A 57,671-nucleotide genomic window follows, 5' to 3' on the forward strand; every position below is an offset into this window, starting at 1 on the left:
GAGGCACCAGCGCGCCCCACATCATAATAGTGCCTGGCAGGACTGGAGAGGTTGATTTCCACACACCGGATTGGCAGTTTAGTCAGTATTTACGCCATATGATATTGTTCTTCGCTTTAGTTAGGGATAATTCCTATGGTTGTAAGAAAACGTATAAAGAAGATGGTGTTATCTAAGGCGTTGGATAAATATTATTCAACGGTTTCTATCCATAAGCGCGGCCAACTACAGGAGTTTTATCGAATAAATGTTATTCGGCGGTCTGAACTGGCGAAAAAAATGATGGATGAGATTTCATCAGTTGATATTGCTGAGTACAGGGATTTGAGACTCACTTCTGTTAATCCAATTACTGGAAAGACGATAAGTGCTAATACTGTTCGACTTGAGATGGCCTTATTGTCCGCGATGTACAATTTAGCGCGTATTGAATGGGGAACCTGCACTTCTAATCCTGTTGAGTATGTCCGCAAACCGCCAGTATCGGCAGGGAGAACCCGGAGGTTAACGTCAGCGGAGGAACGCCGATTAGCCCGGTATTTCAGAGGGAAAAATCCTGAGTTGCTCACCATTTTTTTGTTGGCGATCGAGACAGCCATGCGTCAGGGAGAAATCCTTTCACTTAGATGGGAGAACGTCGATTTACATTTAGGCGTGGCTCATCTACCGCTTACAAAGAATGGATCGACTCGCGATGTCCCACTTTCATCAAAAGCCCGTAAAACCCTGCGTGAATTTGTGGGGACGATTCCGGTGAATGGTGCTGTCTTCAGCTATACATCGAATGGATTTAAAAGCGCTTGGCGAGTCGCTTTACAGGAATTGGATATAAGTGACCTTCATTTCCATGATCTGAGGCACGAAGCGATAAGCCGTCTGTTTGAGTTGGGAACGCTTAACGTCATGGAGGTTGCTGCTATCTCTGGCCACAAATCAATGAATATGCTTAAACGCTATACCCACCTTCGTGCGACTCAATTAGTCAGCAAGCTGGATGTACGGAAAAAACAGGCCAAGAAGTTTGCAGCGCTATTTGTTCCATATCCGGCAGATATTTTGGAAAAACAAGGGAAGATAACTCTGTGCTTCAGTGATTTCGATAATCTCAGTGTCACAGCTGAGTCACACGATGATGCAATAAAAGCGGCATCAGTGGCACTGTTGCGGGCGCAGGCTATTGCAGCGAGAAATGGGGAGCGTTTACCGCCTCCTGGTCATGTGGTTGTCAATGCTGTAGATCGGGTGCTTATTAACCCACTGTAATTATAATTTTCGAGGGGCGATATTGAGTTAAGTATCGCCATCTTATCCCAGATTTTGCACCTTACTCCTTCATGATTAATTACAAGGATAATGTGCAGTGGCCGATGAAGTATTGCTCGATAAAAGCGTCAGTTCTGCAACTGGACAGTTAAATACAGAAGGTTCCTCTGTTGATAATACTGACGCTAAGACTCTTGGTTTACGCCGAGTTTTACTGAAACCTGTTATATACATTATTTCAGGCCTGATGGTTGTGGTGCCTGCTATAATGTGCACCATTTTTTTCATGCAAATTAATGAGATGGGTATTCGGCTTAACTCTCTTGAAGCAGCTTTTCGGAGTGGCCAACTTAGCCAGTTGTCATCTTCTGTTGCTACTCTTGAAAAACATGTTGCCGATCAAGAGTCTCGTTTTTCCACTAATGAGAAAGTTGATGCTGGCATGCAGGCGCTTTCTGCTCAATTTGAAGGAACTATCGTTCCGTTAGCGAAAAAAGCTGAGGAAAACCATCAGAGGTTGTTACAACACGAAGAACGGTTTGCAGTTCTTAAATCGGCCTTCGATCAATATTTATTGCGTCTTGATGCATTAAGTGAGTTCAAAGAGAAGTTTGAGAAGACGCTTACAAATATATCTTCTAGTTCCTCCAGTTTGCGTACTCAGCCCGCTAATTCTCCTACTAAAACAAAAAAGTCAACACGGTCAGCCAAGAGTGTGCCACTGGCTGCACCGTTTATTCTGGCGGGCATTGAACAGCGGGGAGGGCAAAGGTACGCCGTAGTTATGCGTCGTGGCGCGACAACACTATCAGAAATGCAATTGGTTACAGTGGGAGATTCCGCATGGGGATGGACACTACGAGATATGCAGGGCCATGAAGCGATATTTTCCGTCGGTGGCAGTCAACAGCGCCTTTCAGTTCAATAGGACTCTCTATGAAAAAAAGTAGCATTGCTATTTTGAGTTTATTTTTTGTTTATTCCCTTTCTAATGCGGCTCTTCCGGGGCCAGTGCAACAAAAAGAACTGCAACAGCGTGATATTCAGATCAAAGAAACTGAGCAGGAAGCACAGTGGTGGGGGTTGAGCCATTCTGAATGGGAAAAATACCAACAACTCAAGCAAGGCAAGCGTGGAATACAATCCCCTGGCTTGGATCCGCTGACGACTCTGGGGATTGAAAGTGACAGTTCAGCGGAACGACGTCGTATGGCTGAGCTTTGGGTTAAAGAAGAGTATCAACGTACGGAAAAAGAACTGGCTTTTCAGCGTGAAGTGAATGCTGCCTGGAATCGTCTGTACCCTAATGCTCTCTCTGTAAACATGGGTAACGCTGCCGGCATCGCTCATGATACCGATGGTCGGCTGGCGTTATTTGTTCGCGATAACTGTACCCGTTGCGATACCAGATTAGCGGCTGTTCTGGCTGATAACCGAGAGGTAGATATTTATTTGGTTGGCAGTGACGGAAAAGACGAAACAGTCCGACAGTGGGCAGTCAGCCATAGTATTCCTGTTGAGAGAGTCAGAAACCGACAGATAACGCTCAATCATGATCAGGGATTGTGGGCGCGTTATGGTCAAGGTCAAATGCCAGTCATCCTGCAACAAGGGGAAAATGGATGGCAAATCGCAGCATTTTAATCAGTATGTTCATCGTACTTGGGATAATGCATAGCGGTATTGTTAGCGGACAAAAACGACCTGTTGGCTTGCAACAAATCCCAGCGGCATACCGACAAATTGCTAAAGATGCGCGTGTGCCGGCTGAGTCACTTTATTCACTTGCACTAACGGAAAGCTCTCGTCGATTGCCTTACGGTGAGCGGCCATGGCCGTGGTCGATCAATGTTGCCGGAAAAACGTATCGGTATGAGACACGCGAATTGGCATGGCAGGCGTTACGCCAGTTTATTCGCCAGACACCGCTAAAGAATATTGATGTTGGGATCGCTCAGGTTAATTTGGGTTGGAACGGACATCGTTTTCGCTCTTTTTATGACGCATTTGAGCCGTTTACCAATTTACGTGTTGCTGCCCGAATCTTACGTGAGTGCTATGACGCAAAACCCGGTAGCTGGTTACGTGCCGCAGGATGTTATCACCGTCCTGCCGGCGGCCTACCGGCTGAAAGGTATATGGCGATTGTGCGCCAAAAGCTGAAGCTTATTTCTCCTGTTCAGGAGCCATTGGAATCATCATCTCCCATCCTGCTTGCCTCTTCCGAAGCAATTATTCCCAGCTACCAATTAACATGGATAGAGCCTGAATGAATACGTTACGTCCCTGCTTATTATTCGTATCGTCGATTATTTTTCCGGGTATTTTCTTATTGCCATCTTTCGCTTCAGCGGAACTGAATGTTGTAGCAGATCTTGGTGGAGAATCAACTGAACCGTATTTTGAGGCGATTAACGCACAAACGGATCCGAATTTTTCCGGTGCCATATTGCCACCAGAATTATCCTCTCCTGCCACAGGTCCGGGTTTGACAATAGCCTCCGTTCTTCCTGTTACGACGCCTGAGCTTACTCCTGGGAAGGTTGCACCCAGAGCGTTAAAACTCACTGGTATACCACCGATCTTCATTATTGGTGATGATCCCCTGTCTCGGGATTGGGTCGTGAAACGAACTGGGGAGTTGCAGCGTTTGAAAGCCACTGGGTTTGTGGTCAGCGTTTCTACAGAAGCGTCTCTGCGTGAGCTACAGGTTTTATTGCCTGAGAATGATATTGTTCCCGTATCAGGAAGTGACCTGGCGAAGCGTTTACAGCTATCCCACTACCCCGTACTGATAACTGAAACCGGATTGTCACAATGATAGGGTGCCAAAAGATGAAAATTAATTATCAATATGGGTTACGGACAGTAATGTCATTTATGGTCGAATTAATAACATTTATTTTTAGAGTGTTTTTTTATTGGCCATCCATATTTGTTGGCAGATTCGTCGTTGGATTTTTTTTATTGGGATTGCTATCTGGTGAAATTGCATCTGATTTGAATAATGCATTATCAGCCTTGCCTCCGGCGTATCAGTCTGTTTCCCCGGCTCAGGTTATTCAGTTCGCAAATAGCGTTTATTGTATGCTTGTTATGGTGGCGGGATGCATTGAAGCACTGATTCGCTATGTTTATCCTTTTACTCGCTTCAGTTCGCCAAGTCGTCGCTGTGAACCTGTAGTATGTGAGCATGGTTCATACCGAGCGAGACGGAATTATCCTCATAAAGGTGAGGATAAAGTGGATGAGTGACCGCTATGTTATGGAATCATTACTGCGTCCCGCTGTTGAGTTATATACGGCGACAACGGCGTGGAGTGCGACCTATATCTGTCTGACCGCCCCCTGGGCTGTTGCTCTTGCTCCATCCGTTAGCTGGGTTACGGCTGCTGGGTTTGGCGTGCTGGCATTGAAGCGCACGAGGCAAGGGTTGCGGATCCTTCGTTATCGTCGCAATATCCGGCGACTTCCCCGTTATGTGATGAGTAGCAAACAGATCCCCGTGAGTAACCGTTATCTGTTTCTCGGGAGGGGATTTCATTGGACGCAGAAACATACTCAGCGGCTCCTGGAAGCACGTCGGCCAGAGACTGAGTGCTATGTTCAGCCATCAGTCATTTATCGTATGGCGCGTGACCTGGAGAAAAAACTTGAATATAGCCTGCCATACCTCTGTCGGCTTACTCAATCCGACACCGTCTTTAATCCCCTCAGACCGTTACCTCCCGTGGGGGGGAGTCCCATCTATCACGGTGTTGAACCTGATGAATCCGATATTGGTTATGATCTGGGGGAACGTGTAGGGCACTCGTTAGTCATGGGAACAACGCGTGTTGGTAAAACCCGCCTGGCAGAATTATTGATCACGCAGGATATCCGGCGCGGTGATGTCACTATTGTATTTGACCCCAAAGGGGATGCTGATCTACTGAAACGGATGTGGGCGGAAGCGCGGAGAGCCGGAAGAGAAAGTGAGTTTCATGTTTTTCATCTTGGTTGGCCAGATATCAGTGCGCGTTATAACGCGATCGGGCGTTTTAGCCGTATCTCTGAAGTGGCTTCTCGTGTTGCCGGGCAGCTTTCCAGTGAAGGTAATTCGGCTGCTTTTAAGGAGTTTGCCTGGCGATTCGTCAATATCATTACACGAGCGCTGGTTGCCCTGGGCCAACGACCTGATTACAGCCTGATACTCCGTTATGTCACCAATATAGGAGACCTTTACGAAACCTATGTCGAAAACCTGTTAAGCACTCAGGCACCACAGCTGTGGGTCACGGTGGAGAACTTAATCAGCTCAGGCATGCTTAATGAACGTGATCTTCCCCGAAATATGCAGGGGCAAGCGAACGCGATGAAAGTGTGGGCCATCGAGACCGTTCTTGGCAGTGATGAAGGTAAAAAAATATGGGATCCGGTACTGGATGGATTGCGGTCAGCCGTACGTTATGACCGGACCTACTTCGATAAAATAGTGGCGTCGCTATTGCCCTTGCTGGAAAAGCTGACGACGGGGAAAACAGCGGCGTTGTTGGCACCTGATTACACCGATATGGATGATCCTCGCCCCATCTTTGACTGGCAGGAAGTCATTCGAAAACGGGGGATTGTGTATGTCGGACTCGATGCGCTGTCGGATGCGGAGGTCGCCTCAGCGGTAGGAAACAGCATGTTTGCTGACCTGGTATCAGTGGCGGGGTACATCTACAAGTTTGGTATTGGCGGTGAAGCTCCACAGAAAAAAACTCCCATTAACCTCCACTGCGATGAGTTTAACGAACTGATGGGTGAGGAGTTTATCCCGCTCATTAACAAAGGCGGCGGCGCGGGGATTCAGGTAACTGCCTACACACAGACCTTGTCGGATATTGAAGCCAGGATTGGCAGCAGTGCTAAGGCCAATCAGGTGATTGGTAACTTCAACTCGTTAATCATGCTACGGGTCAGAGAAAACAGTACAGCAGAGCTGCTGACCAGCCAGCTTCCTGAAGTGGATGTCTATACCAAGACGCTGGTTTCTGGTGTAACGGATATTACTAATCCTGACCAGGGTTCTGACTTTACGAGTAACGTTCAGGATCGCGTCAGTAATGTCAGGATGCCAATGATTACCCCAGCTGACATTATCAACTTGCCGAAAGGGCAGGCGTTTGCATTGCTTGAGGGGGGGCGGTTGTGGAAAATCCGTATGCCACTACCTGATAGCGCAAATGATCCGTTTATGCCGGAGAGTATCAGCCGCATTGCCGAGTACATGCAGCAGAATTACCGCACTGGTGAAACCTGGTGGACGGGGAGTACATTGCCTTCTGATAGCCTGACTGGATCTGCCTTTGGGCCAAAAGATGTGGTGGCGTAATGGCCGAACAGCCCTCGTCATCTCCACAGCATCAGGAGCCGCCTAAGAAGCCGGGTATGTTTCAAACGCTATTATGGGTTTGGCCATTGAAAGTTGTGGGGATTCTACTGGCGTCATTACTGGTCAGTTTGCTTATAGAATATATCGGCATGCTGTTTTTTTGGACTAATGAAGGCGCAGAACACAGCCGCCAGGTGATGTTGACGGAAAGTGGTTATCTGGCTGAAGGTTTTACTCAAAGTTTATTGATGTCTGAACCGGTTACTTTTATAAGCGGTATCGTTCACCAAGCCTATCAGTGGCTGTTTGTTGACAGCGGTTTTATCAGTTGGCTGCATCAGGCAAAACAGATGAAGCCAAAGGATGGGGCAGCGCAAATGTTCAATTGGGTTGGGAGCTGGCTAGCGCTTGCGCTGTGGGAATACTTACAGGCGACGGTTTATGTCACAGTCATTTTTGCGATACGGGTTGGCATTCTGGTGCTATCGATACCGCTTTTTATCATGGTTGCTGCGACAGGGATCGTTGATGGGCTGGTTCGTCGGGATTTACGGCGCTACGGCGCTGGCTATGAATCCAGTTTTATCTATCATCATGCGAAGCGGTTTGTGAAGCCTGCTATGTATGGCCCATGTATGCTGTATTTGTCCTGGCCAACTGCTGTGTGGCCTAATTTGTTGCTCTTACCCGCTGCGGTATTGCTGGGTATTGTGCTGTCGATCGTTACTGGTGCGTTTAAAAAATATCTTTAGTTGTACTGGTAAATCATGTCGGATGATATATATGCATAATAATTTTGTTGTCGTAGGATCTGTCCATCCACAAATTGGTTGTCTTTTTTTGGAAAGAATCCCAAATTGTGAAGTTGGTTACGTTGATATTTATCAGGTTACGGACTCACTTAGCCGTGCTGACGTACATACAGCTGGGTGGAGAGAGCATCTATCTTATGAGAGCCCTCCTTTTGATATAAGAGCTATTAGCGAACATATTAGTCGTGTTGACTGGTATGATAACAGCCATGTTCATGAAATTTGTTGGAAAAATAATCTTCCAATAAAAGAACTGAGAGAGTGGAGCCTTGATATCCGGCGTTGGCAGGATATTCCTGTTATCGCAAAACGAGATGGCCAGGGAAATGGCTACGAAGCAATCACAATCATCCGTTGCTAATCAAGATTGCCCTTTCTGGTGATCTAAATTTTCATCCTTTCATAAACAGTTTCCTGCTGTGCTTATCCCCCTGTTACGTCAGTCTTTCTCCTCGCCGTTATGCGCTACAGGAGAAGAGAGATGTGCCGATTTATTGGGCTGAGTGTACTGCTGGCTTCGGTTTGCGTAGTTCAGGCCCATGCTTCCGAAAAAGACGAACTTGCTCTGGTTATGCGTCAACTCGATCAGGTTCAGGCTGGATTAGATCGTGCCCGGGTGGTTGCCAATCAGAATGGTCAGGATGCGCGCTTTTATTTTGACTACAGCAGTGCTTCCCGAGACATATCCGCTATGCGGAAGGGTATTGAGCAATACCTTGAGCCCTCTCGTGCCCAACCTTCGGTACCGCTTTCCGTCAGTGGGCAATACCGCCAGGAGAGAGGGCAATGAATTCCGCACAGAAGGCCGCCTGGAGCGCAGCATCGGGTAATACCGATCCCTCTGTACTCAATCTACTGATCCTCGGTCTTCTCTTCTCCATTTTATTTCTATGGGCAACCTGGGCATTAGTTATGGCTTACAAGGGTTGGACTACGAAATCCATCGGTGCCGAATCCGTTGGAGTGTTTACGATCCGACTCATCCTTCTTTTGGTTATCTCGATTTTTCTCTTCGCAAGTTGATTTTCACTCTGAATAAAAAGGTTAACTCATGAAAATAGTCTCAATGATACGTTGTGCCACAGAACGTCTGACGGTGTTGGTTGTTCTTGGGGGGCTCTATTCTGGCCAGGCATTGGCAGATTTACCGGCTATTGAAGCGCCATCAAGTGGTGGCGGTGGCGGGTTATTCAATACACTGAAGGGATATATCAAAGACGGGGTATCTCTTGCTGGGCTCGTTGTTGCAGCGATCGCGTTCCTTGTCGTTGCTAAGGTCGCTGTATCCGCGTTTCATGATGTGAGGGCTGGTAAAGCCGACTGGGGGGCATTTACGGCATTTATCATTATCGGGGTTGTGCTGCTTGTTGCTGTTATCTGGCTGGCCACGAAGGCGCTGGACATTTTGTAAGGAGCTGCATCATGGCCGTGATTGAGTTTCTCCCCGACCGTCTAAATGTTGCTCCGGTAGCTTATCGTGGATTTACCACAGGGGAGCTGGGGCTGGCTGCGGGACTTGGGGTTGCATTGGGAATACCACTGGCGTTTCCACTGGCATTTGTCCCTTTTGTTGGTTGGATTGCTTTCCCTATCAGTATGTTGATAACACCGTTGTTCGTGGTGTTTTTTGGTGGTAAATGGATCAGTTCGTTTAAACGAGGAAAACCCGAAAACTATCTTTGGCGGCGGCTGGACGAGCTCAAAGCGACATGGGGCATGAGTCACGGCCTGATCCTGACTTCCCGCGCATGGGAGTTGAAACGTACTTGCTCCGTTTTTCAAAGGAGTTGGTCATGAGCCGCTTCCGTAATGCTGTCAGTGCTCGCGACAATCATATTTTTACCTTGCGAGCTATCGTTGCTGGCCTGTTTTTGTTGCTGATTTTCACTGCTTCGGGCTGGATGATGGCGCCAAGTAAACTGACGATCCACAATCCTCCAGACCTGCGTTCTGGTAGCACGCGCGAGTGGTGGCGGATCCCACCATCAACGGTATACAGTTTTGCCTTCTATATTTTTCAGCAACTCAATGCCTGGCCCAAAAATGGTGAAGTGGACTATCCCGCAAAAATCGCACAGTTGAGTCCCTACCTGACACCAGCGTGCCAGGATTTCCTGAACAAAGATGCCCGATTTCGCACGGACAATAGCGAACTGCGTGATCGCGTTCGTGTTGTGTATGAGATCCCTAAACGCGGTTATAGCAGTAAAAGCGTCGATGTTTTATCGGATGATGACTGGGTTGCCCGTCTGGATTTGGTCGCTGACGAGTATTACCACACCGAACCCGTAAAACGGGCAATGGTGCGTTATCCATTGAGAGTCATCCGCTGGGAAGGTGATCCAGAACGTAACCAATTTGGGTTGGCTCTCGATTGCTATGCCAGTACACCTCAACGGCTGGAAGCGATGCCGGTTACTGCTCCTGAGAAAAAATCGAGGGTATTCCAGTGAAGCTGAAGGCCTTATTGGCGATATGCGTGTCTCTCTTGTCATTACCTGCCAGCGCACTGGAACTCATGAAGTGGGAACGTATCCCACTCCAAATCCCTTTGAATGTAGGGCAAGAGCGTATTGTTTTTGTCGATAAAAACGTACGAGTCGGATTCCCCCCATCACTGAGCGGAAAACTGAGGATCCAGAGTAGTGGCGGATCGGTTTATCTCAGTGCCAGCGAGCCTTTTCCTTCCACTCGCCTGCAATTGCAGGATGTTGAGAATGGTGAGGTGATCCTCCTGGATATTAGCGCCGTAGAAGGGAAGAGCGTTCGTGAGCCTGTGCAGGTCGTTTATGCCGGAGAGGTCTCTTCTGTCTCTACCAATGATAATGCTAAGGTTAGCGGCAGTAGTAACAAAGCAAGCCATTCATCTTCCTCAAGTGAGTCAGCAGATAAGGCTGAACGGCATTCTCCCGTTTCTTCTGTCCCCGTTCCTGTCTTGTTGACACGCTATGCGGCACAAAGTTTGTATGCGCCATTGCGCACCGTTGAACCCGTTCTTGGGATTGGGACCGTATCCCTCAAGCTACCGAGCCCGATAACAACATTATTTCCTTCTGAGCCTGTTGTGGCCGTGCCATTGGCGGGATGGCGACTGAACAATTTTAGTGTTATCGCATTGCAAATACGTAATACCTCGTCCGGTAAGGTGATCTTGGATCCTCGCAGGCTACAGGGGGAATTTGTTAGCGCGACGTTTCAGCACCGTTGGTTGGGGAATGCCGGAACGCCAGAGGATACGACCGTCGCCTATCTGGTCATTGATGGTCAACCGGAAAGCGCGTTTCTGCCTGAACCTGTGCTACCTATCAAACCGGTCAAATCAACATCCAGGGGCGTGACAAAATGAAAATGCAGTCAAATATGCTCGTTAAACTGGCAGTACCGCTAACGTTGCTGGTGACGGTTTTTATTGGTTTGAAGGCATGTTCTTCCGACAAGTCGCAGCAACAGCCAGATACTGCGGCCAAAAATGATGCCACCCTGAACGATGTCACCCCTGAGCAGTTGAGGGCTCTGGGGATTGAAGGCGACACGCCTCAGGATACGCTACGTACATTGATTGGTCGTTTGAATACGGTCACAACCAAGCAAGATCGATTGGATGCAGAAAATAAGACGCTGGCTGAGGAGAATAAGCGTCTGAAACAAACCAATCAAAATGTGGATGAACGCATTGGTCAGGCGATTGAGAATGCAAAAACAGAAGAGAGTAGTGAGAAAAGCCAACTGAAATCTCAGGTGCAATCGTTAAGTTCTACTGTCAGTGATCTCGTGCAACAACTTAAAGAGGCAGGAACGCCAGGCTCGACGTCGTCAGCGTCTTCCGGCAATCATGTCGGACCGGGGAGTGATATCCCGATAGGGTTGGGGTTGGATGGCGGTTTTACCGAACAAGGAACGTCGTCTGGACCGTCTGGTACTGATGGATTTCGATGGATTGAACCAATAGATGCTGTTGCGGTGGATGCAAGTGGTAAACCCGTGACAGAGGGAAGCAGTAACAGAGCGGCGGGGTTTACCTTTGCCACTTCTTTTCTGGAAGAGAATCCAGTCACTCGGCAACAAGCTGAACTGGCCAGGCAAGCAGGGAATGGCCAAACGTTAAGTGGGAATAATGCCTCTGAAGGTCCTGTCGAGCCTGTTTATACCTTGCCCGAAAATTCAACGCTGATTGGCAGCCGTGCCATGACAGCTCTGTTGGGGCGGGTGCCTGTCGATGGGAAAGTGACAGATCCGTATCCATTCAAGGTTCTGATTGGCAAAGACAACCTGACTGCGAACGGTATGGACCTGCCAGATGTCCAGGGAGCGATTGTGTCCGGTACGGCGACTGGGGACTGGACACTATCATGTGTCCGCGGTTCGGTGACCAGTATAACGTTCGTCTTTAGCGACGGTACGGTACGTACGTTACCACGCCCGTCAGACCAAACAGAGGGTAACAGCAGCCAGAACAATAATAACGGGGGAAGTATTGGCTGGATTTCTGATGAAAACGGCATCCCGTGTCTTTCTGGTGAACGTAAATCTAACGCATCGACCTATCTTCCTACGTTATTTACGCTTTCAGCAGGTTCTGCTGCCGGTGAGTCGTTGGCGCAAAATCAGAATACCACACAGACGAATGGTTTTGGCGGCGTGACGTCTTCGCTGACCGGCGATGCCGGGCAGTCCGTAATGGGGAAAGCGATTTCAGGGGGGATGCAGGAAACCGTTGACTGGGTTAAGGCGCGTTATGGCCAGACGTTTGATGCTGTTTATGTGCCCCCGGGCATGAAAGTCGCTGTTCATATTACCCGTCAGTTGGCGATCGACTATGAAGAGAAAGGGCGGAAAGTGAAATATGACTTCAATCTTGGCCAATCAGGCACTGGGATGGATTAACCATGATGACTGAAAATTATCGTTTTGTTGAACAGGTACGATCTGCTCCGCCCTCGTGGGCTAATGATGAGATCCTTCGTTGGGATGATTCGTGTTTCCGTCGCGAGAGAGACTTCATTACCCGTCATTACTGGACGACACAGGGTAGCATCAACGTCTTTCGCATTATTGGTACTGATCACCCACAGTATGCCGGTATGAGTTGGCTGGAGCTGCTGGATCGTGGAAAGCGGATGGATATCAACATTCCTCTGCTGGAAAAGAACCCTGGCTATTACACGGAGCCAGGGCATAAACGGTCGAGCATGAATTTTAACAGTCTTGATGGAATTAATTGGTTTATCGGCTCAGATGGTAATCATCGCAGTTGTCTGGCGCGCTTTTATTTTCATGTCAATGGCCAAGGGGTAACGCAACTGCATGATGTGACGATGAATCACTATGATATCGATCACTCGTATTATGAAGCGTGCAGTGAGATGAGAAAAATTATCGACGCCATGGCTCAACTGGGCATCTATTTGGAGCTTGAGGTGCGGAACCAAGCTGTACATCGTGAAGATACGCCAGGATGGAAGCTGGATCATTTTCAGATAGAGGCGCAACTGCACCAACTCGGGGAGCATGATCTCCCTGAGCTATTCGCTGTCAGCTACATGCAAAATGCACAAGATGCCCGAACGTGTCTTTCTGTGCTGAAACAACGTTATGAAGAGCGCCTGAACTCGCAACAGGTAAAACCTGGACGAGCGAGATCGAGCTGGATGCGTTGGTTAGGACTGGGGACATCGCATGAAAGAAAATAACGGCAATCCCATTAGATGGACCACTAAGTGGTACTTCAGTGCTGGCTCTGGCTATTCTGTGGCGGTCAGTCATGGTGAGTTTGATCTCGAGTTGGCTCAACGTGTTGCGGCATTTCAACAGGCATCTTTGTTTTGGGTGCATAACGCATTAATTCTGATGCTGGGTCCTACCCGTATTGAGGTGCAAGACACTCAATTAACGATTGCCCGGTTGTTTCCTGAGGCGCTTGAAAGATGCAGGGTAGCTTGCTTTCTGGAGCACGTTTCTGCGAGTAATGGCGAGATCATATCGATGGCTCTGAAAAGATTACATGGTGAAGAGTACTGGCAGATGATGCCAGTTCATTTAAGTGAGATGCATCGTGTCCCTGAGCTGCAATCATTCTCCTATGTTTCCAGTCGCTGTGCGCTTTCAGATTCTTCAAAGGAAGGTGATCGGCATGAATAATAAAGCTCAATGCGCGATAGCCTCGCTTTTTTTCGCCGTAACACTTTCAGGATGCAGTACCAGCAAAGAGCAGATGCTGCCTCCGGGCGACAGCACCATGCTCGAGTTGTGGAATGGTGGGGCGTCAACGACTCAAGCCAGGCATGAAGGGCGCACTACTCTGCGGCGCACCCTGACGGATACTGACCAGGTCAATGTGCTGCGGGAGGCGGAAAACTATAGCCGCACTCAGGAGAATGAGATCCAGCAGTCGTTTCCTCGTTTGCCGAATCCTGACCTGGTGATGTATGTCTATCCCCATCTCAGTAAGGGTAATACTCCGGTGCCGGGGTATAGCACGGTATTCCCGTTCTACAGCCAGGTGCAGTATGCCCTACCGGGTGAACGGACGGAGGCATTTTAATGTTTTCACTGTTTCGTCGTAAAACGACGTCTTCAGATGAAAATCTGAAAGGGAATGGGCCATTTGCGATAAATGGCCATGAACCGCTTAGCCGTGATGGGCGATTAACTGAGAGGGATGAACAACAACTTTATGGCGTTGCGCCATCTATTATTGACTATATGCCCTGGGCGGAATACCTCTCTGCGGATCAATGCTTGTTGTTGGATGATGGCGTGTCTGTTGGCGCGGTTTATGAAATTACGCCAGTGGGTACGGAAGGGCGGCCGGCAGAGCGCCTGGAAGAAATCCGCGATGTGGTTGAAGATGCCTTGCAGGATAGCTTGCCTGAGTTGGATAGTCACCAGTGGGTCGTGCAGCTTTACTGCCAGGATGATACGGATGTGACGGCGTATATGGATAAGTTACGTGGTTATGTCAAACCCTGGGCGGAAGGGACGGCATTCACACAGGCCTGGCTGGCTGAAACCGATCGCCATATGAAAAGCATTTCGGCAGAGAAAGGCCTGTTTGACGATAAAATTGTCACGGGTGCACCCTGGCGCGGACAAACCCGCCGTACACGTATGGTGATTTACCGTTATGTTGAAAAGCAGTCCCGCGATCCGTTACCGCCGGCGACCATGCTGAACCAGGTCTGCGACCGTTTAACCTCAGCATTGTCCGGCGCCGGTATTCGTTGCCATCGGCAAAATGGTGAACAGATACATAACTGGCTGCTACGCTGGTTTAACCCTAAGCCGGAATGGGTTGCGCCCGAACTGCTGTACCGTACCGCGTCACATGACGACGGTGCGCCTGATTCTCTTCCTATATTGAACGATTTTAGCGAAACATTGTGGTTCACGCGGCCTCGTAGCGATGCTGAACGTGGGGTATGGTGGTTTGATAATGTGGCGCACAAAGCAGTACCAGTAGAACGACTGAGAAAAGCGCCGCAGACGGGGCACCTGACCGGCGAAGTCAAACGTGGAGAGAACATCAATACGCTGATGGATCTGATGCCGCAAGGAACGGTGATTGCGATGACATTGGTCGTTCAACCTCAGGATGTTTTGGAAGATGAGTTCGCCAGCCTGGGCAAAAATGCAATGGGCGAAAATGTTGAATCTCAGCGTGTACGCGCAGATGCGGCAACAGCAAAAGAATATCTGGGGGAGCGACATAAGCTCTATCGCTCATCGTTGACGTTTTTGATCAAAGCATCAGATCTGGATACGCTCGACAAACGCTATCTTGATATCAGTGCCAAGCTACTCAATGCTGGCCTTCAGCCGATCAACCCTGAACATGATGTCGCGCCACTCAATGGCTACCTGCGTGCTTTACCGATGTGTTTCAACCCTGAAACGGATAAAAACCACTGGTATACCCGGCTGACGTTTGTACAACATTTTGCCTGCCTGCTGCCGGTTTTTGGTCGTGATACGGGAACGGGTAATCCCGGCCTTTCCTTTTTCAATCGAGGGGGAGCGGCATTGTCATTTGATCCGATGAATAAGGCAGACAGGACACAGAATGCCCATCTGTTGTTGTTCGGACCGACAGGTTCGGGCAAGTCAGCGACATTGTGTAGTGTTTTAGCACAGGTGATGGCTATCCACCGTTCACGGCTGTTTTTACTGGAAGCGGGAAACTCGTTTGGGCTGCTTGGTGATTACTATGAATCACTAGGGTTGACGGTGAACAAGATCAGTATCAAGCCTGGGCGTGGTGTCTCTCTGGCACCGTTTGCCGATGCTCACCTGTTGTTACAAGCAGATCCCAGGGAACTCATTACTGATGAATTGTCTTTGCCTGAGCTGGATGATGATACGAAAGAGCCTGATGATGACGATGAGGAAAAGCGCGATATTCTGGGAGAAATGGAGATAGCTGCACGTCTTATGGTCACGGGGGGAGAGGCAGCCGAAGAAGCAAGAATGACGCGTGCCGATCGGGGCATGTTGCGTGAGGCTATTCTGGCGGCGGCGAAACAGTCGTATGAAGCCGGACACCAAATGTTGCCCTCGGATTTGATGTCGGCGTTGGAACATATTGCCCGGGATAACACCAAAGACAGCGAGGGGCGAGACCGCCGAACGGCGGCACGACGAGCGCGTGCGGAAGAAATGGCCGAAGCGTTACGCATGTTTACCGAAGGGTTTGAGGGGGAACTGTTTAACCGCCCAGGAACGCCCTGGCCAGAAGCGGATGTCACTATCATCGATCTCGGCACATTGGCGCGTGAGGGCTATGAAGCACAGATGGCCGTCGCCGTCATCGCACTGGTGAATACCGTCAATAACATCGCTGAACGTGATCAGTACCTGGATCGTGAAATCAACATGGTTATCGATGAAGCCCATATTGCGACGACGAACCCCCTGTTATCACCGTATATGACTAAAGTCGTGAAAATGTGGCGCAAATTAGGGGCGTGGCTTTGGCTGGCCACGCAGAACCTAGCGGATTATCCGGATACGTCGGAAAAAATGCTCAATATGGCAGAATGGTGGTTGTGTCTTACCATGCCGCCGGATGAAGTGGAGCAAATCTCGCGGTTCAAAAAGTTGAATGAAGAGCAAAAGGCAATGTTGCTTTCTGCGACAAAGCTACCCCGATGCTATACGGAAGGTGTGGTTCTGGCTAAACGGGTAGAAGCCTTATTCAGGGCCGTTCCTCCCAGCCTTTACCTGGCGTTGGGTATGACAGAAAAAGAAGAAAAAGCGGAACGCCGGCAACTGATGAACGAACATGGTTGTAGTGAGCTGGAAGCGGCTTTTCTGGTGGCGAAGAAGCTGGATAAGGCAAGAGGGATTATGACTGAAGCGGAGGCGGCGTGAAGCGATTAACGATGTCTAAACCTGAAGTGGTGCCGGATAATGCACTCCCGTTTTCAGTTCTGTTTGATGTACCTCCGCAAGGTGTTGCCCGTATTGGAGAAGGAGACGCTAGCCAGCTCGCGAAGTTGGGCGATGAGGTGCGAAAACGCCTGGCCTGCCCAGCTCAACTTTCTGTGTTACCTCATCGTGTAGGAAACCGTTGCTGTGTTTCGGTACATATTAGCGATCCGACAGGAAAGGCGCTTGATCTCCTGATTACGGTTGCCGGCAATACCGTATGGCCAGATGATAGTGAATATACCCGTGGCGTGCGTTGGTACATAAATGTCTCCGATGCGACAGACATGATGTGGTTGCTGAAGGCTATTGAGCAGGTGACAGGCGAAAAAGGGTAAATCGGGAACTGGTGCGGGATTCGCAAAAGCTTTTCTTTGCGGAGCCTGCGCCAGTTGAACAAGCCGCAGGCGCGTTAGTAGGGGGAGGTTGTTGGTACCATCCTGTTTTTTACGGTGGCGGTACATGCTATAACCACATGATTACTCAGTCCTATCGGTATTACTCACCATGAATGTTTACAAGCTTTCTGTAAAGACTCAGGCCTATTATCTGATTGAAAAGAATGACTATGAGCAACGTACCGCTCGTCGTCCTCCGTGGTACAAAACAAACGCCAGCGGTAATCCTCAATACTTTGCTGTTTGCCCAGCCTGCAATAACCCTATTCAGATAGTCGGCCTGTATAAAGCACTGGCGAATACCCCCAATCCCTATGGCAAGCATTGCGGCAGTTCCGTGTACGGTGTCGGTATTTATGACAAAGAGGCGTATCTGTGGTGCCCTTACTCCAATACTAAGCGCGATGATGGCGATGGCAGACCCAGACGTGCGCCAGGCATACTGACGCAGCAAATCCTGTCTATTCTGATTAATCATTTCGATAAAGTCGTCTGGTTACTCAGTCGGGCGACTGGAATAAAGATTGATGAAGGATTGGCCAAAAGTATGTTACAGCAATATCGTCGGGAGGAAGGATGGCTGTATGCGCGGGCGACATTGATGAATATCCCCTGGGTTTTTCTTTATATGACCGATTTTCAGGCGATTCTGTATAAAAAAGTGGATGCAGATCTGGCGAATGAACTGGTTAGTCGAACGTCAGGGCGTCTGCGCTATAGCGACAAAGGCTATGTGATCAAAGATGCAGCCTGTCGGGATTATATTGAGCTTGGCATTTACCAGACGCTGCACCGCTCTCGTGTGGAAGAGGATGAATTGGCTGAGATGATGGATATGGTGTTTACCCTGAAGGTGGGGAAAGAAGCGCCAACAGAAATCTATCGTCAGACGATTGGTTTTGACTTTAATTATTTCAATAACCTCGTCAATTTTAGTCATTGGAAACCTTCAGCATTCAATGACGCATTGCTGGCGCTGGCCAAAGAGACCTTGGGAGATTTGGTCAACAACCCGCAGGCATAATCATTATGACAAAAGATCAATTTCAAAAGGCGGCTAGCGAGCCTGAGAATAGCCGTTATAGGTGGCGACCTTCTCTCGGGCGGCTTTTCTGTGAGACAGGCTCACTTTCTAAAAGGTAAACGCTATGGAATTAAAAGATCCAGTCAAAAGGAAAAGATGGGGCGGCAGAGTCTACGTTATATCTGATGGCCGCAAGGTGAAAATAGGGGTGTCCACTAGGGGTAAGTGCGTTGGACGGTTTAGAGAAATAAAAAATACTTTGGAGTTTATTGTTAAAGATAGCTTTATTACTGATAGATGTCTCGACTAACGCAGGGAAGGGTATGTCCCCTGAAGCGTGATCCACCATTCGCTTTCCAGAGGAGGGACTTCGCCCTGTTTTTCTGCTTCTTGCAGGCAAAGCAATATGTTTTCCAGTGACACAAAAAATACATGATGATTGTCCTGCATCACAAAGTGTGTTGCGGGTAACTCGATAGAAGGTAACACGATCCCCTGCGGGTGAGCCTGAGAAGGATTTTTGTTGTCTGTCATGTGGGCTTTCCTGTCACGGTTTTACAGTGGAATACTGTGTCCGTTTTTGCCCTGGATTACAGCGCTAAACTCATTTTGCGCTGGATATAATTCCTTTCGGTAATTGTGAATATTTCGAACAGAGTTGTTGCTTCTCTCCCGTAGCTGGCTATCGAGAATGGTTGTTCACCGTATAAGGAGGACACATTCATGCGATACCCTTTCGAGCTCGATCCCCAGATTATTCATCACATTATATACAGCCAGGCCGGTTCCCTGGGAAAAGCCCTGATAGAGCTGCTCATGAACAGCGTTGATGCGCAGGCGTCTTCAGTATTATTGACGGTGTCCCAGGAGGGATTTACCTGTACCGATGATGGCCATGGTTTTGCATCAAGAGACGATGTGGTGAATTACTTCGGTCGTTTCGGCACACCGCATATCGAGGGGGATGCGACCTATGGTCGCTTCCGGTTGGGACGTGGGCAGATTATGGCGCACGCCAGAACACTGTGGCGCTCACAGTCCTGGCAAATGAATGTCGATACTCGCCTCTTGGGTTATCACTATGATCTGGACGATCTGGGGGAAGGATTATCTGGCTGTCAAATCACTGGCGAATGGTATGAACCATTGAGTGAGGCCGAATTAATGTCAGCCATTCAGGAAATCCGCGATTTGGTTCGCTATACCCCGATTCGTGTAAAGCTCAATGGACGGTTGATCACCCGTAATCCGGCTACGGAGAAATGGGATGCTGAAGATGAGTTCGCCTGGTATCGCGTACGTGAAGAGGGTGCTGTATCCATCTATAATCAGGGCGTGCTGGTACGTCATGATCCCGGACATATGTGGGGTGTTGGCGGCCTGATCGTCAGTAAACGTGCTATCGGACTTAATGTCTCCCGAACAGAGATCCTCCGTAAAACCTGCCCGGTATGGCAAGGTATCGCTAAACGCTTTGGTGAGTTGGCTGCCGCGCTAGCGAATCAGCTTGGGCACTACCGTAAAACAGAGTCCCGGAGAGAGAATGCAGCACGTTCTCTGATGGCAGGAAGTCGCTCACTGGTCACGTTGTATCGTGATGAAGAGGTCATAACGTTATTACCTGGGAAAAAGCATTTCACATTGGTCGATTTTCTGAACAAATGCCGGTGGCAGCGATCTGGAGGATATGAAGGATGTTTCACCATCGCCCGTAGCGAGGATATTCCCCGTGGAGAGTTGCTGGCCGGCGCCGATATTGTGGTGGTGATGCACCCCGTGACACTGACTCGGTTCGGTTGTTACAGCAACGATGAATTTATTGAATGCCTGTCTCAGATCCATAATAACTTACGCCTGCACGATCAGAGCGAGCGGAGCATGTGGTATGTCGAGAGAGCCTTTGAGCCTGCTGTCATTGATTTCAATACGCTGAGTAATGCTTTTGTCGAACGAACTCAACTGGTCAGGGAAAAAGATGCGCTGGATGCAGAAACCCTCCGTGCCTGGAGGTCGTTACGTTGGTGCCTGATTCAATATGCCCGTCGTTGCACCGGAGGTAAAGGTCGCTCGGCAAACTACACTCGTGGTGGAAAAATTTTTCATATCCTGTTAGGGGAATCGACGTCAGCTGAAGCCTGGACGGATGGTGAAAGCTATATCGCCTATAATATTAAAGTGGTTCAGCGATTACGTACTGATCCATTGCGTACTGCGAGTTACCTCTTTAGCCTGACGGAGCATGAGATTGCCCATGAAGGGGACAGTATGGACTGTGGTCATGATGAAGTATTCTATCAACGTTTCCACGATGTCAGCATCCGTATGGCGGAAGAGCGTCAGCGATACATGCACGTTTTTCTGATGAAATACACCACCAGTATGGAGCGTGAGGGTAAGAAAGCGGCAGGGAAAGCCTGGCAGGAACGCTTTCTGGTCGACCGGGTTGGCAGCGGTCGTGAGAAAAGGGGGTTACCCCGGCTCACCGATGAAACAAAAATAAGTGAAGAGATCAATAAGGTTGTTCCGGATGAACCTGCGTCGCTGATTCAGTTGATTAACCTGAAACTACGGCAACAGTGTGGCGCCAGGCCTGAACCTGATTGGAATGAGGTGATGTTGGCGGGTATCGTTTCTGAAATCAGGAAGTCCCAACAGAGAAGTGTGGAAGATGAAGGCGAGTGGCTTGATTGGATGCTTGGGGGGACAGAGGAGAAGGAACGTATTGATGACCGTGAATACCAAGAGTTTATGGAGCAGGTTAACCTGGATATGCATAAGCAGGACCAGGAGGAGAGAGCCAGAATGCTCTCTGTTCTCGGGATCAATTCAGTCCTTCTGACAGAGGATATTTTTTATTTTCTGTATTACGAAACATCAGATGACGATGATTTGCGGGCGGCATGGCAGGAAAAACGCTGGGAGCAGGAACAAGACCCTTATGATGAACCGGAACTGCTTATACCAGAGCAGTGGAAACCTTATATGCATCCTGAAGAAACACGCTGGATGATCGAAAGAAACGCTGCGGCGGCAGGGTTCTATGGCTGGCAGGCGGAGCTTAGCTATTTGCGCTGGCGAACTGAGCAAGAATAAGAACTGCTATTTTAGGACGCTGTATATGTAGGGATATAATGTGTATTAGCTCAGATTTGGCCTGACACAGCTATGGTACATAGCTAAACCTAATCTGAAAGTCCGCTCTGTGCCAGGAGCAGACATGCACAGAGCAAGGGCCGATACGCGCTACAAGCTGACATCTTGTACAAAACTAAACTTAAAATGGTGCTATATTAGCCCTATATAGTAGCTATATAATTCCAGATACAGAAGCTGAATATTTAAAAAAATTTAATTAACGTCATTGAAGAGGGTATACATGGATCACGATACTTTAGTTAACCATATTCGCGGACTAAGTAAGAATTTCTTTGATGTAGCCTGTAAAATAGTCCTTAAAGATTATTTTAAAATTAACGCTATAAATGTTGATGGTGCTAATGACGGCGGCGCTGACTTTATAAGTGTATCTAATGATGGAATTAGAAATAATACTATATACCAACTAACCACACAAAAAGACAAAATCCCTCAAAAACTCGGCCGTGATGTTTTAAAGGCAATTGAAAAGCTTTCAGCTAAAAGATTTTATTTTTTTACAACAAACAACGTTAGTGAAGTTGAGTGCAGAAAGTATGAAAGAAAATACAATGATGAGCTAGAAATTCAAGTTTCTTTTTTTAGCGCTAGGCACATTGCCGAGTTTTTACTCGATGGAAATCTTCTTAATAAATTCTTGGACCAAACCAATTATCCCCTTCCCAGATCATTTCAAAGTAATCCAGACTACAAAGAAATGGCGCTTCATAGTTATACTGTGATGTCAAATGAAGCCAAAGGCATGCGAGATGGGGTATATGATGATACAATACTCTTTATTTTATCTGACTCCACAAACCTACATGAAGATGAATTAGTTGAGGAGGTTATCAGATTCCTTAATATAGAATCAGATAAAGATTTATATTTAAGGAAACGTATAGGAGCTTTATTCTCAAAATCCCTATTACAGCGTACTGACGAAGGATTAATAGTACTTTCTCAAGAATCAAGTCAAGACATCGAAGCTAGAAAAAGAATTTACGAAAAAGAGCTAAGTGATCTCGCTGCAGTTCAAATAGATATTATGCGTGAAGACTTTCAAGTTAATTGGACTTTGGAAGAGTCAAAAGAAATAAGTATTTATATTGCTGATTCATATATTTCAAACCAGCTTGATCTTTTGTCAGATGTTAAGGCCAAGATTAGCATTGAGTCATTCTTCAATCACAGAAATAGAGACAGAAACAGCATTAGAGACTATATAAAAAACAAATCCGGCCTAACAAACAAAAAAGCTAATGAAGCTGCTCTAGCTATACTTGAAAGCGCATCGAATCATCCTCTAATAATCAAATTAGCCAGAGCATCTATATATGTGGCCTTAGAAGGTAAAAATGCAATAACCTCTGCAAAAGCTCTAGGAGCAAGTAGGTGGAGTGATTTTAAAATATTAGTCGAACCTACAGTAGCTATCCATTGGATATGTTCTTTCCTATACAATGGAGATGTCGATGGATTTTATAATATAAGTAAAAAAGCCATAAGACGCGCATTGAAACTAGATGCAATACCTTTTATACCATTTTATTATATTAACGAGTGCGCCTCTCATTTGTTAAAGGCTCGAAAATATGCATTCCTACAAGGTTATGAGAACCCCGAAGAACTACAATACTCAAAAAATGCTTTTATTGCCAATTATTACGCACTTAAAATACAAGGAATTAAGGTTCCTGATAATATTTTTGATTATTTAAAAACCTTTAGTTCCGCCGTACTCATTGAACGTAATAGCTGGAAGGATTGGGTAAGAGTTGTTATGACTGACATCCAATCAATTTTGAATAAATCAGGCGTCCAATTTATAGACACGCCATTCTATCAGAATGGGGATTGCGTCCAATTTGAGCGTGAATATAACATCCACCTAGAATCACGCAACCAAACTAAATCGCCTTATCTTATGGATCACGATTTATGGGCTTTACAATTCACCCATAACGAAATAACTGATTTGAATGCTCACTGGATAATCTTAACTTTTGACAATGCTATGATAAAAGTTAGCAAAGAAGCGCGTCACTCCGGATGGGTTGTATCTCCTTATAAATTTCTGGATATAACAGCATCATCGCAATCATTATCAGACACACAATACTTTTCACTTGTGCATTCTTTAGCTGTGTCAAGTACAAAAACATTATCAATTGGAGCAAGAATAATTGACAGAGTAATTAGTTATGCCTCTGAACAATTCCAGAACTGGGAGTTTAAGCGCGACTTTGAAACATTTAAAAGCAATTTAATATCTGAATTAGATGATAATGATGTGAGCTTTGAAGATGAAGATAGCGAGTTAAACAAAAAGGTTGATGAGTTCTTAAGAACTAAAGGAATTGTTATACATAATGAAGAAGACAGTGAATAATGCCAGCTTAAATAATGTTAATTAGTAATACTATACTTAATAAAAGACACCTTCAAATGAAGGTGTCTTTTTCAATTCTAGCTAATAAAACAGCTACGTCTGCTTCTCGCTCAAACCTGACAGTCAAATTTGGTTGTGTTCTGCCTACGAAACCTGCTAGCTCAAGTCTGAGCTAATACAACTTATCGATGTCAACAATTGCTAGCTCTGCAAAATTTCACTATTCAATATAGAGTTGTTTACTGACGTATTGCATTGATGATCGCACCTTAGACGAGTATCTGCCTAAGGAGTGTTCACTATGATAAGAGTTATCAGCGTGCTGCCGGTCATGTGTTTTGCTTTGAACGCATTCGCCGGCACGGTGATTTATACCGACAGCACGCACCCCGTTTCCTCAGTGTCTTCAGATATCCCCGTTATTTATCTCGATGCGGTTGCAAAAGCAGAGCAGGATCTGTTTGGTCAGTTGCCCACTGACGCTAAGCAGGCTGAAAAACAAGCGCGAGAGATTGTGGGATCGCCTGCCTTTATTCAACAACAGCAAAAGATTCAGGATGCTTACCAGGGCGTTGTCCGGGCATGGTCATTGGGCGTAAAAAAATACCCGGCCATTGTGTTTGATGATCGCTGGGTGGTGTACGGTACCACCGATATCAACCAGGCTCGTCAATACCTGACGAACGTGCAGGAGGCGAAGCCGTGAAACTTTCTTCTCCTCGTAGTCGGCGACTGCTTTTGGCTGTCTTGCTCACCGGCAGTGGCTTATGTACCGCCAGTGTCAATACCGCCAGTCTGATGGCCAGTGCAACATCGGTGTCTTGTATTAGCTGGCGTGTAAAAGGGATTTGTTACTGGCTCCTTTGTACCCCATTTGGTTGCTCGATTAAGACGTCGGTAAAAGTGGAACACTTTATTCCTGAAGCGGTGGTTTCTGCCTACGCCAATGAGGGAGAAAATCCCTGGGTAGAAATGGCGACAGTGAGCCAGGCCGCGGGAAGTGGTGAAAGTGCGCTTGTCGGCTCACTATCCGGCGTTGCGACTGGCGGCGGAAATCAGGAACTGAAAGCGCCAGGGTTACGCAAGAAAAATCTCCATTTCTACTATGCAGATGCGTATGGTCATCCTGCAACCTCAGCGATCGGCGGTATGGTGCCTGGCTATTCATGCCAGACGGCTGCCACGCCGTTCATTCCGTACTTTATGAGCTCACTTGATGCGCTGGTCTGGCGCAGCGGTATTCCTGAATCGCTTTATCCTGAAGCATTGATCCCCGGGCAACGTGAACTAGGGAGCCAGGCATCAGCGAATATGTGGGGGAATGTTTATCCACGTAGTGGATTTGTAACGCAGCATGACGGGTATAAGTCTGCTGCTTTAGTCGCACAGCGTGTTGCTGATGTCATTACGCGCAATGGGCAGCTTCATGTCTATCAACCTCTGGTTGGACAACGTTCTCCTGGCTACTGGCCTCCTGACCCGGTTCGTGAAAATACCGGGACGCAAAATCATAAATGGCAGCGCTTATCCCCTCAGTTATCCAATTCATGTGCGGTTTTTCCTGACAGTGGTGCCGTTGCACAGAATGGCCAGTATGCCTGGGCATTGTGGCAACCCTATAGCTGTTGCAAACGGCGTGGCCAGACTTTCCTTTACAGCTCCGATTTTTAAGCAGGCAGAATACCAATGAAAACACAGCAAACGCGCTATTCCCCGTCCGTCTCTATTTTATCCGGCATTCTGGCCATCACGATCCTCGGCACTGCAACTCATGTAGGAGCGGAAATTACTACTTCACCATCTGGGGCATCTGTCAGCGGTGCTGTCAGTGACGGGCTGTTCTATTCGATCGGTGGCGGTACGGTGATATCTCCTCCGTCATCACGAAACAGCATGACGCGTCTGGGCGTTACCGGCGGTTGGAGCAGTGACCTGATGTGCGGTAATTTCGATATGAAAACGACGGTCGGTAATCAGCTTAACGGTATTACCAGTGGTTTTAAGGATCTGATGGGAACCGTTATTCAGGGCGCTACCGGTGCGGTAGCCAGTATGCCGGCGATGGTCATCCAGCGAGCCAATCCTGCGCTGTATGAAATGCTGACCAATGGCGTGTTGCAGGCCGGACTCAGCTTCGACAAGGCCAAACTGAGTTGCCAGAGCATGGCCAACAAAATGGCCGATTATACCGTGGGTAACAAATGGACTCAGGCGGCGGTTGTTGAGGAATACAAGGATATTGTGGCATCCAGTAACGGCGATGCAGTCAGTAGTGACCAGAAGTTGCAGAAAGCAACAGGGGAAGAAGGGGCAACCTGGATTGGTGGCCAAAAACGCGGAGGAAAGGGACAGACAGCTATCAGACCCACCCGGGATTTGGCGAAAGCAGGCTTCAATATGATGAACAACCTGCCAGTGACGAGTAACAGCAGTGTTAGCTCATCAAGCTGCAATGGTACGTCATGCCAGCGTTTCCCTTCTTCTGAAAAAGCGGCTGAAGCGGTAGTCAAGGTGCTCGGCGATCGTTCTATTCGTACCTGCCGGGATGCCAGCCAGTGTTCAAGTGGAGGTGTGGAGAACGAGCCCGGGAGCAGTGTTGCCGGCACGGGATTCTCCCCAATGCTGGAAGAGGCAACAAAAGAAAATACGGAACAGTTGGTAAAACTGGTTGGCGGTGCGGAAGCGCCGACGGCAAGCAACCTGGCCAAGCTCAAAACAGGCAGCATGGTTGTGACGCGTAGCGTTATCCAGTCCCTGAAAGATGATCCGGACAATAGCGCACTCATTCAGCGTTTAGCCGGTGAACTGGCGATGTCGGATACCGTTGAAACCGCACTGACAATGCGCAGGATGCTGACCACTGGACAATCCGAACCGAATGCAGCCGATCAACCAGAAGCGCTGGCTGAAGGTGACCGGCGTATTGATGCCCTGGACAGGGAATTGGCTGCATTGAAAAACGAAATGGATATTCGTAAAGCCATTAGCAATAACAGCTTGCTGACCACGTTGGAGCGTCAGGGAGTTCGCAATCAAGGCAACCGGTTCCAGCAAAAGAGCGGGAGTCAGGACCAGGGCTTTAATGGATTGAGCCAGAATCAGGGAGGGCAGTGACCGTGGCGAACTCTAAGACCAAACGTTATGGCTATTGGCGGCGCCATCTACTGATCTTCATTACCTGGTTGTTACTTATCACGCTATTGATGCTGCTGGCTGCCGTGCTGTTTGAGAACGATCCGGATGGTCAGGGCATAAAAGGCTGGTTGCATGATAGTCGTTATATCTTGCTGGCCTGGCGCATCATGGTGTACACCGGACTGGCGTGGCTATGGTTTTATGCTGTTCTTCCCAGGCTCATTGCTGCCACTGCATCGCCAGCTTATTTAAGGCGACTGGAATGGTTGGCCGCTGGCTTCTTACTCTTCATCGAGCTGGTCAACTTACGCGCCTTAGTGGCATAAGGAGCGATAGTGACAGCGAATAGTTTTCTTGAATATTTTCTGGTGCTTTTTGGCTGGATATTGAATAACGCCTTCTGGGACATACTGCTCAGTACCGGGCTCTTTGCTTTGCCGTTGGTGTTTAAAGTGCTAGGTATCTGGCTGAAGGTGAGGGAAGAGGGGGCTGATGAAGGAAACAAGGGCATACTGGCCTTACCACGGATGGAGCATGCTCTTTACATTGCGTTTTGTATGATGCTGTTTTGTTGCATTCCACTGCTGCCAGTCGATATCAACGCGATTAAGTTTGACAGTTCCCGGGCGAAACAGTGTGGCATAAACGTGCCGTCGCCGCAGAACTCTGGTTACAGAGGACTGGTGAATGACTTTGATGGCAGAACGGCTGAGGTACCGGTATGGTGGTATATGTTGCACCTGGTATCGAAGGGAACGACGCAGGCAATGATAGCGTCAATCCCCTGTGGCAATAATCTGCGTCAATTACGTTTCGAAGTGCAGAATACCAAGCTGCGAGACCCTGTGTTATTGGATGAAATCCAGGCATTTGCAGACCAATGCTATGCCCGGAGTTATTTTCGACTGAAGAGCACAAACAGCCAGTTAAGCGATGCGACGATTAACTCGGTGGGCTGGATAGGCAGCAGCTATTTTCTGAATACGCCTGGCTATTACGATACTTACACATCGACAGAGCCACGCAGCCAATGGCCGTATGACAGCCAGCGAGACAGTGGATATACCGACGTCGGTCGCGGAGGATATCCAACCTGTAAGCAATGGTGGTCTGATGGTGATAATGGGCTGAAGAGTCGGGTGATGACCAATATCGATGACAGTACCAAAAAAAATATGCGATATAACTTCCCTGATAAATGGGAAGAGATGGCATTACGTTGGTTGGTTAGCCCCCGAAATGTGGCGCTTTCCAGCAGTGGTGATTCTTATGCTGTTAGCGGTAATGACAGTACTACTGGAATCGTTGGAAATGTGACTCGTCTAGTATCTACCGTTGGTCTTGGGTTAAAGCAAGCGGAGGCACTACCTGGATTTGATGCCTTGAAGCAATCACTTCCGATGATCCAGGCGTTGCTGGAAATGATGGTCATTATTGTGATACCAGTCCTGATGATGTTCAGTGCCTATGAACCTAAGACGGTGATAACGATCTCGTTTGTGTTTTTCGCACTGATGTTTATTACATTTTGGTGGGAACTGGCGGGTTGGCTCGATGACAAGTTGATCACCATTCTTTATGACGGTATGGCGACTCAGGGGTTATCCAGTAGTGTCCCATTTGCGGATTTCATGAGCTCAACAAGAGATGGTTGGACCACGAATCTTGTTTTGGGAATGATGTATATCGTTTTCCCGATGTTTTGGATCGGGATGTTTAGCTGGATTGGCACTAACTTAGGAAGTGGTTTTCAAGCTGGACTTGAGAGTGGTAGCGCGCCAGCGCAACAAGCTGGAGAGAAAGCCGGCCGGGAAGCTCAAGGTGTGGTTACAGATAAAGCTACTGGTGCAATTAAAGGAATCGGTAAATAAGATAAGAAATGATGTGGCTGCAATGTTCATAAACTGCATTCAGCCACATTTTTTAGTTATGGTAATAATAGTAAAATTTTCGCGTACGTTCTCTTTCTTCCCATTCTTCTTCTAAACGATCGCTGCGTTTACTCTTTTGAGGGGAATCTGCGAGAACAGAAGCAATGGATGATAGGACAATAACACCTGCATCGTGAGTCGCGCTGGGTAGCGCACCTGTTTCCAGAGTCTTACGCTTTAGGTCGCTCTCATCAATGTGACGGCGTTTGCTGCAACGAGCAACAATGCTGTCGATGTCATCTGTGTTAAATCCGTCTTTGCTCATATCCTCATCCTCGGATAAAAAAAATGCCTAATTAATTGTACCATGCGTGTTTTTTGACCGCAATTGCCATGATGGTATATAAAACAATAAATTAAAAGAGGAGACATGGCTAAGAGCAAGGCGGCTATTTTTCGGCAACGATTCATTGGATTGGCCAATTCATCCCAGGGAAGCGAACAAGAAATCTGGTTTCGCAGGTGTATTGCCCGGGAGTTCATCAAATTCATGAGAGCCAGTGGAATAAATCTCCACCACATAAATAATGTCAAAATAAAATATATTGAAAGGTACTTTACTTATCGCTATCACCAGGGCGTAAAAGCGGTTGTGTTGCAACGGGAGCTATCTGCCTAACAGGCTATTCTTGCGGAAGCAGGGCAGTCTGTTAAAGCAGATCCAGAGCATCCACGATTAAATCCACAAGCTTTGGGTATCGCTGGCTCTCGCCCTGAGGTGATATGCCCCTATTGCAATTGTTCCGCTTCATTGGTGAAAGGCTGCGAAATTTACCCTCATCGGGCTGAGCTGGCAGAGCAGTTCTATTGGATATGCCCGCAATGCAAGGCATATTCTGGATGTCATAAAGGGCAAGGAAGGCCTCTTGGTACGTTAGCGAATGAAGAACTCAGGCAGTTGCGTAGAAAGGTACATTGGTTATTCGATCCCACGTGGAAAAATGCAGGTATCCAGAGAGAAGATGGATATGTTTGGCTTGCAAGAAAATTGAATATTCCCTTACACCGCTGCCATATTGGGTTATTTGATGTTGAGTTATGTCAAAGAGCTATTAAAGTATTGCAATCCAATAAGATTCCTTTGAATAATTAATTCATTTCTTATACGTTTATGCTGTCAGTTATCCACATATCCACGGGGAAATAAGCCAGTGAGCGAGCCCCAACCAAGGGGGCTGGCGAACGGGAGCGGTCGGCGAGAGTCGAGCCGACTTTCCCGGTGGGTATGTGGATAACTGATTCTTTAATTACGAGTGTTTTCCTTATTAACAGTTTTATTACGATAAACTATCATATTGATTTTATCACCAGGAATTAAACCTACAACATTTCCTTTCCTGAAAAATAGTGTTTTTGGTGTATGAAGTATGATTTTTACATTCTCACCAAATCTTGCTGACTGGTGGTATATTGTTGCTGGAATATTCCCTCCAACTGAAAATTCTTGTAATCCAATAGAAAATAATCGTGAGGCGAAATTATTTGGCATAACACACACGCTTGAAACGAAAATGATTAGCATTCCGTGTAGAAGTATTATGCTTGAGGTTTTTTCGGTCAGATGAACAATAGCGTGAAGTACTATGTAGAAAGTTGTCATTAATATGAATTGCTTGTTTGAGAGATATAGTTCATTTATCAGTTCATAGCTTAATATTTTGTTTTCTCTCATGAAGTTTATTAGCATGACATAAGATATTATTGGTAGGGTTATTAAATGTGATGCCAGCATAGCTACTAATGAGCCAATGATTTTTTTTAGCGTTTCTTTTGATATATTTATTTTGTTAGCAAAACTGGTTAGCTTTTTTTCATATTTTACTGAGATGTATCTACACATATTAGGGGCGACAACGCGGTCCATCTGAAGATCTCCTGTTGATCTCGTTAACTAATCGGATCTACTATACACGCGTTGTACCGTTGCTCGAATGCAACATGCCAATGTCCTGGTGATCAGAGAGGGACGCCTTCGGGTGATCACATTGCCAATGTCATCATGACCTGAGAGATGACGCCTGCGGGCGGTAAACCTGTTTAACCTTTGAAAACAGGGGCCGGTAACGGTTAAGGCTCACTTCAAACTTTACGTCTTGCGATATGCAGGCGCTTCTTTAGCAGACTTCTTGATGTCTGCGTACTAACGTCATTACGTCTTTAAGGCTTTTTTTGCTTTGCTTACTGGCTGCGAACTTTTCGACACGTGGTTATGCCAATTGGAACATTTGGCATCTTCCACGTCCGGATTGAGAGCAGAAGTATGCGCGCGTCACTTGTGTATGAGCATCGCGAATACCAAGTGACGCGCGCAGCGCGTATACGGTCAGAGCTTACGCACTGCCCGATAGACAGTTTCTATACCATCTGACCAGCACGTAGTAATGGTTTTACGGACGTATAAACGTCGAACAACCGTTAATGGTCATTAATTCAACAACCAATCCGAGTGTATGAAGGACATCATCATGAGGACATTTCAGTTAGTTAATAGGAGGTAATCAGCACGACATCGATGGCGACGCCAGTAATTCTGGCGTGTGGAGATAGGCTGACGAAAGTCAGGCCAGCATAAGCTGCAAATGGGGAACACCCATGGTATCTCGCATGAGTTGAACATTTCGCCCCTCGATGCACAGATGTCTGCTGAGACGCAGGAAGCGCAAAACCAAACCGTGCCATCGAGGATGAAATGTTTCAGGGAATTGGTAGTTAGGTGTTCCCGGTGAGTCAGGTATTCCGTTCACACGGACGGAATACCTGACTCACCTCATCCGAACAGGAGGGCTATATGGCCAAATTAAATAAAAGCCTGGTAACTCTGGCTCGGCATGGCGGCGGAAGTTTCAAGACCGTTCATGACCGTATGAAAATTGCAGATCGCGTTGCAGACAGGTTGAGAAGCTTAAATATTCAAATTCGTGATGCTAAAAATATCAAACCAAAACACGTCGAGATGTATATAAAGAGTCGACGTCTAGAAAATATATCTATACGGACTCTGCAAAATGAGATGTCTGCGATACGTTGTATTTTACGCGAGTGTGGTAAAACGATCATGGCTAATCCAGAACATGAAACGTTAAATAACCGGGCATTGGGTATTTCCGGAGCCAGCAGAGACGGGACGAAAGTGGCTATACCTGATAGTGTATATGAAAGTGTTTTGGAAAAAGTTAAAATTGTTGATCAAGGTGCAGCTGCTGTAATGGAATTATCACGACTTCTTGGTTTACGTAATGAAGAGGCTATTCAGTCTGTTAAATCACTTAAAACATGGCAGAAGGCTTTACAAAGAGGTGATGAGAAAGTGCGTGTGGTTTTCGGAACGAAAGGGGGGAGACCTAGAGATACCACTATTCTCGATAGAGAAAGGTTAATAATTGCAGTAAATAATGCAATCAGTATATCTAGTAAGAATAACGATCGTTTGATTGATAGTACTGCATTACATTTGGCTATTGAAAAATACCGTAATATTGTAAGAGGAGTTGGACTTGTTGGTAAGTATGCACCTCATAGCCTTCGATATGCGTATACTAACGATGTAACCAATCTTCATATTAAAAATGGCTTTAGCCAAAAAGAGGCTGAAGCATTAGCTTCTATGGATCTAGGCCATGGCGATGGTAGAGGGCATTATGTTGCTCGCGTCTATAACAAAGTTGACCAAGAATAACTCCAATCTATATTAATTTAGGAAATTAATTTTATGAAAAACTATGAGGGTAATAATACACATAACCAAGTCATTTCTATGTATGTAATCGATATATATGTTAAGCATAAATATGCGAAGTTATTTAGAGCGTTGTATGGGCTTGTCGACGTAGAAGATTTTGTGTACGATTACTTTGCAAACCGTTGTCTCTGACAACTGCCAATGTTCCGGTGATTTGAGAGGAACGCCTTCGGGTAATCACATGCCAATGCCATCATTAGCCTGGGAGATGGCGCTTTCGAGCGGCAACGAAAATCTGTTTAACCTTTGAAAACAGAGACCGAAAATTATCGGTTAAGGCTCACTTCACACAATTGGCTCTTTGCCATTCACTTTTCAGTCTAGCGTCGACTCGTTCTACAGTTGACAACCACCCGTGCGGGGAAGATTTCTTCCCGTGTGGGCAGAAATGTTCTCCGTTTTTCATTTGGAGAACATGATGCAAACTTTAACTACTCTACGTTTGATGGTTTTTGGTAAAGCAGTCTCTGCTTTACTGGGGCGAATGCATTTTCTTAAATGTTCCCCAACATTTGTTGAATCCGATTGGATCACGAATCGATCACGAAACATGAGTTTTCAAGCTCAGGTTGAACGAGATACTGATGGGTTTTGGTATTTTCGCATTTGTGCGCGTACTGGAACCCATCCAGGTAACTACCGATTTGAACATTTAAAGACGCCACACGAAGCTTTTATTAACGATCGCCTAGCGTTACAAGCTGGAGAATCTCTAGCTAAAGAACTGGCAACGCTGCGTTACCGATTCAAGTAATTTAACTCCTACCCACATGGGGATCTATCCCCGTATGGGAGATAAATCCCTTTTCGTTTTGATCTGAAAAAAGGATTTATCAATGTACGACTTCAACACGAAACCTTTCGTCTCTCGTCTGGCAATTCTGCGACGTGATGACGAATTTTTACAACGCTCCACAACAGACCTCATCAGAGTCGTCTCTGACATTGAGTCTGTATTGATGAAAGCGACTGCGCTCATGCGTCTCGGCATCGATACGATGGACTGGGATGACTTAGCGATGATGACGCTTAACCAGAAAGCGATAGCGTGGGTTGCACGACAGATCGGTGAAATTATCGGGCTGAATCTGTTGCCACCCATATTTATCGAAAAATACCTCACAGATGTTCTCAAACTAGGCCTCTCTGTTGATGCTATTTTCTGGCAACTCTATTTCAAGCAGGGGTTGAAAGATGCAGCGAAAGTACTTGAGAGCCCTGATGCCAGCATCTGGCTGATTGATTATTACCTTTATGCGCTCGGTTCAGATATCGATCGCAACTGGTATGACGGTCGAACGTTCTACTGACTGAACGCCATATTGTGACTTAACCCATGCGGGATTTATCCCATTGGGGATAAATCCCTTTCAACTCGAATTTAGAAGAGAGGATTTATCTATGACACAAGTCGTTTATGGCAATAGTGTTGAACCTGGGTATACGCTTGAAAGCGAATACGTCGACGGTGAGTGCGATGCATGTGGTAAAAGTGTGAGCATTCATTATTACGAGAGTTGCCACAGTGGCACTATCAATCAACAAAAAAGTTATAACTGTTCGTGTGGTTATCATTTCTCAGATGATGAACGCGACGATTATGACAGCTACGACCATGAAAAATATGACCAACTTGCTGCTGATATGTATGTTGAGGATTTTCTGGGCCTCAATTCTCGTACAGAACTGCTGGTTACACTTGCTGACATCGAAGGTCAAATTATGGGGGCTAAAATCCTCTTTGAACTTCACTGCCTGCCCTTGGCTGAGTTGAAAAAGATTTTGAAAGAATCGCGTTTTGTGGTTAAACAGGCGAAAAAATCATCATATGCTGCAAACTCATCACTGTGTGCTGAGCTTGTCCAGAACATACGGAAGGCATGCAAATTTCAATCTGAAGGCTGTTTGACGCACTAATAAGCTGTTTTACATCAATTATCGGTCCACGATAATTTTACCTTTCCCCCAGTGGCGAATGCTTTCCGCCACGTGGGGGAAAGCATTCGCCCGTAAAAGGTCTTTTATGCGCGAATTAATCTCATCTAACTGCACTGTTTACTCCGATCGTGAATCACGTTGTAGTTGGCCACGGTGAAATGGTGTCGTTCGCTAAACGTGGCTGGTTATAACTCGATAAACACTTTCGTCTAATTAGACGTTACCCCGCGGGGAGAGTCCTCTCCCATGGGATGACTCTCCCTTTTTATTTACCACCTGAAGGAGAGTTCATGTCCCACGTTACTCAAAATACCCCCACGCAACTGGCTGGGAGTGCATCGTTTACCCAAGAGCAGGAAGACGCATTGTGCCAGTTAATACGCCGAGAGTGTTTTCGGCGTGACCGCAATGCATTGCTGAAATTGCTCGGTTATCTCACGTTGTTAAAGGTGGCCGGTTCCCTGGTGCTTTTGACGCTTGTCCTGCTACTTCGCGGGTTGACTCACTGAGAGGATCTGTTATGCCAATGCCTTTACACATACTCATTGTACTGTCCACGGGGTTGTGGTTCATCCTGCGCTGGACGTGCAAGTTATTTGCCCGCGCCCTTGTCTGGCTCTATCAGGTATGGCGGCAACGCTCTCAACAAACGGAATCATCGGTTTGTCGAATAACGTATACCGGCAAATGGCTGTTAGCTGACGATCACCAATGTTGCGGTCGCGCTGTTGTACTGAGGCATCACCACGGTTATAAGCCAGGTGTTGAACTGTTGTACTTCAACGAGGAAGCCGCACACCCTTTTTACGGTGAACGCTATTTGGAGAATGAAGACGAAGCCATTGATATCGCGTTAGCGATGCATCAGAAATTGTTACGCAACATGCGTCAACGTTCCAAGTCAGAACGGTCAGAACGGATGCCCGCTGTCGTGACGATTTCGGCTCCGCATCAGGATGAAGCCGCATGATGAATGGAGAACAGTCATCTCCGGCCGTTGTCATCAATGAGGATGCATGGGCGCGTCTGGTTACATTTAGGCCGGATCCGTCATGTGAGACAGAACGGCTTCACCGTCTGGTTCGCCTTGCGTTGAAAACGTTGGCCGCCAGTACGCGTTCAGAAATAACGACCGGTTTTTTTTGTTTACCCGGTGACGGTAGTGTGACGACGCCGTTATGGCAGCAGTTTCACCTACGGCATGCGGACGGTGTTGTTCATATCAATCTGACAAATTAACACAGTTATTCATTAACCCTGACGGGGAAACCCGCAGGGGTGGACCCGTCTTTATTTTTCTGAGGAGCCCACAATGAGTCTACTTACCGTCAATGAAAACCATGATAGCGCGCAGGCGACCCGGCAGGCGATGCAGTCACTGACTCGTGAACCTAGCGCCATCGAACGCACCCGTAACCGTTTCTATGACTGGTTGCAGGCGGAGTTTGACCGGCACTATCACACGCTGAGGGACGGCGGCTATCGGCGTTTTCTTGAGCAGCGCCATCCGGCAGAACTGGAACGTTATGATGCGGCTTGTGATGCGTTGCGGCGTGAAGAGTTCAGCCGTTTTGCCGAACTGCAAACGCTGGGACTATTTCTGCACACCCAGGTCGCGGAGAAAGAAGCGCAGTTTCGCCGCCGGCGTAATCGCTTCCTGTTGGCCATGTCGGTGACGGGGATAATAACGTCCGGGGTCGTCTGGGCCCATTTACACCAGGCGCAATTTGATCTGTGGTGCCAGCAGGCATTGATTGCCGGCCGTGCAGTTCTGCAACTGTTTACGTCTTTACTTTGATTTTTCCCGAGGGCTGTTCCCTTGGGGGCAGTCCTCCTTTTTTTGATTATGGAGACTGTCATGAAAACTTTCACGTTACAGGATGCCGGTGATATTTGCCGGCTAATGACCGGGCGTTTGATGCAGAGTGTTAACGACGGTTTGACACCGTGGCGGCAGGACATTATTCGTCACGGCATACCTGTTCACGCACTTAGCGGGCACCTGTTTACTGGCATCAATGTATTGTTGCTCTGGCAAGCCGCGCTACGGTTCGGCCTGACATCAAACCGCTGGCTGACAGGTGATGACCTGCGCTCGATGGGGGGCAAGGTAAAGCAGGGACACAGTCCTACGACCGCTGTCCGGTATAAACCCACGTTGTCGCTGTTTCGGATTATTAATATCGAGCAGTGTGAAGGGTTACCCATGGAGTTGCAGGCAGGGTGGCCCTGGCTATCGTCTCCCATCCCAGGTCTTGAACGGGTAGGGGAATGGCAAGCTGCTTCGCAGGTTCCGATACTGTTCAGAGCACAATATCCAGCGGTTTATCTGCCAGAAAGCGATCGTATTGAGTTACCGGGGTCTGATCCGGACAGCCTGACTGCGTTGCTCATCAGGGCAACAGGGCATCCGGCTCGACTTGGTCGCTTTGATGTGACGAATGATTTACCTGAAATGAATGAGTCGCTCATCGCTGATGTGGGCCGCGCGTTTCTCTCTGCCCTGGCAGGATTACATCTTGCCGGCGAGCCGATGTGGAATGGCGAACTCGGTTCAGATCCGTGGTTACTGTTCAAATCCGCATCGGATGCGGGTAAGGCAGTGGGCTGGCTTGAGGCGCAACGGCAGGCAGGGCTGCGGTCCAGTGATATTCAACGCTGGCAGCAATATGCCGGTCAACTGATGGCGGAACATTATGGTCAACCGTTGAATGACACCACGTTGGTCTGTGAAAGCGTTGTTCGTCAGCATTTGCGTTACAACACATCACCGTGTAACGCTGTGAATGCGTTGGCGCGACTTTACGACTGGCCACGGAGTGATATGCCGTCGGCATTATTCACGCCCGAACTGAATAGCGTTGCTGACGCACTGGCACGTTTTTCACTGAATCCCGGGAGTCTGGCTGTTCATCGTGTCGCCAGCGACATTGAGGGCAACGAAGCGTTTCAGGACGCTCCAGAACTTGAAACCTTGTTGTTACCGCCACCGTCTGCCGCAGCACTTGAGAGTGTTGCAGCCAATGACGAGGGGGAAGGGGATGATCCGGACGACCCGGGGAATCTTGCTGCGCTTCCCTGGGTGGCCAACCTGGGACGGTCAAACCCGCATCGGGCAACATTTATCCGGCAGTTCAGGGAAATTGCACCCTATGAAAATCGCTGGACGGTATTCAGCGATTTTATTCATATGGCCGCAGCTGCGCTGCATAACCGGTGTCATTTCACTCAGGAAATCGAAGATGACTACATGCGACGAATCAGGAGTTATAAGAAAGCCGATCAGCATCGTTTCCCGGTGCTGTTCGACACACTGGTTGAGGGGATGGAGTTCAGCGCCACGGATTTTCTCGGTTCTGTGTTCATGGAATTGGAACTGGGCGATCAGTGCCGGGGGCAATATTTTACGCCGTATTCCGTTGCTTACATGATGGCGAAGATGCAACTGGCTGATGGTTTACCTGCACTACGTAGTGGGGAACGGGATTTTGTTACTGTCTCAGACCCTGCATGCGGTGCAGGTGGCCTGGTTGTCGCGATGGCTCAAGCCATGCTTGAAGCAGGATTCAATCCACAAAAACAGATGATGGCAGTTTGTGTCGATATCGATCCCGTCGCAGCAATGATGGCGTATGTGCAGCTTGCCCTCTATGGCATACCGGCCATGGTTATTGTCGGTGATACTTTGCGGATGGAATTTCACAAAACCTGGCGTACTCCGTTCTGGCTGATGTTTGGTTGGGAACGTAAATGGGCCAGAGAGCAGGAACGGCTGGCTGAACAAAAAGTCGCCTGATATGACAACTTAACCCCTACCGGGCGTTTCTCCCGGAAGGGGGAGCGCCCTTACTTTATCAGTAAGGAGCAGCATGCTGACAGAACGTTTTATTCAACAGGTGTACCTGAAACAGCTGAATCTATTCATCCATCCAGAGGAATGGCAGGCAGATATCAGTAACGATCTGCTGGACTACCTAAACACGGATATCGTGTTTCACGGCCAGCGGTTATTACCGGTCATGCAGTTTATGCTCGATAATATTCCGGGTAATCGTCAGTTAAGGGCGCGTTGTCAACTGAGTGAGCGGATTCTGACCCTGTGGATTTTGGGGCTGGATGCGCTGGCCACGGCAAGCGGTAATACACGATTATTACCGCGGACGTCGCCGGAGAGCAGCGGGCGGGTGGATTGTCTGCTGCCTGGTGACCCGTCCGCGTTACTGGATTTGTCGGATAACGACTTTATCCGGTTGACGGCGCAGGGTGACCGGCATCCGGATGACGTTATTCCCCGCGAGCAACTTGCGATGACGATACGACACTGGGAGCGGTTTGAGTCATGGTTGAGCCGTTCGCTGGCGCAGACGGGGGAGCATTGCGTGGCGCAGTTGGCCACGTTGCAACGACGTTGTGACGTAGAACCCCAGGTTGTTCGACGTTTTGACACGGATTTCGGATTTATTACCGTGAATCTGAGTGCTAACGACCTCAATTATGCGGATGATACCGATGAACCGGTTGGATACGTGAAGCGCATTTGCCGCGGCGAAATATTACCCATAACGTTAGAAGCTCGAGTTCATTATCACAACGGCGCCATCCTGGGACGTTTCCCAGGACGAAAAGACGTGGTGAACGTGAACCGGTTGACAGTGATGGACTATGGTGACGTTGTGCGGCAGGCAATAGCCTGGCTGCGCGACGAACGCCACCGTTTTGACGACACACCGGCGCCGACTTTACGCCTGGTAGCCTGAAATTAACAAACCCGGCAGGGGGAACGCCCCTGCGGGCCTCCTGCCATCACTATTTTGACAGGAGTATACGATGTGCATTATTCATGAATACATTCAGCAAGCTTATCAGCGAACGTTAGGCTACGCGCCGGATTATGACGACATCTGCTGGCAGTTGGATGAGGGCGTAGGCCATACCTACGTTAACAGTCGCACGCTATTTGAAGCAGAACCGCTTACGGCCGTCATGGAGACCATGCTGGAGCGGCTAGATACTGACGAGGTTAAACGTGAACGCAGCCGGAAAGTGTTGGCGATGTGGATAAACGCCACTAACTGGCTGGCCAATGAAGTGGATGATGGCTATATGCATCTTCCTCGTGTGCATCCACAAATCAGCGGTCGTACCGACCAGCTGCTACGTGCTGACATTATACCACTCTATGAACTGGATGAAGAGATGTTCCGGGAGGCCTCCGGGCAGAACGATAACGCGCCAGAGGAATACATTACGCTTGCGCAGTTTCGGCAGAGCGAACGCTTCTGGTTCCGCTTTATGGATTACCTGGAGCGGTCGCTGCGAGATGTTTCCCATCAATGTGTTGAAACGCTGACGCAGTTTGTCAGCAACTGCACATTTGAGGAGCGCCAGATTCGCCGTTGGCGAGGACAGACTGGAGAGATACGTTTACACATGTCTCCGCAACCTATTGATGAAATTGACGTCATGGAGTTTGATTCAGAATTCCTGACGCAATATATCGATGGGGTGGCGGCAGGAATTAACGTGCCGGCCATCTTCCGCGCCGACGTTCACTATCGTAATGGCGCCGTGATGAGCAGTTTTACGGGAGACGCAGAGGTTAACGAACCGGAACACCCTAATGCATCGGATTATTGTGAAGTTGTTAATGACGCAATAGAGTGGATTCGGGAAGAGTTAGAACACGTTGTTTTGTTGAGTAATGCAACTAGTCAACCGGCTGCATTGGTTCAAAAACTGGCTGCTTAAAAAATAGAAAGTACCGTAACAGGTCAATACCGGTCACTTAAGGTGATCGGTATTTTTTTATGGATTTTTAGTTCGTATTTTTCTGGTTTCTCAGGGATAACACTATCCTACCGGCCTATTCCCTTTCAGCATGGCCACAGCATCCGTACCGGGCATCTGAAACTGCACCCGGTGCCGGGCTGCTACATCGAGCGCAAACACTTTCGTATAGACCTCCGTCGAGCTGATCGACTTATGCCCCATTAAACTCTGCAGTACCTTAAGCGGTATACCGGCATACAGCATGTGCATAGCGTAAGAGTGGCGAAACGTATGTGGTGTTACTGGCACAGAGAAGGTCACCCCATCGGCCACGGCGGCTTCCACTGCTTCATTCAGCCACGTCCGGACCGTCCGGTCGGTGATCTCCCAGATGCGCGCCTTCTCGGTTCTGCCAGTATGCTTGTTGCGTCTCTCCTGCGGTATTTTCAGCGTGGCCACCATCATCTCCAGTTGGCTGACATAGTTCGCATCGGAAAGCGGTACCAGCCGGTGAGCCTGGCTGCCGGCAGGCGCACGGCCGGCCGTTCTGGCCGCTTTCTCCGTTCGCTGCTTGAGGGTGGCCAGCTGTACGAACGGGTAGGGCGGCGCCAGGGAAAAATCACTCCGGGTCAGCGCCAGGGCTTCGTTAATGCGCGCGCCCGTGTTCCAGAGTGTCGCAAGAAGCATCTTGCGGTGAAGATCAGGCACGTAGTGGAGCAGGGCGCTCACCTCCGGCGCCAGCAGGTATTTCGGCAGTTTGTCCTTCACCAGCGCCATCTGGCGCAGCGCCAGCGCGGCCGGATAGTCGATGGACACAGGCAACTGATCTGCAGTTCCTGGCTGCGGCCCCAGGGTAACGAGTCCGGTCATCAGGATGACTCTCCGCCTGGAGATATGCGCAGTGCTGACGCGAGGATTTCCCGGTTTTCCTCATTACGCCAGTTACCGAAATAGTCCACTTCCAGGCGCAGGGACAGGTCTGCAGCCTCTATCAGGTCATACACTTTCTGCAGGGCATTCTGCAACTGCTGTGCTGATATCACTCGTGGCTCATCATGTTCATCCACGCCGTTGCGGTGTACCAGATCGTTTCGCCAGTCTGCGATGATGCCCAACGGCTTAATCGGCCAGATGGGCGGGATGTGGAGCACGATCCCGAAATAGCGCTCAATGGTTTTAACGTTATGAAATGTCATTCGGGAAACGAAGTTTCGCGCCGCAGGCCGGAACAGGGAAAGCGCCATCTCACGGGCAGCATGCTTTTCTGGATTTTTAATGCGTTCAGACTTCATGTAATACGCATCCCTGAAGCGTTTGAGAGGCCAGTCATGCTCAAGCAGTGCCCTGGCGCAGTACATCAGGTACGCCTCCATGACCGTAACGGCATGGACGAAAGACATCCTGTACACCAGTTGAGGCTGCTCTGTTTCGAGCAGGGCATATAGCTTCCTCAGCTCCTGTTTTGCATGCCGGTAACGCTGATGAATATTGTTCAGGGAAGCCACAAACAGCCCGTGTTCATGATCCCACTGAGCCTGATCGGCAAGCGTCTCCTGCTCCCAGTAATACAGGTTCGCGGCCTGCTCCCATTCTTCAGAGTCAGCTACAACATCCGGGTAATTTTCCGCGAGCCATTCATCAAATCGTTCCGCTTCAATATCCAGCATCGAGTCTTTCATGCTTCCCATAATACCAGAATTCGGATCTGCATAACCACAGAGAACAATAAACAATCAAATGAAGACGATTTTAATAATTGACTGCTATGGTTGTTTATTGACTACTATGTCGTATCATTAATGACTACACAGTAATGATTAATGCGAAAAAGCAAAAGGAAATGAACATGAACAATGCAGTGGCTAACCCGCCTAATGACGATGATGAGACCACAGTCTATACGATACGGGGCATCAAGAAGTCACTGGACCATACCATCAGTGAGCTGGCGACGTCCTACGGCAAGCCGAAGGCCACACTGCTGCGTGAATTTATCGAGATGTGGTTCAGCGACCATGTGCGGAATTTCGGGTTACATAATTCACTGGTCAAAACCTTTGATGCCGAGATCGCTGACTTTATTGGCGTGCCTCTCATGACAGAGCGAGTTGATGATTTTCATATTACCCGTCATAACCACGAATTCCTGCAATTGCTGGGGATCAGGGATGAAGAGGGGCTGAGAACCCTGCTGCTCAATAACGCTCCTTACCTGCGTCTGCGAGCCCGTCAGACGCTCGGTGGATGTACGCGAGTACCGCGAACGACGTCGCTGGCGTTTGCCATGTTTGCCGAGCTGGCCAGCCGTGATGCGGGGACGATCGGCGACGCGCATGCCCGGTTGTTTCCGTCCCTGAGCCAGGAAGGATATGACCGCTTCTACCGCCACATTAATGAGATCCGTGCAGAGATGAAACGTCCCGCCCTGCTGCCCGACACGGAGATCAGCGAGAAAGGGGAAAAAGTCATCGTCACCATTTACAGCCCGAAGGGCTATGCCGACGAGTGCTGGAAAGTACACATCAGCCTCAGGCAGGGCGTTCGTTCTCCAGGCTCCGCGTTTCGTTTTCCGCACCTGGAGCGTCGGCTGTTTAATCCTGATCCGCCGTATCGCAAAGTGGTGATCTCGGACAATGACGAGTGGGACATGGGTTTTTGTTTTACTGACGGAGTCTGCGAGCTGCATCTGTACTCCAACGGGATACCGGAAAGCGAGAATCCGGTCCCGCTGCCGATCGTGGCACAAAAATTGATTGCGGCCATCGAAAACCAGATGGGCCAATAATCCTGTCACGGATCATCCAGGCTCCCGCTACGGGAGCCTTTTTATTGTGCACAGAAAACCCCCAGCTAGGCTGGGGGTTCCGTAAAGCTTTCAGCTTTGGGCCAGTTATTAAAACCCCCTTTTGATTTGTTAAAACACCTTGCGGTCTGGCAACTGCAAGAGTCAAACAAGAAATCAAAAGGGGGTCCCAATGGGGGACGAAAAGAGCTTAGCGCACACCCGATGGAACTGTAAATATCACATAGTATTTGCGCCGAAATACCGCAGGCAGGTGTTCTATGGAGAAAAACGCAGGGCGATAGGTAGCATATTGAGAAAGCTATGTGAATGGAAAAAAGTGAACATCCTTGAAGCGGAGTGTTGTGTTGATCATATCCATATGCTTCTAGAGATCCCGCCTAAAATGAGCGTATCGGGTTTTATGGGATACCTGAAGGGAAAAAGTAGCCTGATGCTTTACGAATAGTTTGGGGATTTGAAGTTCAAATACCGAAATCGTGAATTCTGGTGCCGAGGGTATTATGTGGACACGGTAGGAAAAAATACATCGAAGATACAGGAGTATATAAAGCATCAGTTGGAGCAGGACAAGTTGGGAGAGCAACTGTCGATACCGTATCCGGGTAGCCCGTTTACGGGCCGTAAGTAACGAATTAGGATGCAAATGTCAGATCGCGATGCGCCTGTTAGGGCGCGGCTGGTAAGAGAGCCTTATAGGCGCATCTGAAAAACCCCCGGCTATGCCGGGGGATACTTATTTGCAGCGGATCCAAAGTCCCTCGCCCCAAATGCAGAGACCTGAGAAAGCAAAAAGCCCGCACATGGGCGGGCTTTTTGCTCTGTCGCCATGATGCTTCGCGGGCATCGGGCGTACAGCGTGGTGAAATTCTTCTTTTAGCGCGTTAATTATACGTCGAATGAGCCATATGATCAAACACGTATTCAATAAACGGTCGTTACCCTTTATAATGGCGCGGCTGAAGAAGTAAAACTCGTGAAACCGCTCCTGAACGAAGCCAGATCAATCTCTTCAAAACTGAATTTGGTAATAAACAGTACCTTTTCTGTCGGCAAGCAGGCAGGGAAGGTATAGCCCTCTTCCGGTTTCGCATCCGGAAGCCTGGGCGGCAGCGTGGTGAAATTCTTCTTTTAGCGAAGTGAATGGCATAGCCGGATGGGCGGATTAGTGGTAAGGGGACTGCCTAGTAACCTACGCGCCACAGAGATGGAGGTGCGGGTTATGTTAGAGCTTCTAATAGCAATACTTAACTTAGTTGCAGCAATACTGCAATTCATCAACTGGTTCCTTTAATGGTGCCGGAGCCTGCGCAGATGAAAGTCTGTGTGGGCAAAACTGCAAAGTTTATAGCCGTCCTTCGGGGCGGCTTTTTTTTCGGCAGAATTGGGGGGTTACCGAATTAGAAAAGTTATAAAAACGCCACTAACCAAACGATACGAACGTGATTACAAATACGGTATTCTGGACCATCTTTTCACGGTAGAGTTGAAGAATTCCGTTGGCTCTGTTCATCTCTGTTTGCGGCTCACCGTCGCCAGGGATGCCTTCTTGGGTGTCGCCCATGCCCCTGGATAGCTATCTTTATTCAGTCTGTGACGCAAGGTTTTAACCCTGTCCGCAGTGACAACCTCATCGAGATCGAGTGAAACCGTGGCCAGCGTCGCCAGACTGGCGTCGGAAAGGGTGAAGCCGGCTGGCAGCCTCCAGTGGCTGTTCCTGGCCGTTTCGATGCAGTCAAACAGCTTGCGCAGGAAGTCCGGTACGGCTTCCCCCCTACCGGCCGCGATCGCTTTTTCGCTCCGGTGCAAAAACTCTGCCTCTGGTGTTTCGAGCGCTGCCACCTGAAGGAGCTGCTGCAGCGAAGGCCAGTATTTACTGTCATACTGGTCGCGTAGGCCATCAAGCGGCTCACGCAGAAAAGAGCAATAGTGCCCATTCTGCTCTGAGGCCGCGTCAATTAGGTCGACGATATGGGTCGTGCGTTCAACTGAAAACGCGTTGCGGTTGAGAATGTCTTCCCGCTCCGTCAGCATCGTGGCGAGTTCAGTTGCCTTAACGGCAATGCTCACATTCAAGTCAACCAGTCTTCTGTGGTCATCTTTCAGGCGGGTATTCCGCTCCGGCGTGCCGTAGGCTCCCGCAAAGAAAATCTGCTCCAGCAGCGTATGACATTGCTCCCAGGTAAGCCCCTGCCGCGCAATATTTTCCCACACCGATGTCATTTCCGTTTCGCGGGATATGAGCCTATCCAGCAGGGGCCAGTGTGGCTGGCGCAGCGGGGGTTCCCGCAGGTCGTCGCGGTACGCTTTCAGCGTATCGAGTACGTCAGCGGCAGTACCGGTGCAGAAGTATTTCATGTCATTTCCTCAGAAGTTGGCTGTCAGCAGCATTATGTCCCGATGTGCAGGAAATGTCGGTAACGCAGAAGCGGAATTTTTTTGTAGCCACGTTACCTCTTTTCCGGCTTTGCCTTTTTTCGGATCTGCCGGCAAAAAATGCCCCCGCGCCCGTATTCTCTGTATTACCGGTATTGTATGTACGGATTGTACGATATGTATTGAATGTATTATCTGTATTGTATGTATCAAGTGTATTTTGTGTATTGTGTATTTTTTTGTTCCGGTTACACTCCGTTCATCAGCCCTGAACCCGGAGCATGCCTGTGAGTACCCTGATCCCTAACCCTAACATCATTCCTTTTTTGGATATATCACTGGAATGACACAGAATTTCTAACACTCCGGAAAAAACTCTTCAATTTTGACATGTACATCAGTCACTCTCTGTCTTTTTAAACACCATTTCTTTAGCGCGCCCAAGAGATGTTTTGAAACTTCCCATTGGCTCAAATGGTAGCCAATCGGCTTCATTACCTTCACATACGATTATTGACCCTTCACGAGTCAAACACCAATTTGCCAAGTGCTCATAATCGCTAATTTTTTTCCTATAATACTTCCCTTTGTCTACATAAGGAGGGTCGATGAACCAGGTAGCAGAAGTATTGTTTAGTTCATGATAAGAACAATTAGAAACCTTCCAGTTTTCGATGGCAAACAACTGTGAAGCGATACGTTCTTTAGCCTTAGGCCCCCAGTTTAGTTGAGCTCTATCGTTACGTGCAGAATATGCGGTTCTGGATTTTTTAGGAACAGCGCTTCCTCTGTTTAACCAAAAACCGATTAACCATTTTTGTTCCTCACAGAGATTGAAATCATCAACTGAATCGCCAACTTCCGGTAACTCGGGCAATGCCATAATTTCAGATGGTTTTGCTTTAATTAAATAAGACCATACTCCTGTAATAACAGGATCTAAATCAACGAGATGAACCTTATCACATGCATAATAAGTTGAATATCCAGCAGAACCAGCAAATGGTTCAATTACAATATTGTGCTTCGGTTCAAGATAGTAACGTGCCATATTCCATTTAGAACCATAATAGGGGAAAAATGGCCGTAATTGCTGCTTAACCTTCACTCCTTTTTTATTTCTCATTGATTATAGCCTTTTATACCATCTGCCTTGGTTAATCCGGTGTCAAAATCAGGAAAAGGTGATCTACTATGCATTATCCCTTTGTTTATGCTTTTCCAATCTGAACCTGGGATACACCATTCACAGCCTGATGCAATCTGGCTTCTTTCCCCGAATAGTACCCGGCCGAATATGCATCTTCATCCCCACGACAACTTTTCGCTTCACGGCTTTCCAGTTTGCTAAATTCCTCGGATATCTGCTTGTAATACAGCAACATTAGCTGTTGCTCTTCTGGTTCAACAGCAAATCGGCTGATGGCATTCCGGGCACCGCTCACCCAACCTGCACAAAATTGATCTGCACGATTGGTTTTAGTACTGCGTTTGATGCGTTTATTTTGTGAAGCAATAAACTCGCTACGGGCCTTAACTAGCTGGACACTCAATACATCGAATCCGTATGCTGCAATTTGCGGCCGTTCTGTCGGACCGTAGAATGCAACAGAACGTCGATGGTTCCGCGTCCATGTGTAATAACAACGCACACCGAATGCATAACAAAGCATGTTGGCCAGACTGACCACATATTCTGGGAGTTTGGTTGCATCTGACGGACAATGCTCACTCTGAAACTCTTTAATCGACTTCAGATCGATGTCCAACTCGCTCAGGCCAAATTTACGCATTAAATTCTGAGCCTGGTTGATAGCATTAGCCGCTTCATGCTCATTCGTACTGCGTTTTGCTAAATGGAAGAGTTTTTGAATTTTCTCCATGTATTTCTCTTTTTCTTCTTCATTCATACTATTTACCTTTGTTTTTTTAATAATCTAAAACGTTGCAACTCTCAGTTACAGGCGGTCAGTTATTCTCGTATCTTCTGAGATTTACAGGAGGGGCTATTGATTAGCCCCTTTACTCATCAATCAAAACGTGAACGCCAGTTGAGCAACGGCGCCATACGTTCTGTCCGTTCCTGCCATTCCGGTAATATCCAGGTGTACAACATCGAATGGGGACAACCCTATGCCGGCAGTAAAGACATTATTGCCACTGTCGTGAATATCGGCACGATACCCTGCACGCAGTTGCGCCCATTTCCAGGCATTAAGCTCGCCACCTACGCTGACGTATTGACTATCTTTGTCAGAGTTAAAACGGCTCGCCGGCGTCAGGTCAACATCAAGCGCGGCGGTAAAGAAACTGTTGCTGTATGCGGTTCCCAGTGTCGCCTGAGGCTTAATTTTAAACGTGTCTTTGACGCCGTTGACTTCTTTCGTATCGATACTGCGTGCAACCAGGTTCTGGCCGACAAGGCCCACAATCCAGTTATCGTTAAGGTTGGTTGAGAAACCGACATCTACGTTGGCGCCCGTTTTATCGTTACGGTAGTCACTGCCGCGGAAATCCGATCTGTCGTAGTTATTAATGGCAACGTTGTAATTGAACGTGTACACGCGCTGTACCTTTGGCGTGATGCCAGCAGAGAATTCGAATCCGCCAACATTGAACTCACGCGCCATCGCTACGCCTACATCTGCGACAACAGCCGCTCGACCATTTGCAGATGACGTCAGGGAACTCCGGTCAGAGCCGTCAGCCGTGCCGTTCGATACCGCATCCAGCCACTGAAGGTCACTGTCAGTCACGTTGGTTTTTACTGTCGCCGTTCCCCAGCCTTTTGCCACGACGGCAAACGGCAGAACGCTGTTGGGCACAGTGGCGGCTGTGGACGCCCCAGCCCAGGCTCGCGCATGACTGCCAGAAAGGTCCTGTAAAGATGAGCGTAAGGTTGCTGCCGCCAGACTGGCGTCACCGCCTGTAACCGTACGCTCAAACGATTTCCAGTCGGTATCGATGCGATCGACACCATCTTCCAGGTTATCCGGATCCGAAACCTGGGCGCCAACCGCAGGCAAGATCAGGCTAAAATCATCCGACTTATCGAATTTTGTCAGCAACGCAGGGTTAACCAGCGCAGCTGCGCTGTAGTGTGATGAAGCGACACCTGTTCCTCCCATCGCATCATTACGGGCTTCCGTCCATGTGCCAGCCGCATTAGCGGAAGCGGCAACGACGTTGATACCTGCAATAATAAAACTGCGTTTGATTAATGAATGTTTCATTATTTATTTCCTATATGGATGTTAAATAAATATTTATGATTATGTTTTCTTGGTATTCCCTGGTACTGGCGCAATATTCACTTCTGAATTTTTTGACAAAAAGCTCCCCTGATGCTGGCGCACCATAAAATACAAAGATGATTGATTAGTGTTACTTTGTTTTATTTGACAGTAGCGAGTTGTTTATCTTGTTTTCTTCAGAGAGAAACTCTGACACATCCCAGAGGGGACTTTCCTCTATAGTCTTTAGCAGCATAATAGGAAGTAGTTCCCCCGTAGATAGAAAGAACGCATGTTGCTTAGGAAGTAAAACTGCCTTCCATGTCAGTGTGTTATATTCACTGGCGCACTCACAGTAATTAATTAATTTGGCGATATTTTTCTTGCTTACGTCATCTACGTAATAGAAGTATGAAGCAAATACAGAATCAAATTTAACGCCATTAATGTTTCGCCGTTCTTTTATTATAATCCCGCATTTACGTGGATACGATACTTCTTCTGTGTGCCAGAATATCACCTCGTTAGTGCGAGATTTATCTCTGTATTCCTCACTGTTTTCTGCTTCCAGACATAATCCGTTAGTCAGTGGAACTGCTGGCGCACAGCCTGTGATGAAATGGCGACATATCGCTTCTGGCTCCACTTGCTCATACCAACTATAACTGGCACTTGGGACGATGAACCGTGATTCACCCGTTAACCATTCTGGCGATACCCGGAACCATTGCGCTACTGTGGTTAGTAAATCGCTGGTTAGATAGTCCATTGTTCTTTCACGGCTTTCCAGAATGCTAAGTTTCACATTCCAGGGGACCAGCAAGGCTGCAATATCGGTTACCCCTAACCCATGGGCATCCATTAGTAATTGAAATCGTTCATAGACGCTTGCAGCACGGTTTTCCAGAGGAAAAAAAGTGGAGCGAAACAACCCGTCGAGCATAATATTGGTCACCTCAGATGAGGTAATTCCCATACGCTCAGAAAGCACGTCCAGCACCGCTTTAACTTTAGGACGGTAACGGATGGATGTTGGCTGAAGAGGGAGTCCTTTACTGCTTTCCGCTTCTTCACGTAACATGCCTGCATCCACGTTGATTAACATACCGGCCATAATTGACGTGAATGTACTATTTGCGATCTTCATTTTACCTTTCCTGTCCATTCAGGCTCTGTTCTGGCCTCTGTATCCAGACTAATATTTCACCTGACGTATGTATAACGAGTAATTTCGATCATTCAGATCGACTACGTTTATGTATTGATTTTGAATACATGGGAATCCTGCGTGAAGCGTTAATTGTTTTCTGCCTGCTGAAAATTCTTTTTCCTTTTGATAACCACAATGGATCCTGTTGTTGCCGGATAAAACCAGCGCCATTCTTTCAGAAAGACCTCTATTTGCAGTCCGATTGCTTCAGTTACTCCGACCGTTCTCCGAATGACATGGAAGTGATAGTCCGGCCCGGGGAAACGTTGACGCAGTCGGGCTACCCTCCATGAATTCAGTAAGTGGGAGGACATCACTACGATGGCGTTCTCTTTTTCCAAAGTCGTTGATGTGATCGTCATCAACCCTGACCAGTAGAAATCGAGGCGATGCATTGTTAATCCGCCTGTTTTTGCCCAGGGATTCAGATGAATGTGATAACGGATCTGTCTCTTATTACATTGAAATGCTTGTGTTTTTAAACTACTGATGATGATTGAGATTGGTCGAAGGAGTAACGGGGAAAAGAACAAGGGGAGAAACAGAGCCACTACGACCAGCGAATGCGGTCTTTCTGTCAGATCTGTCATGGCTATAGTAACCAATTCGCATGCTATGCCCCAACATCCGAGAATTCCTGAAATGATAAGTTTATTTCTCATGACTTCTCCTTCTAAAAGGTCCGTATTCAGGCACGTTAGGCTCGTTGTTGCATTACGGAATTCTTCACGAGAAGTAAAAAGAAAACTTCAAGGTCTTAATGGATGTTGTTCTATATACACTTTTCGCTTGTGTAGTGAGGGATAAAACATAGCGTAATGCCACTTTCCCCCCCGATTAAACATAAGGTCTTGCATGTTAAAGTGGCTCAGAAGTAAGGCGGGTCATGGCCCGGAAACTAAGCCGATACCACTTCAACAGGTGGACGGGTGGTTTAATCCACAAAACGCGGATGAGCTATTGTCTACCCCAGAAAGGAAACGTGTACTCCAGCAACTGTGGGATAACAGTCCGTTTTCTCAGGAAGTGTGGGATGTTTACTGGCTCCAAATGGTGAAATCTCTGGCGGTTACGGTTCAGCAATTACCCCTCGACAACGAGGAGAAATACTGTCGTACGGGGGGGTTTTTGGACATGGCCCTGGACGTTTCTGTATGCGCAGTCAGGCTTTCCAGGGGATATATGCTTCCTCCTGGTGCGCAACCAGAAGAGCAGGCAGCGCAAAGTTCAGCCTGGGCCTCAGCGATTTTTTGGGCTGCGTTGCTGCATAACATGGAGCGATTATCGGGGTTGAAGGTTGTTGTGCAAAACGGAACGTGGATCCCTGGTCTGTCTGTTCCTGACGCTCCATGGCGGGTCAGATTTGAGGCGAATCCGTGCGATGCTTATGCCAGAAGTGCGGCGGTTGCGTTACGACTGATACCTTCTTCAGGCATAACATGGCTGGCTCGCTGGCCCCATATTCTGGATTTACTTCTGGTCTATTTGTCTGGAAGAAAAACTGAAGCAGGTATATTGAATGCGATTGTGCTAAACGCCAGGGGAAAGTGCGGCATCAATACGAATGATATTACGCTCCCGGTCGCTGCTGAACTGGCGATTTCTACTGTTACTATAGAACAAAATCCTCCTGTAATACACGTGGAGCAGAGTACTGTAACACCGACTTCACCACCCATTGATTCACATGATAATAATTATAATGATAATCAATTAGAGAAAGCACAACCTGTTGCTTCTGCGCTGGTATCTGCAATCGATCAGGATGATTTATCCGACAGTTCATTAGGGACTGATGAATCACAGATTCACTCCCCAGCTACTGTCGATTTACTGAGTGTTCTTGACCAACAATTAACTGCAACGGTACCAGTTACGTCGACTACAGATGTCAGTATCACTTCATCAAATGAAACGAATGAAGTAGAAGAAAAACCAGTCCCTCAGGAGGAACTATTTTGGGAGTGGCTGGTGAATGCTGTCAGGGATGGTTCATTGACGATAAATAACTCGGATAGTCTGGTTCATATTATGAGCCAGTATGTTTTCCTGCAAACGCCAGACTGTTTTTATCGTTTTGTTTCTATCTGTAATGATTCTTCTATCGATAAGGATACGCTTCAAAAGAATTTTGAAAGCCTTAATCGACATTATTCTCGAAGCGGAAAGGGAATTTATATTTATCGAAAATATGAAAATGAAAATAAAGAGGGTCGTTATACAAAAATGTCGGGGTATATGATTGCATCTGAATTGATTTTTGATAAGGGGGCATGTCCGCCAGATAGTAGCTGGCTATCGCCCAATAAGTGAGTTTTTTAATTTTAAATTAGTTTTTATAAGGAAATAAGATAATGACTGTAACCTATGAAGATATCATTCAGGATTACTTTTTTAGTAAGCCTTTACGACCTGCAACCGAAATAAGCTACAGGAAAGTCCTGAATCTTTTTTTACGATTTACGGGAGAGAAAGTCCTGCCGGCTGATGTAGATCGCCACATTGTACTTAGTTGGCGCAGGCATTTGTTGAATGAGCGCCAGCTCTCTACTATCACATGGAATAACCGCGTAGCTCATATGCGTGCCATTTTTAATCACGCGATGAAATATGATTTTGTACAAATGAAAGAGAATCCCTTTAACAGTGTGGTAGCCAGGCCTGATGTTAAGCGTAAAAAAACGCTATCAGAAGAACAGATCAGAAAAATCTATTTGGTGATGGAAGCCAGAGAAGAAAAAGAGTTAGAGGATTGTGATTTCCGAAGTGCGCTACGCCCAGCCTGGTTCTGGCTGACTGTCATCGATACGCTGCGCTATACGGGCATGAGGCAAAACCAGCTGCTACACATCCGTCTGGAGGACGTCAATCTGGACGAGGGCTGGATAAACCTGCGGCCAGAAGCGTCTAAAAATCATAAGGAGCATATTGTTCCCATTACAACACCGCTAAGACCACGTCTGGAGCGACTTTATAATGCCGCTCTTAATCAGGATGCGAACATGGGGGATCAGCTTTTCAATGTTCACCTGTTTAAAGGGCGGAAAAGCAATGTATCCAAAATATCCAAAAACATGGATCCTCCACCAATGCGGGCTTTTTTTCGTCGACTGTCTGTGGAATGTCGTTGCACGATAAGCCCACACAGATTCAGGCATACGATCGCAACCGAGATGATGAAATCACCGGATCGTAACCTCAAAATTGTTCAGACGCTCTTGGGACACTCGAATGTTAGCGTGACGTTGGAATACGTGGAAGGGAACATGGATATTGTCAGGAATGCACTGGAGCAAGAGTTTGGCAGTAAGGGTGTGCGTTTTACTGGTTTATGATGAAAATCTCGTAATTTTCTTTACACAAGATTGACACAACCGACGTGGCACTGTAAAAATTCATTTCGGAAAGACGAGAGAAACCAGAGGCATCTGGAAAATGCCTCTGGTTCTTAAGTCCCGTATGTTCAATCCACGATGTAAATGCTCCAACCATCTACATGAAGACGACTCGGGTACTTTTTTCATGCCCGTTAAGGATCTCATCTCTTAACGAACAGGCTCTGAAGAAGTGGTGCCCGGACTCGGAATCGAACCAAGGACACGAGGATTTTCAATCCTCTGCTCTACCGACTGAGCTATCCGGGCAACGGGGCGCATTAAACCGTATTGGGTGCGCGTCGTCAACGGGTTTCTGTCACAAAGCCGCGTGCTTGCTCTATTTTCAGGCAAAATGAGGTTCTTTCGTTGTTTCTCTTCTCTTTTTTGCTTATCAGGATGCGCATTATTTTATTTGTGCCGCGACCTTGAGGCTGCTCCATACTTCACTGAAAAAAGGTGGGCTGCCGTTTCTTGAATTTGATGAAAAATAATGCCAATATTGCGCGGTTTTTCACTTTCCGTTCGCTTGAACTCCCTGTTCACCTGAGGCTAAAAAGAGGGGCTGCCTGATATGTCGGATTCATTGTTCATGGTGCGAAATCAATGCGCCGGATCTTTGATGATGTCATGGCCTATTTCCCGTTTTAGTCGTGTCGTTCGCGTTTTTTCCTGTCGATTATCCCCTGCCACCATGCGGTGAGGCGTTCGTATGCTCACTGTTAGGCATGAGTAAAAATAGAGCTCCCCTCTGATTTTACTGATGTCTATCGGATGGTGCTGGCTTCAGCTTTTCCATTCTTAACCTACAGTCATGATTGTGGGAATCATACGTTTGTCGTAGTGATTGATATTGTGATTGGTCGGGATTGTTATCCCTGCGCTGTGTCTTCCAGGCACGTACACTCATCCTTAACCGTTTGGATTTGGTTAAATGAAACAGTTAAAAATTGCGGCGAATGGGGCGGTTGCCAGCCGTTTAATCACGACACGTGAAATTGTTGCGCTGAGTCAGACAGATTTTACTGATGTGGCGGCGGTGGTGGTTTCTATTGAAGAGGTCCGCATTGGGATTCTGTCGATATTGCATCACACCGGTTTTACTATTCCTGCTTTTGTTGTCAGGGATAATGATGCGGATTCACTGTCTGAAATGTTGCCGACAGGCAGCGAGTGGTTACTGTTGGATGATGCTGGCGAACATGCGGACGTGCTGGAACAAGCGGCGCAAGGTTATCAGGATGCGTTGCTGCCGCCATTTTTCGATACGTTGACCCGGTATGTCGAGATGAAGAATACGACCTTCGCCTGTCCGGGCCATCAGGGGGGGCAGTTTTTCCGCAAGCATCCTGCTGGTCGGCAATTTTTTGATTTTTATGGCGAAAATATTTTCCGTTCCGATATCTGCAATGCTGACGTCAAACTCGGCGATTTGCTGATCCACGAAGGTGCGGCGAAAAAGGCGCAGAAGTTTGCCGCGCGTGTTTTCAACGCCGATAAGACCTACTTTGTGCTGAATGGCACTTCGGCGGCGAATAAGGTAGTGACAAACGCGCTGCTGACCCGTGGCGATCTGGTTTTGTTCGATCGTAATAACCATAAGTCCAACCATCATGGTGCGCTGATTCAGGCTGGGGCCACGCCTGTTTACCTGGAAACGGCGCGTAACCCTTTCGGTTTTATCGGCGGTATTGATGCCCGCTGTTTCGATGAGGCCTATCTGCGTAATCTGGTGCGTGAAGTCGCGCCGCAACGCGCGGGTGAGCAGCGTCCGTTTCGTTTGGCGGTGATCCAGCTTGGCACCTATGACGGCACAATTTATAACGCGCGTCAGGTGGTGGACAGCATCGGCCATCTATGTGATTACATTCTGTTTGATTCCGCGTGGGTGGGGTATGAGCAGTTTATTCCGATGATGGAGCAGTGCTCGCCGCTTCTGCTTGAACTGAATGAAAACGATCCGGGGATCTTTGTTACGCAGTCGGTGCATAAGCAGCAGGCGGGCTTTTCCCAGACTTCGCAAGTGCATAAGAAAGATACCCACATCAAAGGACAAAAACGCTTCTGTAATCATAAGCGGTTCAATAATGCATTCATGTTGCATGCCTCGACCAGCCCGTTCTATCCGCTGTTCGCGGCGTTGGATGTGAATGCCAAAATGCACGAAGGCAACAGCGGGCGTCGTTTGTGGCTGGATTGCGTCAAACTCGGCATTGATGCGCGCAAGCAGTTGCTGTCGCGTTGTTCTTTGATTAAGCCGTTTGTTCCCACCACGGTGGCGGGGCTTCCCTGGCAGGATCATGAAACGGACGTGATTGCGCATGATGTGCGTTTCTTTAACTTCGAACCGGGCGAAAAGTGGCACTCATTTGCAGGATATGCGCAGGATCAGTATTTTATCGATCCTTGCAAGTTGCTGTTAACCACGCCGGGTATTGATGCGATCAGCGGCGAATATACCGATTTTGGTATTCCTGCCACCATTCTGGCGAATTACCTGCGCGAATACGGCATTATCCCGGAAAAATGCGATCTGAACTCGATCCTGTTCCTGCTGACACCTGCGGAAGACAGCCTGAAACTACAGCGTCTGGTGGACGCGCTGGTGCATTTTGAAGACATGGTTGTTCGCGATGCGCCGCTGAGCGAGGTGTTGCCAAGCCTGTATCAGAAATATGAGCAGCGCTATCGGGGTTATACGCTGCGGCAACTCTGTCAGGAAATGCATGATTTTTATGCCAGCCACAACGTGAAAGATTTGCAAAAAGCAATGTTCCGTAAAGCGGATTTCCCGCAGGCGGCGATGCTGCCGCAAGAAGCAAACAGCGCTTTTGTCCGGGGCGAGATAGAACTGGTGCCAATCGCGCAGGCCGCTGGCCGTATCGCGGCGGAAGGCGCGTTGCCTTATCCGCCGGGCGTGTTGTGTGTGGTGCCGGGAGAAATCTGGGGCGGGGCGGTTCAACGTTACTTCCTGGCGTTGGAAGCGGGGATCAATCTGCTGCCGGGGTTCTCTCCTGAGTTACAGGGCGTATACAGCGTCGCCGAAGAAGACGGCAGCAAACGTCTGTATGGTCATGTGATTGAGCGGTAATCATCCCAGGCCCGGTTATCCGGGCTTGTTTGTCTTGATGAGTCAGATGGCGGCGGATTGCCGTTCTTGCGTCTCATTTTGATGAAACTTGCCTGTCTATCTGTAGTTAATCATGTCTTATTTAATAATTCATTAAAGCTCAATCTTTTATTTCTTTGTTTTATATGGATTTCTTAAGCCGGTTTTGCCGATTAGAACGTAATGGCACAAAATGCCGCCAGGCTCCTGGTTCAAAATAAAAGGTACTAAATAGTGTTTTAGGTCGCTTCTGACGGTCATTCTCAGTAAAAAGGCGCCGTTCATTCCTATGCCTTGCATTTTTCACATCGCTGGCCTATTCGTCTTCTGTGCTGTGAGCTTTGTTGGGCTTCTGTCGGAGCTTTCAATTATGAAATTCTTATTTATCGTTTTTACCTGGAGTTGTCTGCTGTGTTTCCCGTTGCTGGCATCTTCATCCGTGGGGTATCGGCATCTGGACTTGGCCGACGAAAACAAGGGTCGGCCGCTCAGCGTGGCGGTGCTCTATCCGACCGATGCGGCCGGGGAAAGCGAATCTCTTGGCGAAAATCCCGCTTTCTTCGGCGTACCGGTGATTAAGCAGCCGCAACCGCAGGCCGGTTTACATCCTTTAGTGATTATTTCCCATGGTTATGGCGGAAGTTGGCGCAATCAGCTTTGGCTGGCCCATGCGCTGGCGCAAAAAGGGTATGTGGTTGCCGCGCCTAATCATCCCGGCACGACATCCTTTGATATGAAACCTGCGGCGGCGGCGAAACTTTGGCTGCGGCCTGACGATGTAAGCCGGGTGATTACCGCCTTACAGACGGATTCAGCCATCGCCGGTAATATTTCATCCGGGCAGATTGCCGTTGTCGGGCATTCGCTGGGCGGATGGACGGCATTAGCCATGGCTGGCGCGCGTTTTAACGCCGAACGGTTTGCAAAGGACTGCGTGACGCAAAAGCAACTCGCCTCCTGCAAGATCTATCTGACGATTGGCGCCGGAAAGGATGAAACGTCGAGAGCGCGGCTTGATGCGTCTGCGCGGGACCAACGGGTCAGCGCGGTCGTTGCGTTGGATCTGGGGCTGGCAAGAGGGTTTACCCCAATGAGTCTGGCGGCCATGCCGGTGCCGGTACTGGTTATCGCCGCCGGCGTTCCCGACCCGGCTTTGCCCGCCTCGCTCGAATCACGCTATCTGATGCGGTATTTGCCGGCGAATAAGGCGCAATATCAGGAAATCGCTGATGCCACGCACTTTAGCTT

General features: G+C 48.0%; 58 protein-coding genes, 1 tRNA gene and 1 pseudogene (1 of these 60 running past the window's edge). 48 read left to right on the forward strand and 12 right to left on the reverse strand.

Annotated elements, in window-relative coordinates; all coding sequences use genetic code 11:
* Positions 1–135: 135 nt before the first annotated feature.
* The 22 genes from NC856_RS10460 to NC856_RS10565 all read left to right on the forward strand — a co-directional run bounded on the left by NC856_RS10460 (position 136) and on the right by NC856_RS10565 (position 18,279).
* Positions 136–1,263, forward strand: a complete 1,128-nt coding sequence (locus tag NC856_RS10460) for a site-specific integrase (protein WP_264090378.1) — start codon at positions 136–138, stop codon at positions 1,261–1,263.
* Positions 1,264–1,360: 97 nt separating this feature from the next.
* Entirely contained in the window at positions 1,361–2,191 is an 831-nt protein-coding gene (locus NC856_RS10465; protein WP_264090379.1) for a hypothetical protein, read from the forward strand.
* An 8-nt stretch (positions 2,192–2,199) separates the two neighbouring features.
* Positions 2,200–2,907 (forward strand): TIGR03759 family integrating conjugative element protein, encoded by a 708-nt coding sequence (locus NC856_RS10470; RefSeq protein WP_264090380.1) that lies wholly within the window; start codon positions 2,200–2,202, stop codon positions 2,905–2,907.
* Positions 2,886–3,536 carry a lysozyme family protein gene (locus tag NC856_RS10475; RefSeq protein WP_264090381.1) on the forward strand — a complete coding sequence of 217 codons (651 nt, stop codon included), beginning with the start codon at positions 2,886–2,888 and terminating at the stop codon, positions 3,534–3,536. Before NC856_RS10470 ends, NC856_RS10475 begins: the two co-directional genes overlap by 22 nt.
* Complete coding sequence (locus tag NC856_RS10480; protein WP_264090382.1) at positions 3,533–4,084, forward strand: integrating conjugative element protein; 552 nt, start codon at positions 3,533–3,535, stop codon at positions 4,082–4,084. Before NC856_RS10475 ends, NC856_RS10480 begins: the two co-directional genes overlap by 4 nt.
* Positions 4,085–4,098: 14 nt before the next feature.
* Positions 4,099–4,518, forward strand: a complete 420-nt coding sequence (locus NC856_RS10485; protein ID WP_264090383.1) for a hypothetical protein — start codon at positions 4,099–4,101, stop codon at positions 4,516–4,518.
* A complete protein-coding gene (traD, locus tag NC856_RS10490) occupies positions 4,511–6,622 on the forward strand; it encodes a type IV conjugative transfer system coupling protein TraD (RefSeq protein ID WP_264090384.1) in 2,112 nt (703 codons plus the stop codon). Before NC856_RS10485 ends, traD begins: the two co-directional genes overlap by 8 nt.
* Positions 6,622–7,374 (forward strand): TIGR03747 family integrating conjugative element membrane protein, encoded by a 753-nt coding sequence (locus NC856_RS10495; protein ID WP_264090385.1) that lies wholly within the window; start codon positions 6,622–6,624, stop codon positions 7,372–7,374. The genes traD and NC856_RS10495 overlap by 1 nt, the downstream gene beginning before the upstream one ends.
* A 31-nt stretch (positions 7,375–7,405) precedes the next feature.
* Positions 7,406–7,795: a hypothetical protein gene (locus NC856_RS10500; RefSeq protein ID WP_264090386.1), complete on the forward strand. Its 390-nt coding sequence runs from the start codon at positions 7,406–7,408 to the stop codon at positions 7,793–7,795.
* A 120-nt stretch (positions 7,796–7,915) separates the two neighbouring features.
* Entirely contained in the window at positions 7,916–8,224 is a 309-nt protein-coding gene (locus NC856_RS10505; protein WP_264090387.1) for an integrative conjugative element protein, RAQPRD family, read from the forward strand.
* Positions 8,221–8,457 carry a TIGR03758 family integrating conjugative element protein gene (locus NC856_RS10510; RefSeq protein WP_264090388.1) on the forward strand — a complete coding sequence of 79 codons (237 nt, stop codon included), beginning with the start codon at positions 8,221–8,223 and terminating at the stop codon, positions 8,455–8,457. Before NC856_RS10505 ends, NC856_RS10510 begins: the two co-directional genes overlap by 4 nt.
* A gap of 28 nt (positions 8,458–8,485) precedes the next feature.
* Positions 8,486–8,845, forward strand: a complete 360-nt coding sequence (locus NC856_RS10515; RefSeq protein ID WP_264090389.1) for a TIGR03745 family integrating conjugative element membrane protein — start codon at positions 8,486–8,488, stop codon at positions 8,843–8,845.
* Between the two features lie 11 nt (positions 8,846–8,856).
* Entirely contained in the window at positions 8,857–9,231 is a 375-nt protein-coding gene (locus NC856_RS10520; protein ID WP_264090390.1) for a TIGR03750 family conjugal transfer protein, read from the forward strand.
* Complete coding sequence (locus NC856_RS10525; RefSeq protein ID WP_264090391.1) at positions 9,228–9,887, forward strand: PFL_4703 family integrating conjugative element protein; 660 nt, start codon at positions 9,228–9,230, stop codon at positions 9,885–9,887. The genes NC856_RS10520 and NC856_RS10525 overlap by 4 nt, the downstream gene beginning before the upstream one ends.
* Positions 9,884–10,780 (forward strand): TIGR03749 family integrating conjugative element protein, encoded by an 897-nt coding sequence (locus NC856_RS10530; RefSeq protein WP_264090392.1) that lies wholly within the window; start codon positions 9,884–9,886, stop codon positions 10,778–10,780. Before NC856_RS10525 ends, NC856_RS10530 begins: the two co-directional genes overlap by 4 nt.
* Positions 10,777–12,318, forward strand: a complete 1,542-nt coding sequence (locus NC856_RS10535; RefSeq protein ID WP_264090393.1) for a TIGR03752 family integrating conjugative element protein — start codon at positions 10,777–10,779, stop codon at positions 12,316–12,318. Before NC856_RS10530 ends, NC856_RS10535 begins: the two co-directional genes overlap by 4 nt.
* A gap of 2 nt (positions 12,319–12,320) precedes the next feature.
* Positions 12,321–13,124 (forward strand): hypothetical protein, encoded by an 804-nt coding sequence (locus NC856_RS10540; RefSeq protein WP_264090394.1) that lies wholly within the window; start codon positions 12,321–12,323, stop codon positions 13,122–13,124.
* Positions 13,111–13,572 carry a hypothetical protein gene (locus NC856_RS10545; RefSeq protein ID WP_102118356.1) on the forward strand — a complete coding sequence of 154 codons (462 nt, stop codon included), beginning with the start codon at positions 13,111–13,113 and terminating at the stop codon, positions 13,570–13,572. Before NC856_RS10540 ends, NC856_RS10545 begins: the two co-directional genes overlap by 14 nt.
* Positions 13,565–13,975 (forward strand): TIGR03751 family conjugal transfer lipoprotein, encoded by a 411-nt coding sequence (locus NC856_RS10550; RefSeq protein WP_264090395.1) that lies wholly within the window; start codon positions 13,565–13,567, stop codon positions 13,973–13,975. The genes NC856_RS10545 and NC856_RS10550 overlap by 8 nt, the downstream gene beginning before the upstream one ends.
* The gene (locus tag NC856_RS10555; protein WP_264090396.1) at positions 13,975–16,800 is read left to right on the forward strand and encodes a conjugative transfer ATPase; all 2,826 of its coding nucleotides are present in this window, start codon (positions 13,975–13,977) and stop codon (positions 16,798–16,800) included. The genes NC856_RS10550 and NC856_RS10555 overlap by 1 nt, the downstream gene beginning before the upstream one ends.
* The gene (locus tag NC856_RS10560; protein ID WP_264090397.1) at positions 16,797–17,195 is read left to right on the forward strand and encodes a hypothetical protein; all 399 of its coding nucleotides are present in this window, start codon (positions 16,797–16,799) and stop codon (positions 17,193–17,195) included. The genes NC856_RS10555 and NC856_RS10560 overlap by 4 nt, the downstream gene beginning before the upstream one ends.
* 169 nt (positions 17,196–17,364) lie before the next feature.
* Entirely contained in the window at positions 17,365–18,279 is a 915-nt protein-coding gene (locus NC856_RS10565; RefSeq protein ID WP_264090398.1) for a hypothetical protein, read from the forward strand.
* Between the two features lie 306 nt (positions 18,280–18,585).
* Here the strand turns inward: NC856_RS10565 and NC856_RS10570 are convergent, their stop codons facing one another.
* On the reverse strand, positions 18,586–18,813 hold the full coding sequence (locus NC856_RS10570; protein WP_264090399.1) for a hypothetical protein: 228 nt from the start codon (positions 18,811–18,813) through the stop codon (positions 18,586–18,588).
* A 189-nt stretch (positions 18,814–19,002) separates the two neighbouring features.
* Between NC856_RS10570 and NC856_RS10575 the strand changes: the two genes are divergently transcribed.
* From NC856_RS10575 to NC856_RS10605, 7 genes are all read left to right on the forward strand, one after another.
* Entirely contained in the window at positions 19,003–21,372 is a 2,370-nt protein-coding gene (locus tag NC856_RS10575) for an ATP-binding protein (protein WP_264090400.1), read from the forward strand.
* A 283-nt stretch (positions 21,373–21,655) separates the two neighbouring features.
* Positions 21,656–23,806, forward strand: a complete 2,151-nt coding sequence (locus NC856_RS10580; RefSeq protein ID WP_264090401.1) for a hypothetical protein — start codon at positions 21,656–21,658, stop codon at positions 23,804–23,806.
* Between the two features lie 301 nt (positions 23,807–24,107).
* Positions 24,108–24,512: a TIGR03757 family integrating conjugative element protein gene (locus tag NC856_RS10585; RefSeq protein WP_264090402.1), complete on the forward strand. Its 405-nt coding sequence runs from the start codon at positions 24,108–24,110 to the stop codon at positions 24,510–24,512.
* Entirely contained in the window at positions 24,509–25,477 is a 969-nt protein-coding gene (locus tag NC856_RS10590; RefSeq protein ID WP_264090403.1) for a TIGR03756 family integrating conjugative element protein, read from the forward strand. Before NC856_RS10585 ends, NC856_RS10590 begins: the two co-directional genes overlap by 4 nt.
* Positions 25,478–25,492: 15 nt before the next feature.
* Complete coding sequence (locus NC856_RS10595; protein WP_103157497.1) at positions 25,493–26,920, forward strand: integrating conjugative element protein; 1,428 nt, start codon at positions 25,493–25,495, stop codon at positions 26,918–26,920.
* A gap of 2 nt (positions 26,921–26,922) precedes the next feature.
* On the forward strand, positions 26,923–27,267 hold the full coding sequence (locus NC856_RS10600) for a hypothetical protein (protein ID WP_264090404.1): 345 nt from the start codon (positions 26,923–26,925) through the stop codon (positions 27,265–27,267).
* A gap of 9 nt (positions 27,268–27,276) precedes the next feature.
* On the forward strand, positions 27,277–28,812 hold the full coding sequence (locus NC856_RS10605) for a conjugal transfer protein TraG N-terminal domain-containing protein (protein ID WP_264090405.1): 1,536 nt from the start codon (positions 27,277–27,279) through the stop codon (positions 28,810–28,812).
* 52 nt (positions 28,813–28,864) lie between these two features.
* Here the strand turns inward: NC856_RS10605 and NC856_RS10610 are convergent, their stop codons facing one another.
* Positions 28,865–29,137, reverse strand: a complete 273-nt coding sequence (locus NC856_RS10610) for a hypothetical protein (protein WP_264090406.1) — start codon at positions 29,135–29,137, stop codon at positions 28,865–28,867.
* A gap of 105 nt (positions 29,138–29,242) precedes the next feature.
* Between NC856_RS10610 and NC856_RS10615 the strand changes: the two genes are divergently transcribed.
* Entirely contained in the window at positions 29,243–29,491 is a 249-nt protein-coding gene (locus NC856_RS10615) for a phage integrase N-terminal domain-containing protein (protein ID WP_264090407.1), read from the forward strand.
* 99 nt (positions 29,492–29,590) lie between these two features.
* A complete protein-coding gene (locus NC856_RS17840) occupies positions 29,591–29,965 on the forward strand; it encodes a zinc-finger-containing protein (RefSeq protein WP_404802326.1) in 375 nt (124 codons plus the stop codon).
* A 150-nt stretch (positions 29,966–30,115) separates the two neighbouring features.
* Here the strand turns inward: NC856_RS17840 and NC856_RS10620 are convergent, their stop codons facing one another.
* Complete coding sequence (locus tag NC856_RS10620) at positions 30,116–30,736, reverse strand: hypothetical protein (RefSeq protein WP_264090408.1); 621 nt, start codon at positions 30,734–30,736, stop codon at positions 30,116–30,118.
* A 924-nt stretch (positions 30,737–31,660) separates the two neighbouring features.
* Here NC856_RS10620 and NC856_RS10625 point away from each other — a divergent pair.
* From NC856_RS10625 to NC856_RS10675, 11 genes are all read left to right on the forward strand, one after another.
* Positions 31,661–32,548, forward strand: a complete 888-nt coding sequence (locus NC856_RS10625; protein WP_264090409.1) for an integrase domain-containing protein — start codon at positions 31,661–31,663, stop codon at positions 32,546–32,548.
* Positions 32,549–33,029: 481 nt separating this feature from the next.
* Positions 33,030–33,365 carry a hypothetical protein gene (locus tag NC856_RS10630; RefSeq protein ID WP_264090410.1) on the forward strand — a complete coding sequence of 112 codons (336 nt, stop codon included), beginning with the start codon at positions 33,030–33,032 and terminating at the stop codon, positions 33,363–33,365.
* Between the two features lie 82 nt (positions 33,366–33,447).
* Entirely contained in the window at positions 33,448–33,921 is a 474-nt protein-coding gene (locus NC856_RS10635) for a hypothetical protein (RefSeq protein ID WP_264090411.1), read from the forward strand.
* Between the two features lie 91 nt (positions 33,922–34,012).
* On the forward strand, positions 34,013–34,528 hold the full coding sequence (locus NC856_RS10640) for a hypothetical protein (RefSeq protein WP_264090412.1): 516 nt from the start codon (positions 34,013–34,015) through the stop codon (positions 34,526–34,528).
* A 311-nt stretch (positions 34,529–34,839) separates the two neighbouring features.
* Positions 34,840–35,058 (forward strand): hypothetical protein, encoded by a 219-nt coding sequence (locus tag NC856_RS10645; RefSeq protein WP_264090413.1) that lies wholly within the window; start codon positions 34,840–34,842, stop codon positions 35,056–35,058.
* Between the two features lie 17 nt (positions 35,059–35,075).
* Positions 35,076–35,519 (forward strand): hypothetical protein, encoded by a 444-nt coding sequence (locus NC856_RS10650; RefSeq protein ID WP_264090414.1) that lies wholly within the window; start codon positions 35,076–35,078, stop codon positions 35,517–35,519.
* Positions 35,516–35,788 (forward strand): hypothetical protein, encoded by a 273-nt coding sequence (locus NC856_RS10655; protein WP_264090415.1) that lies wholly within the window; start codon positions 35,516–35,518, stop codon positions 35,786–35,788. The genes NC856_RS10650 and NC856_RS10655 overlap by 4 nt, the downstream gene beginning before the upstream one ends.
* Positions 35,789–35,861: 73 nt before the next feature.
* Positions 35,862–36,347, forward strand: coding sequence for a hypothetical protein (locus tag NC856_RS10660; RefSeq protein ID WP_264090416.1), 486 nt, complete (start codon positions 35,862–35,864; stop codon positions 36,345–36,347).
* A 60-nt stretch (positions 36,348–36,407) separates the two neighbouring features.
* Positions 36,408–38,345, forward strand: a complete 1,938-nt coding sequence (locus NC856_RS10665; RefSeq protein WP_264090417.1) for an ArdC-like ssDNA-binding domain-containing protein — start codon at positions 36,408–36,410, stop codon at positions 38,343–38,345.
* A gap of 73 nt (positions 38,346–38,418) precedes the next feature.
* Positions 38,419–39,306, forward strand: coding sequence for a hypothetical protein (locus NC856_RS10670; RefSeq protein WP_264090418.1), 888 nt, complete (start codon positions 38,419–38,421; stop codon positions 39,304–39,306).
* Between the two features lie 70 nt (positions 39,307–39,376).
* Positions 39,377–40,297 carry a hypothetical protein gene (locus tag NC856_RS10675; protein WP_264090419.1) on the forward strand — a complete coding sequence of 307 codons (921 nt, stop codon included), beginning with the start codon at positions 39,377–39,379 and terminating at the stop codon, positions 40,295–40,297.
* Positions 40,298–40,399: 102 nt separating this feature from the next.
* Here the strand turns inward: NC856_RS10675 and NC856_RS10680 are convergent, their stop codons facing one another.
* Positions 40,400–41,188, reverse strand: a complete 789-nt coding sequence (locus NC856_RS10680) for a site-specific integrase (protein WP_264090420.1) — start codon at positions 41,186–41,188, stop codon at positions 40,400–40,402.
* Entirely contained in the window at positions 41,188–42,006 is an 819-nt protein-coding gene (locus tag NC856_RS10685) for a hypothetical protein (RefSeq protein ID WP_264090421.1), read from the reverse strand. The genes NC856_RS10680 and NC856_RS10685 overlap by 1 nt, the downstream gene beginning before the upstream one ends.
* 125 nt (positions 42,007–42,131) lie before the next feature.
* Between NC856_RS10685 and NC856_RS10690 the strand changes: the two genes are divergently transcribed.
* Together NC856_RS10690 and tnpA are read left to right on the forward strand one after the other, a co-directional pair.
* On the forward strand, positions 42,132–43,103 hold the full coding sequence (locus tag NC856_RS10690) for a hypothetical protein (RefSeq protein ID WP_264090422.1): 972 nt from the start codon (positions 42,132–42,134) through the stop codon (positions 43,101–43,103).
* A 190-nt stretch (positions 43,104–43,293) separates the two neighbouring features.
* A pseudogene (gene tnpA, locus NC856_RS10695) lies at positions 43,294–43,752 on the forward strand (IS200/IS605 family transposase).
* 878 nt (positions 43,753–44,630) lie between these two features.
* On the opposite strand, the gene NC856_RS10700 reads toward tnpA, so the two are convergent.
* From NC856_RS10700 to NC856_RS10725, 6 genes are all read right to left on the reverse strand, one after another.
* Positions 44,631–45,479: a hypothetical protein gene (locus NC856_RS10700; RefSeq protein WP_264090423.1), complete on the reverse strand. Its 849-nt coding sequence runs from the start codon at positions 45,477–45,479 to the stop codon at positions 44,631–44,633.
* Between the two features lie 415 nt (positions 45,480–45,894).
* Positions 45,895–46,623 carry a hypothetical protein gene (locus tag NC856_RS10705; RefSeq protein WP_264090424.1) on the reverse strand — a complete coding sequence of 243 codons (729 nt, stop codon included), beginning with the start codon at positions 46,621–46,623 and terminating at the stop codon, positions 45,895–45,897.
* 85 nt (positions 46,624–46,708) lie between these two features.
* Positions 46,709–47,407 carry a DUF2786 domain-containing protein gene (locus NC856_RS10710; protein WP_264090425.1) on the reverse strand — a complete coding sequence of 233 codons (699 nt, stop codon included), beginning with the start codon at positions 47,405–47,407 and terminating at the stop codon, positions 46,709–46,711.
* Positions 47,408–47,530: 123 nt separating this feature from the next.
* A complete protein-coding gene (locus NC856_RS10715; protein WP_264090426.1) occupies positions 47,531–48,730 on the reverse strand; it encodes a conjugal transfer protein TraF in 1,200 nt (399 codons plus the stop codon).
* Between the two features lie 151 nt (positions 48,731–48,881).
* Positions 48,882–49,877: a hypothetical protein gene (locus NC856_RS10720; RefSeq protein WP_264090427.1), complete on the reverse strand. Its 996-nt coding sequence runs from the start codon at positions 49,875–49,877 to the stop codon at positions 48,882–48,884.
* Between the two features lie 149 nt (positions 49,878–50,026).
* On the reverse strand, positions 50,027–50,602 hold the full coding sequence (locus tag NC856_RS10725; protein WP_264090428.1) for a hypothetical protein: 576 nt from the start codon (positions 50,600–50,602) through the stop codon (positions 50,027–50,029).
* Positions 50,603–50,795: 193 nt separating this feature from the next.
* On the opposite strand from NC856_RS10725, the gene NC856_RS10730 reads away from it, so the two are divergent.
* Together NC856_RS10730 and NC856_RS10735 are read left to right on the forward strand one after the other, a co-directional pair.
* Complete coding sequence (locus NC856_RS10730; protein WP_264090429.1) at positions 50,796–52,253, forward strand: helicase/relaxase domain-containing protein; 1,458 nt, start codon at positions 50,796–50,798, stop codon at positions 52,251–52,253.
* A 41-nt stretch (positions 52,254–52,294) separates the two neighbouring features.
* Complete coding sequence (locus NC856_RS10735) at positions 52,295–53,275, forward strand: tyrosine-type recombinase/integrase (protein WP_264090430.1); 981 nt, start codon at positions 52,295–52,297, stop codon at positions 53,273–53,275.
* A gap of 233 nt (positions 53,276–53,508) precedes the next feature.
* On the opposite strand, the gene NC856_RS10740 is transcribed toward NC856_RS10735, so the two are convergent.
* Positions 53,509–53,584 (reverse strand) — tRNA-Phe (locus tag NC856_RS10740).
* 664 nt (positions 53,585–54,248) lie between these two features.
* Here NC856_RS10740 and NC856_RS10745 point away from each other — a divergent pair.
* Entirely contained in the window at positions 54,249–56,405 is a 2,157-nt protein-coding gene (locus NC856_RS10745; protein WP_264090431.1) for an ornithine decarboxylase, read from the forward strand.
* Between the two features lie 388 nt (positions 56,406–56,793).
* Positions 56,794–57,671, forward strand: partial view of an alpha/beta hydrolase family protein gene (locus NC856_RS10750; protein WP_264090432.1) — the 5' portion only. It continues 163 nt past the right edge of the window; the window shows 878 of its 1,041 coding nt (coding positions 1–878); its start codon is at positions 56,794–56,796; the stop codon falls past the right edge of the window.

Origin of the sequence: Brenneria izbisi, assembly GCF_025840185.1 — a bacterium.
Taxonomy (GTDB): Bacteria; Pseudomonadota; Gammaproteobacteria; order Enterobacterales; family Enterobacteriaceae; genus Brenneria; species Brenneria izbisi.

What these genes read in the sequence shown, in the direction of transcription:
- traD (WP_264090384.1), top strand. Translation starts at nt 4,511, where the DNA reads ATGAGTGACCGCTATGTTATGGAATCATTACTGCGTCCCGCTGTTGAG.
- NC856_RS10550 (WP_264090395.1), top strand. Translation starts at nt 13,565, where the DNA reads ATGAATAATAAAGCTCAATGCGCGATAGCCTCGCTTTTTTTCGCCGTA.
- NC856_RS10635 (WP_264090411.1), top strand. Translation starts at nt 33,448, where the DNA reads ATGTACGACTTCAACACGAAACCTTTCGTCTCTCGTCTGGCAATTCTG.
- NC856_RS10535 (WP_264090393.1), top strand. Translation starts at nt 10,777, where the DNA reads ATGAAAATGCAGTCAAATATGCTCGTTAAACTGGCAGTACCGCTAACG.
- NC856_RS10645 (WP_264090413.1), top strand. Translation starts at nt 34,840, where the DNA reads ATGTCCCACGTTACTCAAAATACCCCCACGCAACTGGCTGGGAGTGCA.
- NC856_RS10585 (WP_264090402.1), top strand. Translation starts at nt 24,108, where the DNA reads ATGATAAGAGTTATCAGCGTGCTGCCGGTCATGTGTTTTGCTTTGAAC.
- NC856_RS10710 (WP_264090425.1), bottom strand. Translation starts at nt 47,407, where the DNA reads ATGAATGAAGAAGAAAAAGAGAAATACATGGAGAAAATTCAAAAACTC.
- NC856_RS10495 (WP_264090385.1), top strand. Translation starts at nt 6,622, where the DNA reads ATGGCCGAACAGCCCTCGTCATCTCCACAGCATCAGGAGCCGCCTAAG.
- NC856_RS10670 (WP_264090418.1), top strand. Translation starts at nt 38,419, where the DNA reads ATGCTGACAGAACGTTTTATTCAACAGGTGTACCTGAAACAGCTGAAT.
- NC856_RS10565 (WP_264090398.1), top strand. Translation starts at nt 17,365, where the DNA reads ATGAATGTTTACAAGCTTTCTGTAAAGACTCAGGCCTATTATCTGATT.
- NC856_RS10595 (WP_103157497.1), top strand. Translation starts at nt 25,493, where the DNA reads ATGAAAACACAGCAAACGCGCTATTCCCCGTCCGTCTCTATTTTATCC.
- NC856_RS10675 (WP_264090419.1), top strand. Translation starts at nt 39,377, where the DNA reads ATGTGCATTATTCATGAATACATTCAGCAAGCTTATCAGCGAACGTTA.
- NC856_RS10610 (WP_264090406.1), bottom strand. Translation starts at nt 29,137, where the DNA reads ATGAGCAAAGACGGATTTAACACAGATGACATCGACAGCATTGTTGCT.
- NC856_RS10500 (WP_264090386.1), top strand. Translation starts at nt 7,406, where the DNA reads ATGCATAATAATTTTGTTGTCGTAGGATCTGTCCATCCACAAATTGGT.
- NC856_RS10525 (WP_264090391.1), top strand. Translation starts at nt 9,228, where the DNA reads ATGAGCCGCTTCCGTAATGCTGTCAGTGCTCGCGACAATCATATTTTT.
- NC856_RS10510 (WP_264090388.1), top strand. Translation starts at nt 8,221, where the DNA reads ATGAATTCCGCACAGAAGGCCGCCTGGAGCGCAGCATCGGGTAATACC.
- NC856_RS10620 (WP_264090408.1), bottom strand. Translation starts at nt 30,736, where the DNA reads ATGGACCGCGTTGTCGCCCCTAATATGTGTAGATACATCTCAGTAAAA.
- NC856_RS10660 (WP_264090416.1), top strand. Translation starts at nt 35,862, where the DNA reads ATGAGTCTACTTACCGTCAATGAAAACCATGATAGCGCGCAGGCGACC.
- NC856_RS10735 (WP_264090430.1), top strand. Translation starts at nt 52,295, where the DNA reads ATGACTGTAACCTATGAAGATATCATTCAGGATTACTTTTTTAGTAAG.
- NC856_RS10475 (WP_264090381.1), top strand. Translation starts at nt 2,886, where the DNA reads ATGGCAAATCGCAGCATTTTAATCAGTATGTTCATCGTACTTGGGATA.
- NC856_RS10540 (WP_264090394.1), top strand. Translation starts at nt 12,321, where the DNA reads ATGATGACTGAAAATTATCGTTTTGTTGAACAGGTACGATCTGCTCCG.
- NC856_RS10745 (WP_264090431.1), top strand. Translation starts at nt 54,249, where the DNA reads ATGAAACAGTTAAAAATTGCGGCGAATGGGGCGGTTGCCAGCCGTTTA.
- NC856_RS10470 (WP_264090380.1), top strand. Translation starts at nt 2,200, where the DNA reads ATGAAAAAAAGTAGCATTGCTATTTTGAGTTTATTTTTTGTTTATTCC.
- NC856_RS10705 (WP_264090424.1), bottom strand. Translation starts at nt 46,623, where the DNA reads ATGAGAAATAAAAAAGGAGTGAAGGTTAAGCAGCAATTACGGCCATTT.
- NC856_RS10630 (WP_264090410.1), top strand. Translation starts at nt 33,030, where the DNA reads ATGCAAACTTTAACTACTCTACGTTTGATGGTTTTTGGTAAAGCAGTC.
- NC856_RS10730 (WP_264090429.1), top strand. Translation starts at nt 50,796, where the DNA reads ATGTTAAAGTGGCTCAGAAGTAAGGCGGGTCATGGCCCGGAAACTAAG.
- NC856_RS10640 (WP_264090412.1), top strand. Translation starts at nt 34,013, where the DNA reads ATGACACAAGTCGTTTATGGCAATAGTGTTGAACCTGGGTATACGCTT.
- NC856_RS10570 (WP_264090399.1), bottom strand. Translation starts at nt 18,813, where the DNA reads ATGACAGACAACAAAAATCCTTCTCAGGCTCACCCGCAGGGGATCGTG.
- NC856_RS10680 (WP_264090420.1), bottom strand. Translation starts at nt 41,188, where the DNA reads ATGACCGGACTCGTTACCCTGGGGCCGCAGCCAGGAACTGCAGATCAG.
- NC856_RS10485 (WP_264090383.1), top strand. Translation starts at nt 4,099, where the DNA reads ATGAAAATTAATTATCAATATGGGTTACGGACAGTAATGTCATTTATG.
- NC856_RS10460 (WP_264090378.1), top strand. Translation starts at nt 136, where the DNA reads ATGGTTGTAAGAAAACGTATAAAGAAGATGGTGTTATCTAAGGCGTTG.
- NC856_RS10665 (WP_264090417.1), top strand. Translation starts at nt 36,408, where the DNA reads ATGAAAACTTTCACGTTACAGGATGCCGGTGATATTTGCCGGCTAATG.
- NC856_RS10720 (WP_264090427.1), bottom strand. Translation starts at nt 49,877, where the DNA reads ATGAAGATCGCAAATAGTACATTCACGTCAATTATGGCCGGTATGTTA.
- NC856_RS10625 (WP_264090409.1), top strand. Translation starts at nt 31,661, where the DNA reads ATGGCCAAATTAAATAAAAGCCTGGTAACTCTGGCTCGGCATGGCGGC.
- NC856_RS10715 (WP_264090426.1), bottom strand. Translation starts at nt 48,730, where the DNA reads ATGAAACATTCATTAATCAAACGCAGTTTTATTATTGCAGGTATCAAC.
- NC856_RS10650 (WP_264090414.1), top strand. Translation starts at nt 35,076, where the DNA reads ATGCCTTTACACATACTCATTGTACTGTCCACGGGGTTGTGGTTCATC.
- NC856_RS10505 (WP_264090387.1), top strand. Translation starts at nt 7,916, where the DNA reads ATGTGCCGATTTATTGGGCTGAGTGTACTGCTGGCTTCGGTTTGCGTA.
- NC856_RS10555 (WP_264090396.1), top strand. Translation starts at nt 13,975, where the DNA reads ATGTTTTCACTGTTTCGTCGTAAAACGACGTCTTCAGATGAAAATCTG.
- NC856_RS10545 (WP_102118356.1), top strand. Translation starts at nt 13,111, where the DNA reads ATGAAAGAAAATAACGGCAATCCCATTAGATGGACCACTAAGTGGTAC.
- NC856_RS10690 (WP_264090422.1), top strand. Translation starts at nt 42,132, where the DNA reads ATGATTAATGCGAAAAAGCAAAAGGAAATGAACATGAACAATGCAGTG.
- NC856_RS10515 (WP_264090389.1), top strand. Translation starts at nt 8,486, where the DNA reads ATGAAAATAGTCTCAATGATACGTTGTGCCACAGAACGTCTGACGGTG.
- NC856_RS10725 (WP_264090428.1), bottom strand. Translation starts at nt 50,602, where the DNA reads ATGAGAAATAAACTTATCATTTCAGGAATTCTCGGATGTTGGGGCATA.
- NC856_RS10685 (WP_264090421.1), bottom strand. Translation starts at nt 42,006, where the DNA reads ATGGGAAGCATGAAAGACTCGATGCTGGATATTGAAGCGGAACGATTT.
- NC856_RS10575 (WP_264090400.1), top strand. Translation starts at nt 19,003, where the DNA reads ATGCGATACCCTTTCGAGCTCGATCCCCAGATTATTCATCACATTATA.
- NC856_RS10520 (WP_264090390.1), top strand. Translation starts at nt 8,857, where the DNA reads ATGGCCGTGATTGAGTTTCTCCCCGACCGTCTAAATGTTGCTCCGGTA.
- NC856_RS10700 (WP_264090423.1), bottom strand. Translation starts at nt 45,479, where the DNA reads ATGAAATACTTCTGCACCGGTACTGCCGCTGACGTACTCGATACGCTG.
- NC856_RS10615 (WP_264090407.1), top strand. Translation starts at nt 29,243, where the DNA reads ATGGCTAAGAGCAAGGCGGCTATTTTTCGGCAACGATTCATTGGATTG.
- NC856_RS10480 (WP_264090382.1), top strand. Translation starts at nt 3,533, where the DNA reads ATGAATACGTTACGTCCCTGCTTATTATTCGTATCGTCGATTATTTTT.
- NC856_RS10580 (WP_264090401.1), top strand. Translation starts at nt 21,656, where the DNA reads ATGGATCACGATACTTTAGTTAACCATATTCGCGGACTAAGTAAGAAT.
- NC856_RS10655 (WP_264090415.1), top strand. Translation starts at nt 35,516, where the DNA reads ATGATGAATGGAGAACAGTCATCTCCGGCCGTTGTCATCAATGAGGAT.